49 protein-coding genes, 1 tRNA gene, 1 pseudogene and 1 riboswitch (1 of these 52 cut by a window edge) are annotated in these 57,671 nt (G+C 41.3%); of the genes and pseudogenes, 34 read left to right on the top strand and 17 right to left on the bottom strand.

Translation table 11 applies throughout. The features are described 5' to 3' along the window. The first annotated feature begins 532 nt into the window (after nucleotides 1–532). From N3A72_00455 to N3A72_00485, 7 genes are all read left to right on the top strand, one after another. A complete protein-coding gene (locus N3A72_00455) occupies nucleotides 533–850 on the top strand; it encodes a hypothetical protein (GenBank protein ID MCX7918082.1) in 318 nt (105 codons plus the stop codon). A gap of 66 nt (nucleotides 851–916) precedes the next feature. Next, the gene (locus tag N3A72_00460) at nucleotides 917–1,960 is read left to right on the top strand and encodes a rod shape-determining protein (protein ID MCX7918083.1); all 1,044 of its coding nucleotides are present in this window, start codon (nucleotides 917–919) and stop codon (nucleotides 1,958–1,960) included. A gap of 118 nt (nucleotides 1,961–2,078) precedes the next feature. Next, on the top strand, nucleotides 2,079–2,921 hold the full coding sequence (gene mreC / locus N3A72_00465; protein MCX7918084.1) for a rod shape-determining protein MreC: 843 nt from the start codon (nucleotides 2,079–2,081) through the stop codon (nucleotides 2,919–2,921). Nucleotides 2,922–2,985: 64 nt separating this feature from the next. After that, nucleotides 2,986–3,495: a rod shape-determining protein MreD gene (mreD, locus tag N3A72_00470; GenBank protein MCX7918085.1), complete on the top strand. Its 510-nt coding sequence runs from the start codon at nucleotides 2,986–2,988 to the stop codon at nucleotides 3,493–3,495. Nucleotides 3,496–3,518: 23 nt separating this feature from the next. After that, nucleotides 3,519–4,781: an OFA family MFS transporter gene (locus N3A72_00475; protein ID MCX7918086.1), complete on the top strand. Its 1,263-nt coding sequence runs from the start codon at nucleotides 3,519–3,521 to the stop codon at nucleotides 4,779–4,781. Between the two features lie 74 nt (nucleotides 4,782–4,855). Further along, on the top strand, nucleotides 4,856–6,424 hold the full coding sequence (gene purH, locus N3A72_00480) for a bifunctional phosphoribosylaminoimidazolecarboxamide formyltransferase/IMP cyclohydrolase (GenBank protein MCX7918087.1): 1,569 nt from the start codon (nucleotides 4,856–4,858) through the stop codon (nucleotides 6,422–6,424). A gap of 489 nt (nucleotides 6,425–6,913) precedes the next feature. After that, nucleotides 6,914–6,988, top strand: a tRNA-Gln gene (locus tag N3A72_00485). A gap of 143 nt (nucleotides 6,989–7,131) precedes the next feature. Here the strand turns inward: N3A72_00485 and N3A72_00490 are convergent. Next, on the bottom strand, nucleotides 7,132–7,605 hold the full coding sequence (locus N3A72_00490; GenBank protein ID MCX7918088.1) for a DUF2721 domain-containing protein: 474 nt from the start codon (nucleotides 7,603–7,605) through the stop codon (nucleotides 7,132–7,134). A 154-nt stretch (nucleotides 7,606–7,759) separates the two neighbouring features. Here N3A72_00490 and lpxK point away from each other — a divergent pair, with 154 nt between their 5' ends. The 8 genes from lpxK to N3A72_00530 all read left to right on the top strand — a co-directional run bounded on the left by lpxK (nucleotide 7,760) and on the right by N3A72_00530 (nucleotide 16,182). After that, nucleotides 7,760–8,872, top strand: coding sequence for a tetraacyldisaccharide 4'-kinase (gene lpxK / locus N3A72_00495; protein ID MCX7918089.1), 1,113 nt, complete (start codon nucleotides 7,760–7,762; stop codon nucleotides 8,870–8,872). A 44-nt stretch (nucleotides 8,873–8,916) separates the two neighbouring features. Further along, nucleotides 8,917–9,468 carry a chromate transporter gene (locus tag N3A72_00500; protein ID MCX7918090.1) on the top strand — a complete coding sequence of 184 codons (552 nt, stop codon included), beginning with the start codon at nucleotides 8,917–8,919 and terminating at the stop codon, nucleotides 9,466–9,468. A 4-nt stretch (nucleotides 9,469–9,472) separates the two neighbouring features. Then, on the top strand, nucleotides 9,473–10,006 hold the full coding sequence (locus N3A72_00505) for a chromate transporter (GenBank protein ID MCX7918091.1): 534 nt from the start codon (nucleotides 9,473–9,475) through the stop codon (nucleotides 10,004–10,006). Nucleotides 10,007–10,315: 309 nt separating this feature from the next. After that, nucleotides 10,316–11,521, top strand: coding sequence for a YgeY family selenium metabolism-linked hydrolase (locus N3A72_00510; protein MCX7918092.1), 1,206 nt, complete (start codon nucleotides 10,316–10,318; stop codon nucleotides 11,519–11,521). Nucleotides 11,522–11,653: 132 nt separating this feature from the next. Next, nucleotides 11,654–12,202 (top strand): arginine decarboxylase, pyruvoyl-dependent, encoded by a 549-nt coding sequence (locus tag N3A72_00515; protein MCX7918093.1) that lies wholly within the window; start codon nucleotides 11,654–11,656, stop codon nucleotides 12,200–12,202. A gap of 105 nt (nucleotides 12,203–12,307) precedes the next feature. Beyond that, nucleotides 12,308–12,727: a peptide chain release factor-like protein gene (locus N3A72_00520; GenBank protein MCX7918094.1), complete on the top strand. Its 420-nt coding sequence runs from the start codon at nucleotides 12,308–12,310 to the stop codon at nucleotides 12,725–12,727. 162 nt (nucleotides 12,728–12,889) lie between these two features. Further along, nucleotides 12,890–13,597: a GDSL-type esterase/lipase family protein gene (locus N3A72_00525; protein ID MCX7918095.1), complete on the top strand. Its 708-nt coding sequence runs from the start codon at nucleotides 12,890–12,892 to the stop codon at nucleotides 13,595–13,597. A gap of 314 nt (nucleotides 13,598–13,911) precedes the next feature. Then, entirely contained in the window at nucleotides 13,912–16,182 is a 2,271-nt protein-coding gene (locus tag N3A72_00530; GenBank protein ID MCX7918096.1) for a YfhO family protein, read from the top strand. 158 nt (nucleotides 16,183–16,340) lie between these two features. On the opposite strand, the gene N3A72_00535 is transcribed toward N3A72_00530, so the two are convergent. The 3 genes from N3A72_00535 to N3A72_00545 form a co-directional block, all read right to left on the bottom strand. Then, the gene (locus N3A72_00535; protein MCX7918097.1) at nucleotides 16,341–17,105 is read right to left on the bottom strand and encodes a nucleotidyltransferase family protein; all 765 of its coding nucleotides are present in this window, start codon (nucleotides 17,103–17,105) and stop codon (nucleotides 16,341–16,343) included. An 86-nt stretch (nucleotides 17,106–17,191) separates the two neighbouring features. Next, complete coding sequence (locus tag N3A72_00540) at nucleotides 17,192–21,448, bottom strand: acyl-CoA dehydratase activase (GenBank protein MCX7918098.1); 4,257 nt, start codon at nucleotides 21,446–21,448, stop codon at nucleotides 17,192–17,194. Nucleotides 21,449–21,515: 67 nt separating this feature from the next. Then, nucleotides 21,516–22,283, bottom strand: a complete 768-nt coding sequence (locus tag N3A72_00545) for a flavodoxin family protein (protein ID MCX7918099.1) — start codon at nucleotides 22,281–22,283, stop codon at nucleotides 21,516–21,518. A 333-nt stretch (nucleotides 22,284–22,616) separates the two neighbouring features. On the opposite strand from N3A72_00545, the gene N3A72_00550 reads away from it, so the two are divergent. Both N3A72_00550 and N3A72_00555 read left to right on the top strand, forming a co-directional pair. Then, nucleotides 22,617–23,615, top strand: a complete 999-nt coding sequence (locus N3A72_00550) for a hypothetical protein (protein MCX7918100.1) — start codon at nucleotides 22,617–22,619, stop codon at nucleotides 23,613–23,615. 205 nt (nucleotides 23,616–23,820) lie between these two features. Then, nucleotides 23,821–24,621, top strand: a complete 801-nt coding sequence (locus N3A72_00555; protein ID MCX7918101.1) for a deoxynucleoside kinase — start codon at nucleotides 23,821–23,823, stop codon at nucleotides 24,619–24,621. A gap of 297 nt (nucleotides 24,622–24,918) precedes the next feature. On the opposite strand, the gene N3A72_00560 is transcribed toward N3A72_00555, so the two are convergent. After that, nucleotides 24,919–26,886 carry an APC family permease gene (locus N3A72_00560; protein ID MCX7918102.1) on the bottom strand — a complete coding sequence of 656 codons (1,968 nt, stop codon included), beginning with the start codon at nucleotides 26,884–26,886 and terminating at the stop codon, nucleotides 24,919–24,921. A gap of 147 nt (nucleotides 26,887–27,033) precedes the next feature. Next, nucleotides 27,034–27,161, bottom strand: a riboswitch (cyclic di-AMP (ydaO/yuaA leader). 394 nt (nucleotides 27,162–27,555) lie between these two features. Here N3A72_00560 and dnaJ point away from each other — a divergent pair. The 7 genes and pseudogenes from dnaJ (at nucleotide 27,556) to N3A72_00595 (ending at nucleotide 36,052) form a co-directional block, all read left to right on the top strand. Next, a complete protein-coding gene (dnaJ, locus tag N3A72_00565; protein ID MCX7918103.1) occupies nucleotides 27,556–28,674 on the top strand; it encodes a molecular chaperone DnaJ in 1,119 nt (372 codons plus the stop codon). Between the two features lie 64 nt (nucleotides 28,675–28,738). Then, nucleotides 28,739–30,247, top strand: coding sequence for a Do family serine endopeptidase (locus tag N3A72_00570; GenBank protein MCX7918104.1), 1,509 nt, complete (start codon nucleotides 28,739–28,741; stop codon nucleotides 30,245–30,247). A gap of 114 nt (nucleotides 30,248–30,361) precedes the next feature. Continuing rightward, nucleotides 30,362–30,574: pseudogene (locus tag N3A72_00575) on the top strand (DnaJ domain-containing protein). A 475-nt stretch (nucleotides 30,575–31,049) separates the two neighbouring features. Beyond that, complete coding sequence (locus N3A72_00580; GenBank protein MCX7918105.1) at nucleotides 31,050–32,189, top strand: hypothetical protein; 1,140 nt, start codon at nucleotides 31,050–31,052, stop codon at nucleotides 32,187–32,189. 493 nt (nucleotides 32,190–32,682) lie between these two features. Further along, nucleotides 32,683–32,931 (top strand): BON domain-containing protein, encoded by a 249-nt coding sequence (locus N3A72_00585; GenBank protein MCX7918106.1) that lies wholly within the window; start codon nucleotides 32,683–32,685, stop codon nucleotides 32,929–32,931. Nucleotides 32,932–33,072: 141 nt separating this feature from the next. After that, complete coding sequence (locus N3A72_00590) at nucleotides 33,073–33,594, top strand: nitroreductase family protein (protein ID MCX7918107.1); 522 nt, start codon at nucleotides 33,073–33,075, stop codon at nucleotides 33,592–33,594. A 97-nt stretch (nucleotides 33,595–33,691) separates the two neighbouring features. After that, a complete protein-coding gene (locus N3A72_00595) occupies nucleotides 33,692–36,052 on the top strand; it encodes a hypothetical protein (GenBank protein ID MCX7918108.1) in 2,361 nt (786 codons plus the stop codon). Here N3A72_00595 and N3A72_00600 read toward each other — a convergent pair. Next, complete coding sequence (locus N3A72_00600) at nucleotides 36,038–37,372, bottom strand: radical SAM protein (protein ID MCX7918109.1); 1,335 nt, start codon at nucleotides 37,370–37,372, stop codon at nucleotides 36,038–36,040. The genes N3A72_00595 and N3A72_00600 overlap by 15 nt on opposite strands. Nucleotides 37,373–37,501: 129 nt before the next feature. Between N3A72_00600 and N3A72_00605 the strand changes: the two genes are divergently transcribed. Together N3A72_00605 and N3A72_00610 are read left to right on the top strand one after the other, a co-directional pair. Then, nucleotides 37,502–38,038 (top strand): hypothetical protein, encoded by a 537-nt coding sequence (locus N3A72_00605; protein MCX7918110.1) that lies wholly within the window; start codon nucleotides 37,502–37,504, stop codon nucleotides 38,036–38,038. Nucleotides 38,039–38,171: 133 nt separating this feature from the next. Beyond that, the gene (locus tag N3A72_00610; protein ID MCX7918111.1) at nucleotides 38,172–38,405 is read left to right on the top strand and encodes a hypothetical protein; all 234 of its coding nucleotides are present in this window, start codon (nucleotides 38,172–38,174) and stop codon (nucleotides 38,403–38,405) included. A gap of 126 nt (nucleotides 38,406–38,531) precedes the next feature. Here the strand turns inward: N3A72_00610 and N3A72_00615 are convergent, their stop codons facing one another. After that, a complete protein-coding gene (locus tag N3A72_00615) occupies nucleotides 38,532–38,816 on the bottom strand; it encodes a DUF6504 family protein (protein ID MCX7918112.1) in 285 nt (94 codons plus the stop codon). 133 nt (nucleotides 38,817–38,949) lie between these two features. Between N3A72_00615 and N3A72_00620 the strand changes: the two genes are divergently transcribed. The 6 genes from N3A72_00620 (at nucleotide 38,950) to N3A72_00645 (ending at nucleotide 45,526) form a co-directional block, all read left to right on the top strand. Continuing rightward, complete coding sequence (locus N3A72_00620) at nucleotides 38,950–39,834, top strand: sulfide/dihydroorotate dehydrogenase-like FAD/NAD-binding protein (protein MCX7918113.1); 885 nt, start codon at nucleotides 38,950–38,952, stop codon at nucleotides 39,832–39,834. 87 nt (nucleotides 39,835–39,921) lie between these two features. Further along, complete coding sequence (gene gltA, locus N3A72_00625) at nucleotides 39,922–41,316, top strand: NADPH-dependent glutamate synthase (GenBank protein ID MCX7918114.1); 1,395 nt, start codon at nucleotides 39,922–39,924, stop codon at nucleotides 41,314–41,316. Nucleotides 41,317–41,405: 89 nt separating this feature from the next. Then, a complete protein-coding gene (folD, locus tag N3A72_00630; protein MCX7918115.1) occupies nucleotides 41,406–42,248 on the top strand; it encodes a bifunctional methylenetetrahydrofolate dehydrogenase/methenyltetrahydrofolate cyclohydrolase FolD in 843 nt (280 codons plus the stop codon). A 596-nt stretch (nucleotides 42,249–42,844) separates the two neighbouring features. Beyond that, a complete protein-coding gene (locus N3A72_00635; protein MCX7918116.1) occupies nucleotides 42,845–43,738 on the top strand; it encodes a xanthine dehydrogenase family protein subunit M in 894 nt (297 codons plus the stop codon). A 77-nt stretch (nucleotides 43,739–43,815) separates the two neighbouring features. Next, the gene (locus N3A72_00640; protein ID MCX7918117.1) at nucleotides 43,816–44,406 is read left to right on the top strand and encodes a biotin transporter BioY; all 591 of its coding nucleotides are present in this window, start codon (nucleotides 43,816–43,818) and stop codon (nucleotides 44,404–44,406) included. A gap of 124 nt (nucleotides 44,407–44,530) precedes the next feature. Then, a complete protein-coding gene (locus N3A72_00645; protein ID MCX7918118.1) occupies nucleotides 44,531–45,526 on the top strand; it encodes an ornithine carbamoyltransferase in 996 nt (331 codons plus the stop codon). 277 nt (nucleotides 45,527–45,803) lie between these two features. Here N3A72_00645 and N3A72_00650 read toward each other — a convergent pair whose 3' ends face one another. The 7 genes from N3A72_00650 to N3A72_00680 form a co-directional block, all read right to left on the bottom strand. After that, nucleotides 45,804–46,541, bottom strand: a complete 738-nt coding sequence (locus tag N3A72_00650) for a hypothetical protein (protein ID MCX7918119.1) — start codon at nucleotides 46,539–46,541, stop codon at nucleotides 45,804–45,806. Then, complete coding sequence (locus N3A72_00655) at nucleotides 46,538–47,890, bottom strand: FAD-dependent oxidoreductase (protein ID MCX7918120.1); 1,353 nt, start codon at nucleotides 47,888–47,890, stop codon at nucleotides 46,538–46,540. Before N3A72_00655 ends, N3A72_00650 begins: the two co-directional genes overlap by 4 nt. After that, nucleotides 47,883–48,329, bottom strand: a complete 447-nt coding sequence (locus tag N3A72_00660; GenBank protein ID MCX7918121.1) for a 4Fe-4S dicluster domain-containing protein — start codon at nucleotides 48,327–48,329, stop codon at nucleotides 47,883–47,885. Before N3A72_00660 ends, N3A72_00655 begins: the two co-directional genes overlap by 8 nt. A 6-nt stretch (nucleotides 48,330–48,335) precedes the next feature. Then, nucleotides 48,336–49,886 carry a glutamate synthase-related protein gene (locus N3A72_00665; protein MCX7918122.1) on the bottom strand — a complete coding sequence of 517 codons (1,551 nt, stop codon included), beginning with the start codon at nucleotides 49,884–49,886 and terminating at the stop codon, nucleotides 48,336–48,338. A gap of 140 nt (nucleotides 49,887–50,026) precedes the next feature. Beyond that, a complete protein-coding gene (locus tag N3A72_00670; protein ID MCX7918123.1) occupies nucleotides 50,027–51,160 on the bottom strand; it encodes a glutamine amidotransferase family protein in 1,134 nt (377 codons plus the stop codon). An 86-nt stretch (nucleotides 51,161–51,246) separates the two neighbouring features. Then, nucleotides 51,247–52,584: a glutamine synthetase family protein gene (locus N3A72_00675; protein MCX7918124.1), complete on the bottom strand. Its 1,338-nt coding sequence runs from the start codon at nucleotides 52,582–52,584 to the stop codon at nucleotides 51,247–51,249. A gap of 130 nt (nucleotides 52,585–52,714) precedes the next feature. Then, nucleotides 52,715–53,230, bottom strand: coding sequence for a sigma-70 family RNA polymerase sigma factor (locus N3A72_00680; protein MCX7918125.1), 516 nt, complete (start codon nucleotides 53,228–53,230; stop codon nucleotides 52,715–52,717). 144 nt (nucleotides 53,231–53,374) lie between these two features. Between N3A72_00680 and mutM the strand changes: the two genes are divergently transcribed. Beyond that, a complete protein-coding gene (gene mutM, locus N3A72_00685) occupies nucleotides 53,375–54,238 on the top strand; it encodes a bifunctional DNA-formamidopyrimidine glycosylase/DNA-(apurinic or apyrimidinic site) lyase (protein MCX7918126.1) in 864 nt (287 codons plus the stop codon). 84 nt (nucleotides 54,239–54,322) lie between these two features. Here mutM and N3A72_00690 read toward each other — a convergent pair whose 3' ends face one another. Together N3A72_00690 and N3A72_00695 are read right to left on the bottom strand one after the other, a co-directional pair. Beyond that, the gene (locus N3A72_00690) at nucleotides 54,323–54,808 is read right to left on the bottom strand and encodes a metallophosphoesterase (GenBank protein ID MCX7918127.1); all 486 of its coding nucleotides are present in this window, start codon (nucleotides 54,806–54,808) and stop codon (nucleotides 54,323–54,325) included. Between the two features lie 277 nt (nucleotides 54,809–55,085). Next, nucleotides 55,086–55,979, bottom strand: a complete 894-nt coding sequence (locus N3A72_00695) for a homocysteine S-methyltransferase family protein (GenBank protein MCX7918128.1) — start codon at nucleotides 55,977–55,979, stop codon at nucleotides 55,086–55,088. 84 nt (nucleotides 55,980–56,063) lie between these two features. On the opposite strand from N3A72_00695, the gene N3A72_00700 reads away from it, so the two are divergent. Then, nucleotides 56,064–57,164 (top strand): hypothetical protein, encoded by a 1,101-nt coding sequence (locus tag N3A72_00700; protein MCX7918129.1) that lies wholly within the window; start codon nucleotides 56,064–56,066, stop codon nucleotides 57,162–57,164. A 104-nt stretch (nucleotides 57,165–57,268) separates the two neighbouring features. On the opposite strand, the gene N3A72_00705 is transcribed toward N3A72_00700, so the two are convergent. Continuing rightward, nucleotides 57,269–57,671: the 3' end of a DUF1598 domain-containing protein gene (locus N3A72_00705; GenBank protein ID MCX7918130.1), read on the bottom strand. The gene runs 995 nt beyond the window's last position; only the last 403 of its 1,398 coding nucleotides appear in the window; the start codon falls outside the window, past its right edge; its stop codon occupies nucleotides 57,269–57,271.

A 57,671-nucleotide genomic window follows, 5' to 3' on the forward strand; every position in this document is an offset into this window, starting at 1 on the left:
CAGTTCGCTCTAATTAAGTATAATGCGAATCCAGTCGAATTTCAAGTGGACGGAGATTTAAATCGAGGGAAAAGCTATCACCGAGTGTTTAGGCTATTGGGTACGAGCTGTTTTTATCTCAACCTACTTCCAAATCAGCGAATTCTGATGTATGGCGAAGAAAGACAATCAGGTGAATTGGAGATCGCGTTGTCTCTGTTCCCGGAATTAAAAAGAACAGCAGAAACTCTTTCATATTTCTAAATATATTTAGTGTTTATCCGTTCATTCATTTTATCAAAAATATAGGCGATTAAAATTATTAAAATTCATTTGCAAATCCACGCAAGGTTTGATAGGATAAAAGAGTAAAATGAAAATTAAATTTAGTCGGTTTTCATGCTAATAATTGAGTAAAATTTAGCGTTGTATATATCGAAAGCGAAATTATATACCCCAATCATTCTCAAGGGAGTTCTGTTTCTGTCTTTTCGTTTTTGGTACATAATTCCTAATTACTATTAAATTTAGAATTTGTTCTATACGCTATCGTATGGATACGGCTATACTTCAGGTAAGCTACTTATCTGTAGCCATTGTTGTTCTCTTAGGATTATTGTTCATTTTGATTTTATTTTGGTCAAAGGCGAAAAGGAGCGGATTCCAAAGCCGGCAATTAGATGAAACCAGTCGTCTGCTAACCTATGAACAGATGCTTCGTCAGGGAAAACTTACGAAAGAAGAATATGATAGAATCCACCAAACGTTATTGAAAAAACATGGGTTCTCACCAGGAACAACAAAAGACATAAATACGGAAGAACCAAAAACGACAAATTCGAATACCGGATTCCAAAATCCGAAACAATAACCACAAACACAAAGTAAGACTGTTTCGCATTTCGATATTTGAGATTCGGATTTGTTTTTTAGAATTATGTTAAATTTTATTTACGGGCTATTTTCAAATGATATTGGCATAGATTTAGGTACTGCGAATACGTTGGTTTATGTTCGTGGACAAGGGATTGTTTTAAGTGAACCATCGGTGGTAGCGATTCAGCGTGGAAATAATCTACCGCTTGCGGTCGGCGCAGAAGCGAAACGGATGCTTGGTCGAACCCCAGGTGATATTGTCGCAATACGTCCGTTAAAAGACGGGGTGATTGCTGATTTCGAGTTAACCAATGTAATGTTACGGCATTTCATTACCAAAGTGCATAATCGGAAAAAGTTCGTTCGACCACGGATTGTTATCGGTGTTCCTTCCGGAATAACGGAAGTAGAAAAACGGGCGGTTCGCGATTCAGCGATTCAAGCTGGTGCACGAGAAGTGTATCTGATTGAAGAACCGATGGCAGCAGCGATTGGCGCTGGCTTACCAGTTCAGGAGCCCGCCGGAAATATGATTATTGATATTGGCGGTGGAACAACCGAAGTTGCGGTCATCAGTCTGGGAGGGATTGTAGTCAGTCGGTCGGTTCGGGTTGCTGGGGATGAAATGGATGACGCGATTGTGCAGCATATTAAACGGAAATATAATCTGATGATTGGAGAACGAACCGCAGAATTGATTAAAATCAAAATTGGGTCTGCGGTTCCCCAAGAGGAAGAACATTCTATCCAAATCAAAGGCCGAGATTTGGTAACCGGATTGCCGAAAGTCGTTGATGTAACTTCACAGGAAGTTCGCGAAGCATTACTCGAACCAATAACTGCAATTGTTGAAGCGGTAAAAACTACGCTTGAACGAACGCCTCCGGAATTATCCGGCGATTTAATGGAACGGGGATTGGTTATGGCTGGTGGCGGGTCTCTTTTACGCGGGCTTGACCAATTATTAAGCAAAGAAACTGGTTTGCCGGTATCGTTAGCACCGGACCCGATGACCGCCGTTGCGATTGGAACTGGCAAGACACTTGAAGAACTAAAATATCTCCAGTATGTCCGTTATATGACGGATAAGAAACGACTACGATAGAGAACCGGTGAACCAATGAATCGCAAAACAGGAGACAAATCTCCGTTACCGATTCTCCCGTTTACCCATTGAGCATATTCGTCTGTTCATATTGACTGTTTCAATGTCTTAAACAATAATGCTTGTATTTCTACGTCGGCATCTATCTACGATTATTCTTCTACTGCTCATTCTCCTCATTCTCCTGATTATTTTCTGGCAACCGAAATGGAAACAGTTACCGTTTTTCGATCGCGCATATCGCACAGTTCAACCGATGTTGACGCCGATACATAAAGCTGTAAGTAAAACGTTGCAATATTTCCAACAAGAGTTGCGCTATCTAGCACGATTGAAACAACTTGACCGCGAGCTTAACTATATAAAAAAAGAGAACGCAATTTTACGTCAGCAGATTCGATGGTATATGAGCGAACGACAAGAGTTGAATCGACTTCGGAAATTATTAGCCTTGAAAGAAACTCTCCCTTATCAAACGGTAGCCGCAGAAGTTATCGCTACTTCACCAAGCAATTACTATTTCACGATTACCATTGATAAAGGTAGCCAACATGGATTGAAACGGAATATGGTAGTACTCGCCGCAGACGGTGTTCTCGGTCGGATATTACAAGTTGCTTCTAATGCAAGTAAAGTTCTGCTCATTTCCGACCAGCGGTCAGCGGTAGGGGCAATGATAGAACGAACTCGAGCGCGTGGGATCATTGACGGGATTGGTAAAGGACAGTGTAAACTGACGTTAGAACAGACCGATATTGATGTTAAACTCGGGGATACCGTCGTTACTTCCGGATTAGGTGGCGTTTTCCCGAAAGATTTAGTGTTAGGAACGATAACGCAAATTGACCGACATCCACGCTCGGGCTGGATAACCGCTATTTTCGTTACACCAACAGCGAATGTCTTTCGAACTGAAGAAGTATTGGTTATCGTGTATCCGACATTTGGAGAACTGGAATAATCCCGAGACGGAAGATGACCGTTGGCAAAAGTCAGAAAAATCTTTTTATTATTTTTTAAAATTAATGTTTTATCTATATCTAATAGGTATCATATTAATAAGTTTCGTTATTCAGAGTTCGTCAGGGTTAGAGTCGCTGCGGATTATTGGATTAAAACCGAACTGGTTACTCCCGACTCTGATTTTTACCGGATACCGGCTCGGGAAAATGCGAGGTTTGTTCTTCGGATTAATTCTCGGAGCGGCAATTGAAATCTCGTGTAGTGACCATCTTGGAATCATTACCCTAACCTATGGCATTCTGGGATGGCTCGCAGGGTTTGCGTCGAAACATGTTCAATCTGAATCTTGGATAAGTTTGCTTATCGGAACATTGATCGCATCCCTTATCGAAGGTGTTCTGCTTAATTTTGCAAATCAGCATCGTTCGTTTTGGTTAAACTTTTGGTTAATTACATTGCCCGGAAGTTGCTATAATCTCGTTCCTGCAAGTATCTTATATTTATTATTTCGGAAATTGCCAGAGTCTGCGGTTCAATTGAAGTTTGAAAAATATCAACCTATTGAAGAATAATCTATTTGAAAGGATATATACCTATGCCCCAGTATAATCAACCATTAGAATTATCAACCCGACAAACCCGGTGGATTTTCGTTGGTCTCGGGCTAGTGTTCAACCTTTGTTTAGGCAGTATTTATTCCTGGAGTGTTTTCCGTATCCCGTTAGAAAAATTATTTCAAATCGGCGCAACCCAAACTGGTATCCCATTCACTGTTGTTCTGGTATTTTTCGCTGGATTAATGCCGATTGCGGGTGGTCTGATTGAAAAATACGGACCGCGGAATCTAGCGATTATCGGTGGAACCCTTGTAGGATTAGGTTGGTTTCTCGCTGGATTCGCTAACAATATTTTATTGGTAAGCATCTGTTTTGGAATTATCGCTGGCTCTGGAGTAGGCATTGCGTATGGGGTTCCGATATCCGTGGTTACCAAATGGTTTCCGGATAAAAAAGGGCTGGCGGTTGGTATAACCCTAATCGGGTTTGGGCTATCCCCCCTATTCACCGCACCAATTGCACGGTGGTTAATTCATCAGTATGGTCCGCTGCAAACATTCAGTATTCTCGGTATCACTTTTTTTATTATTTTAATTTTGTTATCACTTGCGTTTCGGTTTCCGCCAGCACAATGGCAACAGCAGAGTAAGCTGGTAAACCAATCCCGGCTCGTAAATACTCAAGCAGATATTTCGGTTGCGAACATGGTAACTTCGTCGCGCTTTTATGGATTATGGTTCTGTTATATTATCGGCACATTTAGCGGCTTGATGGCAATCGGGATTTCTAGTCCGGTCGGACAAGAGATTATTCAATTATCCCCGGATACCGCTGCGTTTTTCATTTCAATCTTTGCAATTTTTAATGGTATCGGGCGCCCGTTATTCGGCTGGTTGACTGATAAAATTACCCCGAGACTAACTGCAATCATTTCTTTCATAATCATCTTATGTTCCTCGTTAGGTATGCTAATAACCGCTACTGCACCGAGTGCAATAGTATATCTTTTTTGTTTTAGCGGATTCTGGTTAACCCTTGGCGGATGGCTCGCTACTGCACCAGCCGCAACCGCTATATTTTTCGGTACTTTCGACTATGCAAAAAAATATGGAATTGTATATACCGCATACGGTATCGGAGCGATTTTCGGCAATCTTTTATCCGGCAGATTACGCGATATTTTCGGCAGTTATCTCTACGTTTTTTATCCGACGGCATTTCTCGCTATAATAGGAATATTCATCGCTTATTGTTTACTTAAACCACCGAAATATTTACCGGTAAAAGATACAAACGGTTGATTTCGAGTTCAACGAGTTTTGCAGTGTCTGAGTTTGAATCCGGAATAATCCGTTTGAATTATTATTGAAAATATATGGAACGAAAAATAGAACGTGCGATAGTTAGTGTTTCAGATAAAACTGGTTTAATTCCGTTTATTACGGAATTAACCAAATTAGGAGTAGAAATTATTTCGACTGGAGGAACGGCAAAAGAACTGATGAACGCAGGGATTCCGGTTAAACAGATTAGCGAATTTACCGGGTTCCCAGAAATGTTGGATGGCCGAGTTAAAACGTTACATCCGAAAGTTCATGGCGGGATTCTAGCGTTGCGGGATAATCCGGAACATCAGAAACAGGTTGCTCAACAGAACATCCAATATATCGATATGGTTGTCGTGAATTTATATCCATTTGAAAAAACCATTGTAAATCCGGCGGTTACTCTCGAACAGGCGATAGAACAGATTGATATCGGCGGACCGGCAATGTTACGCAGTGCCGCTAAGAATTTCCGGAATGTAGCAGCGCTATGCAATCCCGCTCGATATCAAGAAATCCTTGCAGAACTCCATACTCGTCAGGGTACCTTATCTATAGAAACGAAATTAGCATTGGCGAAAGAAGTGTTTGCGCATACCAGCAGATACGATGCGGTTATTGCAGAGTATTTATCCAGACATACGCTAGTATCAGAATCTGATTTTCCGGAATTACTCGAATTAACATTTACGAAAAAACAATCGCTCCGTTACGGCGAAAACCCGCATCAATCCGCGGCGTTCTACCAATCCTTAACCCCAATTTCGCCAAGTTTAGCTACCGCAACCCAACTTCAGGGGAAAGAATTATCGTTCAATAACATTTCCGATTTAGATGCGGCGTTACAATGCGTGCTCGAATTTGATACTCCAGCGTGTGTAATTGTCAAACATGCCAATCCTTGCGGTGTAGCGCTTGGGAACGATGCGGCTGAAGCTTATCAGCGAGCTGAATCCGCTGATCCGGTTTCTGCGTTCGGTGGTGTCGTTGCATTCAACTGTGCTATTAACGAAACCTGCGCACAGAAAATGCATAAAAAATTTTTAGAAGCAATTATTGCTCCTGAACTTACACCCGCCGCAAAACACATTTTATCTACGAAACCCGATGTACGGATTTTAACCACGGATTTCACAGGTTCCAATAGTAACGTTCACCATACGAATCTGGTTTTTCGTCACGTCCGTGGTGGAATATTAGTTCAAACAGCAGATGAGTTACTGCTTGATGAACGGAAACTAACGGTGGTAACTAAAACGCAACCGACTTCGGAAATGTTCAATGACATGAAGTTCGCTTGGAAAGTGGTTAAACATCTCAAATCGAATGCGATTGCGATTGCGAAAGATAATGTTACGCTCGGACTCGGTATGGGACAAACTAACCGAGTTGATGCGGTTCGGCATGCAATCGCGCGTGCTGGTGATAAAGTTAAAGGAGCGGTTCTCGCGAGTGATGCATTTTTCCCGTTTAATGATAGCGTTCTAGAAGCGGCAAAAGCAGGCATTGTCGCAATCATTCAGCCTGGCGGTTCAAAACGCGACCAGGATTCGATTGATGCTTGTAACGAAGCAGGGATCGCGATGGTTTTCACCGGGATTCGCCATTTTCGGCATTAGTCGTTAACCTAAACTTTATAATGGGAGAGACTCGTTTCTTATATCAAGTCTTGCGGAATTAGGAAATTTGGGATTAAAACCATAGGATGGTATATCCACCATTGTCTTCACCATCGGCTAGAATTTCAATAAGAATAAACTGGGGAATCTGTTTGATTGAGATTGGTACATTTATTTGAAATCTTCGGCTCAGTTTTAACCGAGAGTTGTTTTAAGGTCTAACCTGAAAACCGCATCGTAACAATAATACTCGCTTGCGCAAGTTTATTTAAACATGGTAAAATTTATTTATTCTAGGCTAAGTTCGGCGTTTAGCTATTGAGAAAAGTAAGTCCTGAAAGGAATGTAATAGTTCAGGCGGAATGAGACTCCGTAATCCCTAGAGAATACCTGCCCGGTTAGGAACCATTCCGAGTTTATGCGCTTAATTTTTTTAATAACAGCGTCGGAAATAGCAAAGCAAAATGTAATCGTGGATAGCATTAGGATTGCCCCGTAGTGTAACTGGTAGCACAGCAGCCTTTGGAGCTGCGCGACTAGGTTCGAATCCTAGCGGGGCAGCCAGTTTGAACATCTTGCGATTTTTTGACTAAAATCATCTACTTCCGTAGAACTACTTAATCTCGAATTCTCTCATTAAACTGTAATATAGGTTACCGGTTCAGTCCAAGCTCAGACCGTATTTTTTGCCCCTTTTTGACAAAAGATTAATTCTCTTTTGGAATATTTAATTCCGAAACTTCGATAAGAATAATATCATACGCCTGTCGGATTTCAAGGTACGCATTGACCACCGCAACGAAAACAAACCCGAGTCCAATCATAAATAGACCGGAAGTTAATAATTCTAAATTGATGAACTCGCTAAACAGAATATCAATTCCGATAAATACCGAAGTTAATACGAAGAATAATACTCCGATATACATAAACAGAATCGAGTTACGACCCAATCGTGCCCGATTGAGCAATCGTGGGATTTGCAGTTCGATATTTGCCATCCGTTTCTCTTTAGTTTCATCTAATTGCTGACCGCGAAGTTTCCGCCGTTCTTCGTTTAACGAGCGAATCCGGTCGATAATATTTGAATATTTATTTTGTAGGCCTAACAGTAACAATCCACATGCGGATATCATTATTGTTGGCGCTAACACTTGCCCGATTATCTGGGATACTTCCATATTCTTTCATCTCCTTCTTCTCAATCGTTATCGTGGTGTTTACCGATTTCTGTGGTTCTGTTCTTTCCTTCTAGAGCCGTTTTTATTATTTTTATTTTGTCATTTTGATTTATCTTATTGTATCCTATATTGCTAATTTGATAAAGAGTTATCTATGCAATCAATCAACTGGTATCTCAATCTCATTCATAACGAACGACCGACCTTCATACAACGAATACTCCGTCTGGTACTCTATTTCTTATCGCTCGGGTATACAGCGGTGATAACCCTTCGAGTTTGGTTGTATCGCAAGAATATTCTGAAAAGAAAACAATTCCCGATTCCAGTTATCTCGGTAGGGAATATCACTGTTGGCGGAACCGGGAAAACGCCGGTGGTTCGAATGTTAGCGGAATATTTCAACCAGCGGGATATAAAAGTCGCTATATTAAGTCGTGGGTATAAAAAACAAAACCTCGCTAAAGTAACGGTTGTTTCCGATTATACGCAACTACGCTGTGATTGGAAAACCGCAGGTGATGAACCGTATCTATTAGCAAAATCGTTACCGGGCGTTCCTATCATCGTCGGGAGAAAAAGAAAGCTGACTGGCGAATTTGCACTTAAAACGCTACAACCTCAACTGTTTATTCTCGACGATGGATTTAGTCATTTATCGGTTCACCGAACACTAGATATTGTTCTAATAGACGCTACGAATCCATTCGATAATAGCTATTGTCTGCCCCGTGGGTTATTAAGAGAATCAATCACGCAGTTATCGCGTGCGGATGCGATTATCGTAACGAAAACGAACCTGCATAAAGAATATACGTCTTTGCTTAATCAGCTCCATACGGTTGCACCGGATGTTCCGATTTTTCTAGCAAAAACGGTTCCGGTATATCTGAGTAATCTTCGCACGCAAGAACAAATCAATATCTCGCAATGTGCTGGACAACCGGTTATCGCATTTGCTGGGATCGCTCAGCCGCAATCGTTTTTAGCAACAGTACGAGAATGTAACCTGGAAGTTAAACGGTATATTCCTTATCCAGACCATTATGTTTATCGCGAACGTGATATCGCAACCCTAATTGATTTAGCGAAACAACAGCAATGCACTATGCTGATTACCACGCTGAAAGATGCGGTTAAACTCTGTCAATTACTCACAAAATCAGATAACGATGCTGCGATTTTTTTCGCTTTAGAAATCAGAATCGCTATTCAGAACGAATCAGCTTTCTATTCATTTATTACTGAGAAAATTGCGTTGGAGTAAAAAAGCAGGAATACCGGTTTTCATTCTATATTTTAACTATAATAATGAATTCGAAAATTCCAACGTTACGTCAATTATTTATCGTCTTCCTGAAAATCGGGATTCTTTCTGTTGGTGGTGGATATGCGATGCTTGCGGTTATGGAACGCGAATTGGTTACCCGCAAACAATGGATTACCCACGACGAATTCCTTGACGCCTGCACGGTCGGACAAAGTTCACCCGGAGTAATGATAACTAATATCGGTGCATTTATTGCATATCGTTTGCATGGAATCCCAGGGTTATTGACAGCAATCGCCGGACTAGTCACCCCAGCGTTTCTCATCGTTTTGCTGTTAGCTTCAGTGTATTATCATACTGCAAATCTCGAGAATATTCGCGCAATGTTAACCGGGGTCGCTCCAGCTGTAGTTGGAATGTTTTTAGGGATGACCTTCCGACTAGCGAGAACCTGTATTAAAAAAATAGAACAGGGTATAATCTGCGGAATAGTGTTTATTGCGGTAGCGGTTTTTCATCTACATCCTATTTTAGTTCTTATCGTTGTCGGAGTATATGCCTTATTCCGAACGTATGCGGTAAGAAGCAAGTAAATTTATGAATACTGATTTCGGAATGCTATTATATATTTGTTTTCAGTTTATGAAAATTGGGTTGTTTACCTTCGGCGGTGGGTATGGTATGATACCGATAATGCATCATGAGTTTGTTACCAAGTTAAAATGGTTAACCCCATCTCAGTTTCTTGACGCTGCTGCTATTGGACAAGTCACCCCGGGGCCGGTAGCAATCATGGCGACTTTTATCGGATTTAAATTTGCTGGAGTCCCTGGAGCGGTTTCGGCAACCATCGGGATTTTTCTCCCATCAGTAGTAGTAGTTTATCTTGCCGGTAGGTTCTATGCACGGTATCGCAGGTCGCATCTTATGGAACATATTCTACCGACGATAAATGCTGCTGTAGTCGGACTACTTGCAGCCGCTGCGGTTATGTTATCAAAACCAGCAATAATAAATATTGCTACCGTTGGAATCGGTTTGCTAACATTTCTCGTTGTGATTAGGACAAAAATATCGCCAACCTGGTTAATTCTTGGCAGTGGATTGATTGGCTGGATATTTTTCCGATAAAATCCTATAGAGAACATATCACTCTTCTCCGCCGCACATTACACTGACCGCTCCTGCAACCGAACGATAGCGCTCGGGGCTATCAGTATCCGGCAGACCACTACTATTGCGTGAATATCCCTGATAAATTGGGATATACCCTCAACTAAAACCGAGTAGAAAAATTGAGGAGGTAGCGCGAAAAGTGTACCCCTTATTTTATCAGTTTTTTACCATCATATTTTTAATTGGACGAGAGTAATATAGGATATAATAATTTAAGAATAATTTTGGTTACTATAATATGATGAGGAAAGGAACATTGATACCATGCAAGCATTAGTGAAAAAACTATCGGAACAGGCAGAACATGAAAAACCACGATTGGTTCGTTTCCTGCGCGAATTAATTGCTATACCGAGTTTAAGTGGAAATGAGAAAAAGGTGGTAGATCGAATTAAAAAAGAAATGAACCACGTCGGATTTGATACCGTATGGTCAGATAAATTCGGGAATATCATCGGTCAGATTGGTATCGGAAAAACAAAGATTCTCTACGATGCGCATATTGATACTGTCGGGATCGGCAACCGAGCCGCATGGCAGTTCGACCCATTTAAAGGGAAAGTTGAAGATGGGAATGTTTACGGACTCGGTGCTTCAGATAATAAAGGGGCGATTGCTAGCATGGTATATGCTGGGAAATTGATTAAACAATTCGGGTTAGACCAGAAGTTTACCCTTTATGTAGTTGGGAGCGTTCAGGAAGAAGATTGTGATGGGTTATGCTATCAATACATTTTCGGGCAATCGGGATTGAAACCAGATTACGTTGTTCTCGGTGAAGCGACGAATCTGGATATCTATCGCGGGCACCGTGGCCGGATGGAAATTCAGGTTACGACTTCCGGTGTTTCCTGTCATGCGAGTGCGCCGGAACGTGGCGTAAACGCTATCTATCAAATGACCCCGATTATTCAAGGAATAGAGAAACTGAATCGACGATTGAAATCCGATAAATTTTTAGGTAAAGGGACGGTGGTCGTAACCAAAATTGAATGTCAGACTGCATCAATCAATGCGGTACCTAACCAGTGCACGATATATCTCGACCGCCGCTTGACGATTGGAGAAACTAAACAAAGCGCAGTCGCTGAAATTAAATCATTATTGAAAAATACCGAGGCTAAAGTAAGTGTTCTCCAATATCTAAAGCCCAGTTATACCGGCTATTTATTGCCGACAGAAAAATATTTTCCAACTTGGGTGCTGGAAGAAAATCATCCGCTGGTACAAATCGGAGTTGAAACCGCTACGCTAATCCGCAGGACACGCCCGAAACTTAGCAAATGGATTTTTAGTACTAACGGTGTTACCACCATGGGCAGGTTTAAAATTCCGACGATCGGCTTTGGTCCAGGAAATGAAATTCATGCGCATACGTCGAATGACCATATTCCTATCGACCATCTGGTTAAAGCTGTACAATTCTATGCGTTATTCCCAACAATGGTAACCACGAAATTACTGAAATAAATAAATTTAAAAATTTTACTTTACATCCATAGAAATTTTGTGTATAGTGTATTTACCGATACACAATAATCGTTGCATTTGGTGGAATAAATCACCGTAATCTTTTTATAGAAAGGAGAATAATACCCTAGAATGGATGTTGTACCTACTCGAGTTTTTCTGACTAAAGGAGTTGGGATACATCGTGAGAAACTGCAGTCGTTCGAGTTAGCGTTACGGGATGCGAAAATTGAGAAATGCAATCTCGTTCGGGTGTCGAGTATTTTTCCGCCGGGATGTAAAATCATCTCACGGAACCAGGGGATAAAATTATTACAACCAGGACAGATAACCTTCTGTGTATTAAGCGAGAATGCGACGAATGAACCGAATCGGTTAATTGCTGCCTCGGTTGGATTAGCGATACCAGCGGATGTGACTCAGCATGGATATTTGAGTGAACATCATGCATTCGGGCAGACAGGTGAAGATGCTGGGGATTATGCGGAAGACCTTGCCGCCTGTATGTTAGCGACGACGTTAGGAATTGAATACGATACGGAAGTACATTGGGATGCACGGAAAGAAGTCTGGAAAATGAGTCGGAAAATTGTTCGCACAACCAATGTTACCCAATCCGCTGAAGGGCATAAAGATGGACTCTGGACAACCGTAGTTGCTGCAGCGATATTCTTATTCTAACCAAAAGCGATTCGAGCCAATTCATACGGATGCAAACCGTTACCCTAGGTATCTGTTTGTATCCGTTATCAATGGTTTGCATTGTCTTTTTTTTTGTTTTTGTTTATGGGACGCTTTCCGGTTTCTCCAGCGAAAGAAAAAGAATTATATGACCGGATGAATCAACTGGGAGTTAAAGAAGAGGAACTGACTGAAACTTTCGTTCGCTCTTCCGGAAAAGGTGGTCAGCGTCTAAACAAAGCGTCAACTTGCGTTATTCTAGTTCATCAGCCGAGCGGGTTATCGGTTAGGTGTCAACAGGAACGCTCGCAAGCGTTGAATCGCTATCTTGCACGGAGAATTTTATTAGATAAAATTGAAGCGCGACAGTTAGGTGAACAAAGCGCTCGGGAACGGGAACGGGAACGAATCCGGCGGCAGAAACGGAAACGGTCGAAACGCGCTAAAGAAAAAATCCTCGCGAATAAACGGCATCAAGCGGAAAAGAAATTGTTACGTGCTCCAGTAAGAATCATAGATGAATAGTCCCGAGGTTTAACTCGAGTCAAAATAGTGAGAAGTCTAACGGGATTTAACCTGAATATTTCATTGAGTTAGTTTCAGGATTAAATCTGCTATGTTGAATTTACTATGTCCATAACGCAAAGGAAGATAATTTCTCTCCATATAATATTTTGTATAATTCTTATGTCATGTTCAACGATGAATGCAACGAAACGAGGAGCTATTCCCTCGCCGCCAGCCGGGTTTACTCCGATGGAAACAAATGCTCCAGGAAAAGAGAAAATCTCTGATTTCGCCAAACAGCGAATACTAGAGTTTGCTCACGAAGATATGAGCAAGCTACAAGGCGGAATCGTTTTTGTTGGAGATTCACTAACCCACCGATTTCCAGTAGAACAATATTTCCCGAATCTTAAAGTTATCAATCGCGGTATCGGCGGAGATACCATGGGATGTATTCGGCATTATGGAGTCTATAACCGTTTGGAATCGACGATATATAACCTGCATCCGAAAATGATTATTATGATGATTGGCATCAACGACTTGCTGTTTAGTGCAGGAACGCCGTTCGAGGTTAAACTGCAACAGTATGAATATCTGGTTTGGAAAATCCGAAAAGATTTACCGGAAACCGAACTCTGGTGTATTTCAGTTCTCCCAGTGCGATTAAAATTTGCACCGAAAAATCCGGATATAATCAAATTCAATATCCATGGGAAAAAGGTAGCGAAACGATACGGCGCGAAGTGGCTGGATGTATATTCGAAATTCTTAGATGAAAAAGGGGAACTAAAAGAAGAACTCGCTATTGATAGCGTTCATCTTAGCCCTGCTGGATACGAGTTACTTGCTTCGCTTTATAAAAAAACCATCTTCGCAAAAAAATAGGTTCGACCCTAATAATAGATCGTTCTCCATAAAATTTATAGCACGTTCTTTTAGACGGATTCTTATATAAGATTAACATTAACCATCAAACTCCAGCGTCTGGAGTTTGGTTTCATAAAGATTTTATTGAAGTCTAGCATCCTGCCATTACGGTAGTTGCTTATCGGCTATCCCCCTTTCTATAGCAACTAAAGAAAGCTGTACCTTCGAAGCAAGGATGAACGAGCTCGAGCTCGTTCATCCTTGCTCGAGATAAAATCGGATTAAATCATCTAGACAAAACATCGCCTGATACCGTATGCTTTTATAAGCATATGAACAAAGGTCTATATCCGGTATTGGTATTTTTATTCCTACCGTTGCTTTTTTTCGGCTACCCGCTGATTACTGGTAAAATCTATTTCGGAGAAGATTATCTCTGGCAATTCTTACCGTTCCACCAGCTTGGTGTCGAACTGATTACATCCGGTCAACTGCCGTTATGGAATTCGTATATCTATTCGGGGATGCCGCTGTTTGCCAACGGTTCATTTGCCTGGTTTTATCCGACTATACTATTTCTTATCTTCTGCTCGCAGGAACTTGCAATTAATCTGATTTATTATCTCCATATTTTTATCGCAGGATATTTCACCTACCGAGTCTGCCGAACGTTGCGATTATCCCGACCTGCAGGAGTCATCGCCGGTATAACGTTTATGTTTTCCGGTAACTTGATTACGTTAATCTATCCCGGACATACCATGAAACTGGTTGCCGCATCGCTGATTCCGGTTATTTTCTATTTTTTCGCTGAAGCATTACATCGGAAGAAACTAGCTTGGTTCATCTATACAGCGATAGCGGTCAGTATCCAAATTTTTTCTACCCATTGGCAGGTCTGCTATTATACCTGGATAGGCATCTTTTTCTATCTCATATTCTACTTCATTCGATTCAAAATCCTGTATGCTCCGGTTCGAAACCAGGTATTCCAATATCTAATGATCCTGGCATTATTAGCTATCGGATTAACTGCGGTTCAATGGCTACCATTTGCCGAATATTCCCAATGGTCAACCCGAGCGAAAGGTTTATCTTATCAGGAAGCGACGGAAGCATCGTTCCCACCGGAAGAATGGTTAAGTATGATTCTGGTCAGTCCGTTTGGTGACCAAGTCCGACTCGGTTCCGGAAGTTCTTATCTCAATCTCGGACGGTTCTTTTCACCAGCAGGGGTGATACCGTATATCGGTCGGTTCAATGCGCCGAGAACGTTAAGTGAATATCTCGGGGTTCTACCGTTTTTATTAGCGGGTATCGGATTGATTTATTCGCGTAGAAAATATGTTTGGTTTTTTCTCGGGCTGATGCTTTTTTCTCTCTTCTTATCGTTAGGCAAATTTAATCCGGTTTATCCGCTGGTATATCAATTCATTCCCGGATTGAAATGGCTACGGGTACCTGCAGAGATTTTATTGCTCTTTTCATTTTCGTTAGCTATACTCGCCGGAACGGGCGTGGAATATATTATGTACCAAGTTTACTCCGAAAGTTCAATGGGGGAACCAAGGATAAAGGACAAAAAAAAGAAGATTTGCTTTATTCTATTGACCGGATTAAGTTTGATTTTGTTTCTTATCTTTGTGTTTCTCGTATTACCAAATTCAAAACCGCACTTTAATCATTTCAAACTGGTTATCACCCGGTTTCTGTTTTTTACCACAATCATTGGTCTGCAGTTTAATCTAATGTTATTCTACTTGGTTCCAGACGAGGGGAACAGAAATTCAAATCTTACGGATAATAGCCAGCAACCAAAATTGGGTCGAAAATATCGATTGTTAACCGCAGCCTATCTTTCCCTTATCCTAATCTTTCTTTTCGATGTAGGAACTGCACATGCACCCTATCTGCAGACAATGCGACTTGCGGATTTCAAACGGTTCGTTTATAACGACCCGATTGTAGAAAAATTGAAAGAAGATAAAACCCCATATCGGATTCTACCGTTAGGGAACGAAATGATTAGCAATAAATGGATTCTGCCGCATATCCAAAGCGTTTATGGATATCAATCGTTCCCGTTGAATCATTATGAACAGTTCTGGAAAGCATCCGGATTCGATAACGAAACCTTATGGCAACTGCTGAATGTGAAATATATCATTTCACCGTTCCCGATTGACAATGAACGTTTATCATTGGTCTATGATGCAGGTTATAAAGTACTATATCAGTTCAATCGAGCATATCCCCGTGCGTGGGTTGTATCCGGACAAACCGATGCGCGGGATTCAACTGCAACCGTTAAGGTGGTTCACCATAGCGCAAATCGTATCATTCTGCAGGTGATTTCATCAGCTCCGGGTTCGGTAATTCTTAGTGAAATATACTATCCCGGTTGGAAAGCGAAATTAGATGGACAACCGGTGCAAATCGGCGTGTATAAATCCTTGCTTCGTTCACTGCCGATTCCTGAAGGTGAACATCAAATCGAGTTTGTTTTTTCACCGTTTACTTTCTGGTTAGGAGCGATTGTCTCTGGGATAAGTATATTTGGATTGGGATTGCTGCTCGGATATGCAAGAAAGAAAAAGATATAATACATTATGTTGTTCGACCCGAATTCAGTCGAAAGTCTGACTTCGCTGAAGCTTCGTCAGATAAATTATCCCTAATTTATCAGGAATTATTGCAGGGAGATAGTGATGCGATCAATAGCAAAAACCCTAAGCTGAAACTTGGTAGAAATTTTTCTCATTTATCTTTTCTGTTCGCTTATTTCTCGGGCGGTATAATATTCATGCAGTAAATCTATATCCATACCCAGATTCGGTGAAGCGTTTAGGATTGCTTTCACTCTCCCGCCAAGAATATCGCTAACCTTATTCTCAATATCCGTAACCGTTAATTGCCGAAAGAGAAACCGAACTATAAACGTAATACCGAGTAGTCGGCACATTCGGAACTGGCTTTTTCGCGCCCGGAATACTGCCGTGATAAGTTCTTGATACTGCGTGAACAAATCCGTATGTACCAGAAACAAATTCCCACCGGTATATGCACCATCTTTCAAATACACATATTCCCGTCTAACATCAGGATACGTTCGTTCTATCATTTCTTTAAGAAAAATCGGATAATTGGCGATAGTATCTTCTGGGCAGAGCTCGATAAATTCATCTACATCTCGGCTCTGAATAAACGGCATATCCGAACAGCAGATGATAAACCTGCCGGAATAAGAGATTGCTGACGCACCACGAAAAATATTCTCTTCGCCAGATTCCCCTTCAGGAATAAACTGGTAGGAACGACCAACAGATTCCTCAAATTTAATTTCAGGCGGGCCGACAACATAAATTTGATTAATATATTTACTACCCAGCAATGCGTTCAATGCTATAGATAAACAGGTCTTACCATTGAACGGAATCAATGCTTTAATCGTCTGTCCGGTAACCCGTGCGTATTCGCCGGTGATTCGGCCTCCAGCAAGAACAACCGCCGCATAGCATTTGTTCATAAATTCAAAATCCAACACCAAAAACCTAAATTAAATATAATTATAATGGTAAATGATTAAATGATGTATTTGAAATTGGGTTTTTGTTATTTGGATTTAGCGATGTTCGCTTTCGCTTGGAACATAAATGCTTCTATTTGGGTCTGGACTGCGGCAATTTCGGTACCGTCATACGCAATGGTAAGTAGCGGGATTTCTGGGTATTTCTGTTTCAATCGTTTCTGGATAGCTTGTACTATCGTTCCTGGCATGCAGGTGAACGGAATGGTATTAACGATTCCCGCTATTCCGGATTGCATATAATCTAGCGATTTCCCAATACTTAGAATCGCTTCCCCTTCAAAATCCGGAACTAGATATGACGAAGCGTAATCGATAATCGTCTCTGTATCCGGTTCGATAGCATTTGCTAAATCTACCGCCAGAATATTGGCTATCCGATGTTCATCTTTTTTCTGTACCCAATCTTGAAGTAGCGCAGTAATATACTTCCCGTATCGTTTTTCAATCCACTGGTTCCTTTTATGGATGAAATTAGTATAGAATATCCATTCTACCATTGGGGCAATGGTAACTTCTGCGCCGAGCGATTCGAGTTTACGGACTAAATCCTGATTGCTATACCGATTCCATCGGATAAAAATTTCGCCTATAACCCCAATCAATGGTTTCTTGATATCACGATTGACTGGTATCTGGCGGAACGCATCACGAGCAGCGATTAATACTGGTTCTAGTGGTTGTTTCGACTCGATTGCTTGACTAATTTGCGTTAAGTAATAGCGATATACCCGCTCCGTTTCGCCAGGATTTTTCTCATATGGGCGAGTATGCAAGCACAGTTTAATCAAGAGATCTATAGCAACCATTCCTTGCCAGGCGCGACGCCGAAACGTTTGACTAAGTCCATTATATGAATTTCGGCTAGTAGGCGTAATAAACGGGATATCTGCTAGTTCTAATTCCGCTAATATTTTTTTCTGGAGGACATAATATTGTCCGAACCGACAGGGACCTTCAGCGGTTGGCATAAAAATAGCTGATTTCTCCGGATTGAATCCAGGTGTTTTTACCAGCTTGACGATATCTCCCGTTGTTACGATACAGGGGAAACATTCGCGCCCGCTGGTATATTTTCGGCCATACTCCAGCGTTGTATCATCCGATTCTGGCATAACTTCTGCCGGAATCCCTTCTGCGCGAAACGCTCCACACACCGCAAATGCATGGTCGCACATATACGGCAGATAAATTGTTCGCCCACCGTTTACTTGTACGTTTACTTGTAAAATAGTCACACCTCTATCTCCGATTGCGGAACGCGATTGATTTTGACCACTAACTTCTAGCCGATCCATTCTAGCTTCATAATTCCGTAAGCTGTCCAAAAACGCTTCACAGCGGGTGATAATTCCAGCGTCAGCGCTATGTTCATCAACTTCAATTTGCAGATATGGTTTTCCGCACATTTTCTGTTTGAAGAAATGGGTAATAAACGAATCCGGACCACAGGAAAAATTGGTTAAATACAGCGCATAGAGATTCGGGTGATTCCGGATATATTCCGCTGCGGCAAGAATCCGTTGTCCCGACCGCCAATACATTTCCGGATATTCCGTAGATATATCCGTTTGCTCAAGCGGTAAATAATCAATCGGGATAGACTTCACACCAAGTTGTGCGAGTTTCCGTGGTATATCGAGGTTTAATCCCGGATCACAGCCGTTATACGGCCGACTAACCAGAACAAGCATTTTTTCGGATGGTGTAAGTGATTGCAGTGCACGCGTTCCTGCAGCACGAATTGATTGGTAGAACTTTTGTTGCGCAGCAATCGCTGCTGATAGAGCTTCATCAACCTCGGTTATGCTTTTACCGAGCGCTTTCCCGACCCCTGCCAATGCTTTCAGGAGTTGTTTTTTATCCCGTTGAAAATGAACTACCGGCTGCAATACTTTCACCGGATACTTTTCCAAATCTATGCCGGAATATACCAGATGCGGAAATGATTGGACATACGGACAGTAATGGTTCAGTTCAAATTTTTGGTCTGGTTCTCGCCAAAGATTGATTATGTTCGGTAAAAATAGGTAAGCAACTTGTTTCTCTAATAGATTTAAAATATGCCCATGCGCAAGTTTTACTGGAAAACAGGTTTCTGCGGGTACCGTTTCAATTCCTTCATGAATAATCTGCGTATTACTTTTATCTGATACCACCACGTCGCACCCAAGCTGCGTAAAGAATTCTCGCCAGAACGGGAAGTATTCATAAAAATGAAGCACACGAGGTATACCGACAGTTAAATCTTTTCTACCTGCTGACTTCGACGTTTTAACCTCAGATTTCTGCCCGTTACCTCCTAGTAAGATTTTATCACGTTCTGCAAAATAGTCCGGCAGTTTAACAACCGCTTTTTTTCGGCCAACCTCATATTTTTCGCACCGTGAACCATAGAATAACGGCGGTTCTCCTTCAATACTCACCTTATTTATTTCGCAAAGGTTTGCACAACCGTTGCAGGTAAATGATGAAAGTTCATACTTCCGTTTCGCTAAATCGAACCCTTTAAAATTGCTTTTTTCCAATTGTAATTCCATCGCTAATATAGCGACGCCAATTGCTCCGGTTACATCATGGTGTGGTGGAACAGTTATCTTTTTGCCGGTAACCTGTTCAAATGCGGCAACCACGCCTTGATTCGCTGCGACACCACCTTGGAAAAAAATATTATTTCCGACCCGTTTATCGCCGACAACTTTATTCAAATAGTTATATACAATCGCATAACTTAACCCGGCAACTAAGTCCGGTTTACTTGCACCTTCCTGCTGATGGTAAATCAAATCGGATTCGATAAACACGGTACATCGTTCACCTAACTTCGCTGGTTGTTCTGCAGATAACGCTAATTTCCCGAATTCGTTCTCGATTTTAATCCCTAATTTTTCCGCCTGTTCTTCTAGAAACGAACCGGTGCCTGCAGCGCAAACTTTATTCATCTCGAAATCTACTACGACACCATCATCTAGACTAATATATTTCGAATCCTGCCCACCGATTTCGAAAATGGTATCTACTGTTCGGTCAAAATGAATTGCCGCCGTCGCTTGAGCAGTAATTTCGTTCCGAACAATATCCGCTCCGATAAAATCCGCGATGAGATACCGACCAGAACCGGTCGTCCCTGCACCGCAAACCCGAACTCGACTACCAACTTCTTCTCCAATTTCTTCGAGACCGCGACGGACGGCATCTATCGGTCGTCCAGCAGTCATTAGATATCGGCGGGCAACGACATTTTTATCTCTATCAATTAAAACAACATTCGTGCTGATTGAACCGACATCAACGCCGAGAAATACATCTATAATCGGGTCGACCGCTGCACTCAGATGTAATCTTGCTAGTTCATCTTTTTCTGCTTTCGTCCTGTCATCCTTTAGTTGGTGCAGTTTATTCCAACTAGTTCTCGGTCGTTTCGGCTGCGCGAGATATTTTTCAAGAGTATTGAGTATCGTTCCTACATCATGTGATGGTGCTTGGTATTTGCTACATGTCACCTGGGTAACCGCAGCGCCAATTGCTCCCATATTTGCATGATATTCTGGGATAAACAATTCTCCGGGGTTCAGCTCGAGAACTGATTCGAATGCTCTAACCATTCCAACGTTCGCCGCAACTCCACCATAAAATGCTATCGGTTTTTGAAACGATTTTCCGCGACCGATGATACTTTTAAAACTCCGCGCAACCGCATAACAAAGTCCGGCAACAATATCATAGTCCGGAGTTCCGATTTGCTGCAGATGGATCATATCAGTTTTTGCAAAGACACTACAACGTCCAGCAATTCGCGGTGGATTTTTTGATTTCAATGCGAGTTCTCCGAACTCTTTTTCTATGGAAATCCCAAGGCGATGCGCTTGTTGGTCGAGAAACGATCCGGTTCCCGCAGCACAAATGGTATTCGTTGCGAAATCAACCAACCGGACTTTTTCATCATTATTTTCCGGTTCAAGTAAGATTAATTTAGAATCTTCTCCGCCGAGTTCGATAATTGTTCGCAGATGTGGATAGAGTAAGCCTGTTGCTTTAGTTACTGCAATAATTTCGTTCAGATACAAGCATCCGAGAATTTCAGCAAGTAATTTTCCGCCTGACCCAGTGCACGCTAGAAAAAGTTTAGAGTTCGGAATCGGAAGATGGGAAAGACCCTGGATGACCGTTGGAATCGGTTGTCCGTGATGCCGAGTATATGAATGGAAGATAATCTGTTGCGCTGAATCGAGCGCTACCACCTTGACACTAACCGACCCAATATCAATACCTAAATAGACCATATATCCTTTTGAACTTAAAATCTCAACTGATACTTTATAGTTTACTTTATTTTTGTAGAATGCAAAATTATCGTTGGGTACGACTATCTTTCTCACGAACCGCTTGGAGAGATTTTACCATCGTTTTGATGCTACCTTTTAATCCGCCTTTAAACGCAGCGTTCGCTATATCCCGATATACCTGTCGGTCGATAATTTCAGACGCGATGTTATCCATTGTCTCCTGCGTAACCTTACCGAATTCAACCAGCTCTTTTCCGGCTTGCCGAATCAGCCTATATTTCTCGTCAAAGAAATGGGGAATATTCGCTGCACCAGAACCGGAAATCAAAATCATCCCAGCATCTTCTCCCCAATGGTTAACCACTGCTAAATAATGCTGCTTCAAAACCTCAAAATTCTCGATTTCAGGGAATCCGCAAGATGAAATGAGCACCATTTTCTGGGATTTCTGCAAACGTCGTTTATGGTAAGAGAATCCCTTTTCATTGGTAGTGATATAGCATTCAACACTTGGTATTAACCGGTCAAGTACCGTTTTCATCTGGGCAGTGAATCCGAATACATAGAGCGGACTTGCGAGAATAATTACATCTGCCGTGTTGAACCATTTCATAATTTCTGTCATATCATCCTGCTGGACACAAACGCCAGGGGTTTTCAGCCAGCAAGTGAAACAGCCGGTGCACGGATTAATTTTCATCCGATGCGGATAGAATTTATGGAGTTCAATATCTTCCCCCATCCCTTCCAGAAACAGCGAGAGTATTTTATCGGTAAACGATTTTGCTCTTGGTGACGCTGATACTGCTAAAACCGTTCGTTTCATAGCCATAATCCTATTAGACCCAAATTGTGTATGAGCCCCAATTCGTGAATAGTCTTGCGTTCAGCTCGGAGAGCCGGTACATACAAAATCCTGATGGGGTTAACCCTGCATCTCCTAATTTCGTGCAAAGCCGAACATAAAAACCGAAGAATCTGATAGTAGATTTTGATTGAATTATCCCAAAATGTTATATTGTATGGTAGTTTACTATAAAAATATGAATATTGTCTATCTATCTTCGATTTTTTATAATCTCTTATTGTTGTTGAAATAGAGAAAATAATGTTACAATCCTCGTTGGAATAATCAGTTAAAATTTAAAGAAAGAGGCGAGATTTTATGAGGGTATCCGTTATAGTAACAAGTATCATCTGGACGGTAGTTTTTTTGGTTGGAGCATATGCGCAGGAAAAAGCTGTGGTTTTAGAATATAACTATCAGGTAGGTGAAGTAATGAAATATCAGATGACCGGAAAAGGCAACGGAACCATGAACATAAGCGGGTTAGAGAACCAGCGTTTCGGAATGTTCACCGCCAGTTCTATGCCGATAACGCTCAATTTGCAAGGGTATATTATTATGAGCACGAAAAATGTTGATACTTCCGGCACTGCGGAATTAGAAATGATGTTTGATAAATTAATTGAGAATATGGAGTTTATGGGTCAGCGAATCGTAATAACAATCAACTCGGGAGAATTCGAGATGAGTGTAAACAATCAGCTGATGTTCTCCTCGAAATCCGCAACGAAACCGTTCCCATTTTTGGGGCAACCGATTTCGATGAAAGTTACTAAAACCGGACAAATGCTCGAATTCAGCGGGATGGAGCAGTTAAAAGAATTGATGCCGGGTCTAAGTCGTGGATTCGACTTCAATGATATGACCAAAAATATGCCGCCGGTTCTGCCTGAGCATCCGGTTAACGTTGGTGAAGTCTGGTCATCAACCACCCAGATTAAACTACCGTTTATGCAAGAAAAATCAGCGCAGGTGATGAAAGAATCAACGTTATTAAGTATCGAAACTGTTTCCGGAAAACGCTATGCAGTTATTACTTTGTTTGAGAAAATGCTCGTTAAAGATTGGAAGTTAGATAGGGTTAATTCAGAAAATAGTTACGACACAATGCCGGAAATGAAGTTTAACCGGATGGAGCAGATGGTTTTAGGAAAGGTCAAACATTCACTTGATGCCGGGCGGATGATCAAATCTGAATATACGCAGAATATGTTTATGGAAATGAATATGAACATGGCAATACCAACCCAAGTGAAACCAATGGATATGACCATGAAAATGAATATAGCGATGGATATGGTTATAGAATTGAAATAAAACAAGGTGGCATAGGTTATAAGCTTCCGTTTAGCGTTATTGTGGTTAGCTTTTTATTCGACCGACTTACATCGAGAGAGTTCTCATCGTTTAGCTATTATCTCTAATTGGCATATATCGTTGAGGTAAAAAAACTGTTTGACAAATTCATTTCTAACTTTATATAATGGTAATCATCGGAGAATAAATTTTCGAGGGATAGATTATGGCTCAAAATAATCTTCAAAATCATAAACTAAAGAAACAAGGGTTATTTATCACGGTAGATGCGAATATCGGTGCTGGGAAAACTAATGCTTGTCACGCGATAGCTTCAGCGGCAACCGCAAGTGGTTGGCCAGCTAAAGTTCTTGAAGAACCGACCCACCATCCGAAATTCACCCATTTCCTGAACCGATACTACGATGATTTGCGCACCGGCAAGAATACCGGTGGCGGGTTTGCGATGCAGATGTTTATGCTCACGCAGCGGTATGAACAGCATCGGTTAGCCGTCGAACTCGCCTGGGGTGAACAAGGAATCGTCGTGGTGCAAGACCGACCGATTTATGGCGATACAGTTTTCGCAACGACCGCAATGGAACGTGGGTTCATGACCCCAGAAGAATATGAGTTGTATGTGACTGTATTCCGGAATATGAGTCGTGATGTTATGCCACCGGATATTTTCGTTTTCCTTGAAGTTCCGCCGGAAGAATGCTATCGCCGGATGGAAGCGCGTGCTCGCGAGGAAGAAGTCGGGGTTCCGCTTGATTATCTCCAGCATTTAGATAAGAATTATAAACTGTTGATTCAAGAGATGCGGCGTCGTGGTGTTCGAGTTATGGTGGTTGATTGGCAGGAATTCGGTCCGCCGGTCGAACTCTGGAAACAAATCCTGCGGATGGTGATTTCGTCCGACTCATGGTATGAACAGTTAACCTTCTCGTTCACCAAACATGCACGAATGCCGCTGGTCTCCAAACCGGAAGAAAAAAACAGTTGTCAGCAAACTGACAACCAGTAAAACATAAAAACCTTTCCTTTTAACTACTGTTTACTTGCCGTAGAGTTTAAATACTCGGTATTCGGATTTGTATAGAGGAAGTGCTCCAGTTTTATCGTAGATTCTTGCTAAACAAGTTAACCCTATTGTGATACCGAAGGAGAACCAGTGTGGGTTAAAGGCACACTGGTTCAACTTCGTTTCATCGCTCTTTTCGGATAGTATCCAATCAATGTATAACTCGATATAAATCAATACGTTAAATAAATAAAACCCCTAGAAACTAGAACAATAGGGAATCGAGCGATTCGTTGGCGTTTATCCGATAGCGCGAATCGGGAGGATAACCATATTTATCCCGTGGAAAAGTAGTTGGCGTTGAATTGCGAACGCTGCTTGGTTATGGAGTTGGCGGGTAGCCCAGTTTTCTTTCGGGAAAATAAGCTGACCAGCGAAACAGACCGAATTCGGAAACTCTTTCGTCGCTTCACGGCAGAGGATTTCTAGTTCATCAATTGCATCGGTGCCGATTGAATAGCGGTATTCGGCATAGAATCCGAGTTTATTCGCTATTTCAACATATTTTTTAAGAGCAGATTCGGTAGCTTCCCGGAGTCGGTCGAGTTCTTCTACTCCTTTAAACTTGCTGGTATCAACTTCGCCAACGGAAACGAAAACGAATTGGGTAAACTGCTTTCGAAACGATTTGATTATCGCGAGCATAGAATGGATACCTAACCCGTTAAATTGGTTGACCATCAAGATTGCCGTCGGAGCTTTTGGATCCTTCGGCGGAAGTTTCGGCGGGTGTTCCGGTAGCGGAAGGTCGGTGAGAATCGCATCCAGCCGTTTGAATACCTTTCGAACCGCAGTATAATGCGATTTTATCCATAAACAGAAGAGAATGAATGAAACTGTGATAACCAACGTCACCCAACCGCCAACTTCAAATTTCAGGATAACCGTTGCGCAAAGAATCCCAGTCGTTATCACCAACCCGATGCCATTAATCAGCAGCCGTTTAATCCATTTCGATTCAGTCCGCCGTTTTTTCCACCAATGCACACACATCCCGAGTTGCGATAAGGTAAAGGTTAGAAAAACATTGATACTATATAATACTACGAGAACGCTGACATTCCCTTTGGTATACCAAACCGTCAATAATGCCGCTAACCCCATCAGGATGATTCCGTTCCGCGTAACCAATCGGTCACTTAAATGCGCGAATCGCCGTGGGATCCAGCCGTCCTGCGCCATATTCGCGAGCACTCGTGGTCCGGCTAAGAATCCGGTTTGCGCTGCAATAAATAGTAGTAAAGCTTCTGAGAGCAAGGTGAGAATAATAAATCCATATCCTATCGGAATCCCTTGAACAATCCATTGTCCAGCAACGGTTGAGATAAGCACCGCATTCATCGTTTTGCCCGGCTGCGGATGGATATTGTTCAATAAATAACAAACAATAATCCCACCAGCAGTAAACGCGAGTGAAACTGCCATATACAGCATGGTTCGTTTAGCTGTTTTAACTTTCGGCTCTCGCAATATCTGAAGTCCATTACTTACCGCTTCAATCCCGGTATACGTTCCGCCACCGAGACTATACGCCCGCATGAGGATAACTAGAACAGCGAAAAATCCGAGGTTCTGAATCCCATATTGCGTTTCGCGCACGGTTTCAGCAACCATCGCCGGTAATGCGCTCGTATGTCCGAAAATACCGACCAGAATGACTAACGTATGCGTGATAACGAAGGTTAGAAATACCGGCGCAAGAACTAATACTGATTCTTTAACCCCACGTAGATTAAGTATGGTTAGAAATCCGATTACCAGAAATGCCGTAACCAGTTTATGCTCTAAAAAGAACGGCGGCATAAAACTTAATACTGCATCCATACCGCTGGAAACAGAAATCGCAATCGTTAAAACATAATCTACGACAAGCGCACAGCCGGAAACGAGCCCGGCATATTGCCCGAGGAGTTTTGAAGCAACCAGATATCCGCCACCGCCAGTTGGAAATAGTTCGATTATCTGCGAATAACTAGCAGAAATTATAAACACGGTTGCTGCAGTCGCTAACGCTAGATATATCCCGAGATGACTATACATTCCGAGCGCACGATATGCTTCTTCCGGACCGTAGCAGGATGAGGATAACCCATCTACACCAAGTCCTATCCAGGCAAGAAATGCAATTAATGAAATTTGGTGGAATACATGCGGGTCTTCAAGGTTTTTCGCTCTGCCGATAATCAAATTTTTTATTTTTTTTAGCATACGCTATATAAATGAGATACACAAAATTAACACCGGTAACGTTTTATGCTCGCTCAATTCTGGTTATCTTTTATAAAATTCGGGAAGTGTATAAGCAGGTATGTAATGTATCATTGTAATTGTGCATTGGTTTCAGTTAAGGCAGGTTTACTCACCTTCCCACGCCTACGAGGTTAGCTGACGGGTTCGGGTCGAAAAGTAACCCTATGCTCAATGAGCAATTCACCCCTAAAACTTGGTTCCCCCGTCTCACATAAGTTCGGCGACTGTTATCGTGTAGGTTTGATTATATAGTATACCATAAATCTATATGTTTTATATATCATTACAGTCAAAACCGGAAATTCAAGACTCAGGGGAGAAATGTATGCATAATTGACATTTTGCCATTATAACAGTATAAACAGGCAAAAAAATATTCATTCATATATCTCATTATCACGATGGGTATTTTTAGTATAATTCATTGATATTATTATTGTTATTTTGACTTAAAACGGAGTCGGTTTCACCTCAGATTTCTAACAAAATAGCATAGATTTTTCAGGTATATTTTTTGCTTAAGATTATTTTGAGATTCTATGATTTTATTTCAATGAAATATATAGTTATATTGTTATATAATTGTTATATAATATTATATACTTGCTCTGATGTTTAAGGTGGTCAATGGCAGCGAAAGATTATTATGCGATATTAGGTGTAGATAAAAATGCTACAGAAGCGCAGATAAAATCTGCGTTCCGTAGACTAGCGAAAAAATACCATCCAGACGCCAATCCGAATAATAAATCCGCTGAAGAAAAGTTCAAAGAAATAAATGAAGCGTATGAAGTGTTAAGTGATAAACAGAAACGAGCGCAGTATGACCAGTTACGGGAAGCGCAATCGCGTGGATTTAGCGGATTCGGGTTTGGCTATGGGCCGGAATATGCTGGATATACTGCTGGCGCTGGTCAATCCGGAGCAAACTTCTCATTTTCATTCGATGATTTTGGCCGATTTGGTGGATTAGGTGATATATTCAGTCAGATTTTCGACCGTGGTGAGTTCTCTCGATATCAGCAGTATGCTCCGCAAAAAGGACAAGATATAGAAACTGAACTCGAAATTCCGTTTCTGCAAGCGATTTCCGGCGGTACCACAGTCATTCAAATTCCACGCTCTGATACTTGTTCTACCTGCAGCGGAACCGGATTGCAACCGAGTAGTAGAACTCAGAATTGCCCGCACTGTCATGGAAGAGGAACAGTTCAATTTGCGCACGGTGGTTTTGCGGTAAGCCGACCATGTCCTTACTGCAATGGACGAGGGAAAATCGGTGGGAATGTATGTTATGATTGTCAGGGACGTGGAGAATCTACCCGAACGCGAAAACTCCGCATTACCATTCCGCCTGGCGTGGATAATGGAACCCGAATTCGGATTCGCGGGGAAGGAGGACCAGGGATTAGCGGTGGTCCACGCGGTGATTTATATGTAACCTTTCGGGTGCAGGGACATGATACGTTCGAACGCAAAGGAAACGATATTTATACCACGGTCAAAATTAGTCTGGCACAAGCGCTACTCGGTGGCGAAATTGAAGTGCCAACCGTTGATGGCCGAGTCAAAATGAAAATCCCCGCAGGAACCCAGCCCGGAACATTAATGCGCTTGAAAGGAAAAGGTGTATCCGGCCTTAAGGGTTCCAAAAGGGGTGACCAATTTGTTAAAATAAATGTTGAAATACCTCGGCATCTAACTCCGAAACAACGGAAGTTGATTGAAGAGTTTAGTAAAGCGTAGCCATGATAAATTGAAATAAAATACTATAATCTAATCTACCATTATCTAACAAAGGAAAAACAATATGAATACTCTGTTGAATAAATTTGGAAAAGCACAAACGGTTTTATTGGTTATCATCTTGTTACTTATTGGCGGTTTGGCAGGTGGAGCGTTGGTATACATATCCGTGTTTAAAAATATTGGGAAAACCGCTGCGGTAATGCATCAGCCGACTCTGGTATTTCCGAGCGGTTCTTCAATGCAATCGTTTGCGCCGATTGTCGCTGCGGTTAAACCAGCGGTGGTTAATATTCATACTGAACAGATAATCAAATCGCCGTTCCGGGGAATACGAAACCCATTCGGTCGTGACCCGTTTTTTGAAGAATTTTTTGGTGAAGATTTTTTCCGTCGGTTTTTTGATGACCAATGGCGTGATTCGAAAGTCACCAACCTTGGTTCCGGTGTGATAATCGACCCTGCTGGGTATATTTTAACCAATAACCATGTAGTCGACCGAGCGGATAAGATTAGCGTCAAACTTGCTGACGGTACTCTGTATAAAGCTGAAATCGTTGGGAAAGACCCGAAAACAGACATTGCGGTACTCAAAATTACTCGCATTGGCGGCGGATTTCCGGTAGCAAAACTCGGTGACTCGGATACGATTAATGTCGGTGATTATGTGCTGGCTATCGGTATTCCTTTTGGATTATCGGAAACTGTGACCCACGGGATTATTAGCGCACTTGGTCGGCGCGGATTCGGCGTTGCGGATTATGAAGATTTTATCCAAACCGATGCGCCGATTAATCCAGGTAACAGCGGGGGACCGCTGGTAAATATGAAAGGGGAAGTGATTGGAATAAATACTTTTATTGTTACCCAAGGGGCGCCGCAGAGTGCTGGAGTTGGATTCGCTATTCCGTCAAATATTGCACGGAAGGTTTATATTGACCTGCGCGCTAAAGGAAAAGTTGTTCGTGGATATCTTGGCGTCGGATTACAAGATTTAACCCCGGAATTAGCGCAACATTTTGGTGTTAAACAGGGAGTATTGATAACGAATGTCTGGGAGAACAGTCCGGCAGCAAAAATTGGATTGAAACCTGATGATGTAATCATTCGGTTTGATGGAAAAGCAATTAAAAACGGGAGTGAACTTAGAAATCTAGTCGGCAATACGCCGGTCGGGAAAAAAGTTGAACTGGAAATATGGCGCGACCATAAAGCATATAAATTTCAAGTGACTATTGCGGAGATGCCAACTGAACTGTCTACGACCCAACCTGAAGCCAGTGAAACAGTTCCTGATAAATTAGGGCTAACTGTGAAAAACATTACGCCTGAGATAGCGCGTGAACTGAATTTACGTCGAACCAGTGGAGTTGTTATTATTGATATAGACTCTAGCAGTCCTGCTAGTGATATCTTGCAACCGGGTGATGTTCTCTTGAAAATTAATGATATTGAAATTAACACTATTGCGGATTACAACCGGGCGCTTGCCAAACTTAAAAAAGGTGATACGGTAATATTACGCATTTATCGCGATGGTGGTTATCTTTATGTAACTATCCAGTTGGAGTAATCTGCAAATAGTGCTAAGCTATATCCCAATACGTAAACGGATTTAAGCGGATCCAAACGGATAGAATATCTATCGGTATGAATCTGTAAAAATCCGGTTGAATCATGATAATCTATGCCTAAAAAGAAAGACTATTATCGGACGCTCGGGGTCAAACCGGATGCGGATTTAAAAACGATTAAATCCGCATACCGAAAATTAGCGAAAGAATATCATCCGGATCGGCATACTGGAAGTAAATCGAAAGCGTGGGAAGAAAAATTTAAAGAAGTCCAGGAAGCTTACGAAACGTTGAGTGATGCCCAGAAACGAAAGCAATATGATGAACAGCGGCTAGCCCAACATATTTCATCGTATCCGGTTGCAAGTTCGGTGGATGAAGTGTTTGATGTTTTCCCATTCGATGAATTTGATTTTGATTGGGATGACGAAATTATTGCTGAAAATTTCTCGTTTTCGCATTTCACGCATACGGAAGATTTAGAGATTATCCTAACTCCAGCTGAAGCGAGAACAGGGGGGGTTCTCCCAATAGATTTACCGGCATATTTCGGATTTGGATTTTGGAGTAGTCCATATTCGCGGCATCAGTTCATACTCAATATTCCTGCTGGCGTTGAAGATGGAACGAGACAAGACGTCTATCTTGCTGACTGTGACCTCTGGCTGCGGGTACGTTATCGCATAAAAAAATAACCGCCATAGTGGTAATCCGCAAAATCATAGTAAGTAATTGGAGTAGTCCTTTTGAATAATTAGACCGGTGGTCATTGATACTTCGACACATTCGGAGGTGTAGCTTATGCTCATTACTCGCCAGCACGTTCAGGAATTATCTTCATTCTCTGGAAATAAATTTCCGGTAACCTCGTGTTATCTCAATACTACACACAAACAAACTCCGCAAAAAACTTACATAACTACGGCAAAAGATTTAATCAAATCATCGTTAGCTACGCTCGATGAAAAAAATTTATCTGCTGAACAGCGAAAATCCGTTGAGTCTGACTGCAAACGAATCTCGCGATATATAACGTCGGAGTTTACTCCAAATAAAACGCGGGGAGTAGCACTATTTTCATCTAGCGGAAATAATTTTTGGCAGGTATTCCAACTTCCATGTCCGTTCCCCAATGAATTGGTTATTGATGCAAAACCATACATTCAACCGATGGTACGTATGCTCGATGAATATGAACGATACTGTGTCGTTTTGGTCAATAAAGAAAAAGCGCGGATCTTTATTGTTTATCTCGGGCAAATAGAAGAATATACCTCCCTGTTTGATGAAGTCCCCAAAAAGGTTCGACGCCCAGGTTGGGCTTCCGGTGCAGCGTCACATGTGGAACGGCATATCCAGTATCATGTTCATTTGCATCTGAAACACACCGCTGATGTTCTCTGGTCATATTATAAAAAGGAACCGTTCGACCGTCTCATTATCGGTGGAACGAAAGAAATTCTATCGGATTTCGAACGGGCGCTGCATAGTTATCTCCAACAACGGATTGCCGGAAGATTGAATTTAGAACTTACCGCATCGATTGAACAGGTACTCGAACAATCGCTAGCGGTGGAACAGAAAATTGAACGCGCTGCGGAAGCGAAACTAGTTGCTAAATTACTTGAAGGACAACAGACCAATCAGTTTACGGTTACCGGAATTTCGGATACGCTGTTAGCGTTACAGGAAGATAAAGTCCATACCTTAATTATCGCTGACGGATTCAAAAAATCGGGGTATAAATGTTTGCATTGCGGATATTTTAATATTGATAATGGAAATTGCCCGTTCTGTTCAGAAAAAATGCAACCGATTACGGATGTGGTCGAAGAAGCGGTTAAACTTGCAATAAAACAGAACTGCGAAATTGAATATGTTGTCGGGCATCCAATTATGCCAGAACTCGGAAACATCGGCGCTTTACTCCGATTTCAATGATCATAATCTTAGTTCAGGATACGACTATATGCGATAACTCAAGAAATTAGTCTTGGCTATTGCATGACGACAGATACAACATCAATGTAACAGTGGTTGTCGGTTCAATCTTTTTCTTCAAAAAACTTGTCAATTTATATTAAGTGCGCTATACTAAATGAAACGATTTAGGGATGTGAGGGGAGCATTGATAAGCAGACCTATATTAAAAATACGAAATCCTTGAGATTGGAACTCGAGGTGATGCAGAATCATGCCTCCCTAAACAAAGAAACAGGTTCATACAACCAATTCAACTAACCCGCTTTTTCTTCCGGTAGAAAATTTATGCTACCGAAAAAATGAAAAGGCGGGTTTTTGTTTTTTATGGTTTTGTAGGAGGTAAGGAGGTGTAACGGCAAGGACGAATTCCCCAATACTGAGTGCTGAGTTTTACCTAAAACCTTTAAATAGATTGAGCATGTAAAACTTAGGACTTCAGACAGCCGAAACTATGAACCCACGTGATATAAGCATTTTCCGTGATGTTGAACGTAAGCTGGATAAAGAAGGGGTGGATTTAGCACATATCGATGTTCTGGTACATCGCGGTGAAGTAACTTTAACTGGGCATTTCATGGACCGCATATCACATCGAGATTTAACGGATTTAGAAATTAACCGAATTAAACAAATTCTGTTGCATATCCCCGGCGTTTCAGAAGTAATCATCCATCAAGCGAAAGCCAGCGCGTTTGTCTAATCATCATTCTATATTTTATAATTATTATTGATATTATTAATTATGCAGCTGACTTGAATCCGAACTCTATCGGAATTCAGATAGTATCATCTATTGTTCGGTCATATTTAAGTCAGCTGATTATTTAACTGGAGGGTTTCAATGGATTTCTATGAAGCGCTAAAAGTTCGAAAAAGTGTCCGAAAATATTTAGATAAACCTGTTGAACCATCGAAACTTAACCGGATTCTTGAAGCAGCACGAATCGCACCGTCTGGATGCAATGCGCAACCCTGGAAATTTATTCTGGTGACCGACCCGGAATTGAAACAGAAATTAGTTGCCGCATGTCGAAATCAAAAGTTTATCGCTGAAGCGAATCTGGTTATTATCGCCTGCGGTAATCCTGAACTTGCCTATCCTCGGCAGGGCGGATATATGAACGCATTTCCGATAGATGTAGCGATTGCGGTCGAACATCTCTGTCTCGCTGCCGCTGTTGAAGGACTTGGCACCTGTTGGATTGGTGCATTTGATGAACAAGAAGTGAAAAAAATCTTGCGGATCCCCGACCCATGGCGAGTCGTAGCGTTAACTCCGCTCGGCTATCCTGCGGAAACACCGCCTGACCGGGGCAGAAAACCGCTGGGCGAAATAACATGTCAAAATAAATGGAAGGAGTAATTTTATTATGATTAGACTTCTTTTTCACAGGATTTACTTTATCTGGTTCTTCTTGTATTCATTGTTTATCTTTATAGGCTTTGGCTACGGATTCGATTTGAGTTCTCTTCTAATTACTTCTTGGAAACCATTGGCTACCCCGAATATTTATTCTGGTAGCACATCGGTTGGTTTCGGTGCGGGACAGCAGGAATACGCTTTTGCGGTTGACCGGAACGGTTATCCCCATATAGTTTATGCAGTCAGTGATTTTGGCAATTGGGAAATTTATTATGTTTACTGGAATGGATCGGTCTGGACGACACGTGGGACAGGTAAAATTAGCAATACTTTGGGAATTTCAAAATATCCGAGTATCACGCTAGATAAGAATGATTTCCCTTATATTGCTTGGACGGAGATTCCCGTAGGAACGACTGGACTCAATAGAAGATTTTGGTCATTTAATAAATGGATGGAATACACTGAATCAGGAAGCCAGATTTATTTAATCCGATGGGACGGCACGAATTGGGTTACGGTAGGCGAAGATAGTAACATTAGCAAAACTACTGCGCGTGCATCAGAACCTTATCTTACAATAAATTCGCAAGATAATCTATGTATAATTTGGAAAGAAGATTTCGGAGACTATACTGAGTTACAATATCGGGAATGGACAGGAACAATATGGACTACACAATTTCCTTTTTTATTTGAAAGTCGTTCACCTTATATTTTTAATCACCAAATACAGTTCGACTCGAACGATACTCCTCATCTCGTTTGGCATGGTGGAAACAAAATATTTTATGCATATTTGCAGAATACAGCATGGATTGTCGACAGTTCATTATGTAACGAATTTTTTTATTCAAACCAACCTTCGCTTGCCTTAACCAAATCTGGAAATCCTTGTATTGCTTGGGTAGTGAGTAGTAGTGCGTATCATGCTCAGATTGTTTATCGTGAATGGAATGGTTCAATATGGACTACGAAGGGAAATCTATTCTTAACCGATCCCGCTTGTTTTTCTGCATATCCGAGTCTGGCATTAGATACCGATGATCAACCGCATATTTCGTGGTGGCATAATTCAAATGGCGATGGTGAGGTTTATTATCAATATTGGAATGGTTCTATCTGGACGACGTTAGGAAAAATTAACATTAGTAATAATCCGACCTATTCCGAAAGCCCACGACTCGTTATAGATAAATTTAATCGGTCGCATATACTCTGGCAAAATGAAAATGCTGCAACTGAAATATTAGCATATAAATACTGGACTGGTTCACATTGGACGACACGTGGAGGATCATTATATATCACACCTGTACCAATTCGTGCAGGTCTCGGTATGCATGGGTTAGCAACTGACATACATGGTCATCCACATTTAGTCTGGTCTGATTATCTGAATGGGAATTTGGAAATTTGTTATCTCGAATGGAACGGTTCAATCTGGACAACGAAGGGAACTTCGATTAATATCAGTCAAACTCCGGCTGATTCTAGAAATCCGTGTTTAGTTTTAGATAATTTTGATAATCCCCATATTGCCTGGCAAGAAGGGAATATTGATTCCGAACAAATCTATTATGTAAAATGGAACGGATCGGTCTGGACCACGTTAGGAACTTCTCGCAATATCAGTCAAAGTACGGGAATAGCTTTAAGTCCTTCACTTGCATTAGATAAGCTCGGGTATCCGCATATCGCTTGGATGGATAGTGCTTCCGGAAATTTCGATATCTATTATCGGAAATGGACTGGAACCGATTGGTCAAACAGCGAAAATATAACAAGGAGTTCTGCACCATCATATCAACCTTCGTTAGCAGTAGATACAAATAGCTACCCCCATCTCGCTTGGTTAGAACATCTACCTGGAACTATTCCCGGGGGAAGCGGAGAAATCTATTATCAATTTTGGAATGGTTCAGTTTGGACTACCTTAGCTAATTTAAATATTAGTCAAACACACGATTCCTGGTCGTATTCCCAATTACCTTCACTTTGCTTAGATTCAAGGGGATATCCCCATGTAGTTTGGAGTGAAGTAACCTTCCTTGGAACAGAACAAGTATATTACCGAGAATGGAATGGAACCCATTGGGTAACACGCGGTTCATTGAATATCAGTAGTACTGTGGGTAATGCACGTTCACCATGTTTGGCGCTCGATACGATTGGTTATCCACATATTGCTTGGTACGATACATCTTCAGGAAACAAAGAGATATATTACAAATACTGGAACGGCAATTCATGGACGAGTCTTAATGACCTAAATATCAGCCATACCTCTGGGGGTTCAGAATGGCCAGCACTTTCACTCGACCAGAATGGGCTACCACATATCGCTTGGAATGATTGGACTCCCGGTGTATTCAGCATATACTATTTGGAATGGCATCCTACTCGGATAGAAACTACATTCTGGGAATCACTTCATGAAAGTTTACTGCTTAAGTAACAGTTTCAATCGCTGGAGTTGTTCCCACGTAAATCCTTTCCATTGGCAAGGAAAAATCGAATTGTTATGATATAACGGGTCAGAAGCGATATCGAACCGAGATACAGTTATCGCTTGTTCCCATAACTTCGTTCCAGGAATTGGCGAATATTCGCTTAAATACGGGCGCGCTCCGCAGGATTTAACGTATCGAATACTTCGTTCAACTTCTTCTGCACGTTGATTTGGTAATCCGGTTAAAAGATATACTCCGATCTGGTTTGGGGAATATCCCGCAGCATGCAGATGCTTGATTGCGGATTCGAATTCCGGATTCGATATCTTCCCACCGGATTGAATCTGAAACTCAGGGTCGCTACTCTCTAATCCTAACCGCAAAGTTTTAAATCCGGCGTGATACATCATTCGGGCAACAGATTCAGTTATCCCACGAGTATGCAAACCATTTGGAGTATGAAAATATATCGGCAGATTTTTTGCAATAATAAGTTTTAGTAAGGGAATAAAATGTGACTCTGGTTCAAAAGTCAATGCATCGTCGTAAAATACAAAATTTTTAACTCCATATTCCCGATACCAGAACTCGATTTCTTGCATGATTTTTTCCGGGTGCCGCCGCTGAAACCCCGGATTAAGGAAATGCGATGCGCAATAGGTACACCGATAGGGACATCCACGAGTGGTTAACAGACAAACATAATCCAGCGGATTGATTAAATCAAACGCTGGATATGGATATGAATCGAAATTCGCTATGTCGGGAATAAACCTTGATTGATTTCCGGTAAGCTGGTCAACCAGTCGGAGTAATTCTCCTTCACCTACCCCGGCGATCACATAATCCGCTCCGGATAACTCTACCGCATGCTGATAACATATCGTTACATAAATCCCACCCAAAATAACCGGAATATCCGGATATATTTCTTTAACCAGTTCGATGGTTCGGAATACGCCAAGATACCAATAAGTCATTATCGAAGTTATGAGAATGATATCTGGTTTCGGCAGCTGATTGAGTTGTGAGCGAACCTGCGCTTCTGATATCCCGTACCGACCGTACCGGCGGGGGATATGCTGATATACCGCAGGTTTAGTGATAACCTCTTTCCGGAACTTCTTCTGCCCGAATTCTTGCAGATGAAGTTTGGCTGTCGATACTTCGGCTCGGTCGTCAAGTAAATCTAGATAATAGATGGGGTAACCATTTTCACGAAGGATACTTGCGAGGTAAAGTAATCCAAGCGGTTTAACCCATAAATCATACGCCGCAAAATCATATATCCATGGATTGATTAATAGAATTCGATTATTTTTCATCGGAATTAATTTAAATGATGTGCTAGTACCATATTAGATATTTTTATTAAATTATTGAACCTACTTGCAAAATCGGTGTTATCAGGGTAAACTATTTTAGCTTAAAATGTTCAACGAAATAGGATATTTATGCCGAATTTCCGACAAATTCCGATTGTTATCCAACTCCGTGAATTGGTCGCAGATATTTTCGGAACCATCTTACTAGCGCTTCGTCAGCGTCGGCCTACCGTCCAACACTGTCCGATTTTTATAGTTAAAATACTAAGTTTTATTCCCGGGGTCGGTCATATGTTTACCGGATATTATATTCGGGGAATTTTTTGGTTTATCATCGCTTTGCCGATAATCGTCGCGTTTAGTTATGTTATAGTCACCGAAAAGTTTACGAGTCAATATACCTGGCATACTCTCGAAGCTATTGGGGCAATGTATTTAGTTCTCGTTTATTTTTGTAGTCGCGATATCGGGAATATTGTTAATGCCAAATGTGGTACTGAACGATTTATCGAATATTTCGAACGGGAAAAAGCTGTAGCCCGAAAATATAAAGAGTTTCTCGAGCGGCAGTATAATCAAAAACCTGATGACGAAATTCCAGAAGATATTGTTACCAACAAAGACCATGAACAAAATAAGTCTTCTCAGAACAATAAACTTTTTTAACAAAAAAATGCATTTTTTTATTGACCAATTTGACAAATTCAGGTATATTATGAAATAGTAATTAAATAATTCAATCAGGTATTTTTCGGCAATTGCGTGGAAATTTTCGCCAAGAGAGGGGGGAAATTATTACATGGACGCGAAAAAAATCATCTGGACAATTGTATTAATCGTGATAATTATCGTAGCTGGGTATTTCTTCTGGAAACAGATGCAACCGTATTTAAGTCGAGGTGGGACCCCAGCCGCTGGTCCAGAAATCCCGCCGGGCGCGCCGCCGGAAGGTGCACAACCGCCAGCACCACCAGCTGAAGGTGCACCAGCACCAGCACCAGCACCGGCACCGGCTCCTGAAGCTGGTAAATAGTGTCGGTTAGAGTTTAACACAAATTTAGAATTACATATTTAACTAAAGAAGCTAACCTTGATGCATTCAACCGTTGCGGAGTTCAGAGAACAACCTGGACTCCGCAATGGAATATATACTTTGTTTCTAAATTTCACGGAATAGTATCCACGTTTTCTTCTTTGCGGTGCGGTCGCAATATATTTCAAATACCTTTCCGTCATCAGTTTCGACCTGAAAATAATTCCGATGATGCCGTAGCCGCCATGCTACCCGTTTCGGTATTATTCGATGACCGAATCCGACATCCTGCCAAGACGAACGAATGGTTCTAATTAGATATTTTTTCTTCCGCCAACAGAACATTATCGGCTGACGAGAAGCAGCGTCTAGCTCTACTTCAATTGGTTCGCCATAGAATTTCGTTGGCATAATTCTTATATTTTCATGCTAAAAAAATCGAGATATGCTAAAATAGTATTATCAATAATAGCGTAAAAAACCGACACCACGAAAGGAAAACGAACAAAATTAACTTTCGTGGTGCTTATTATTTATATCCGATATGCATACCATTATTCGTAAAGAAAATTTAGCTCCGAAAATCGTTCTATTTGAAGTTTCCGCACCGTTAGTTGCAGCAAAAGCGAAACCTGGTCATTTTGTTATTGTTCGTGCCTATGAATGGAGTGAACGGATTCCGTTAACTATTGCTGACCATAATGCTGAGACCGGAACCATTACACTCATTATCCAAGAAATTGGACAGGGAACCAGAGAAATCTGCGCGATGGAGGTCGGGAGTGCGTTTCTTGATATAGTCGGTCCGCTAGGCAATCCGGCGGAAATTAAACGTGTCGGGACGATGGTTTTTATTGGTGGCGGAGTGGGGGTTCCTGCAATATATCCAGAAGTAAAAGAAGCAAAACGGCTCGGAAATAAAGTTATCACTATCCTTGGCGCGCAGACTAAAGAATTGTTGATTTTAGCAAAAGAACTTGAAGCGGTCAGCGACCAGGTATTATATAGCACCAATGACGGTTCGTTTGGGATACACGGGTTCGTAACAGATGTATTGAAGCAATTGCTTGATACTAAAATCGCAATCAACGAAATTATTGCTATCGGACCACTGCCGATGATGAAAGCGGTTAGTGAACTGACAAAACCCTATGGGATTAAGACTATCGTTAGTTTGAACGCGATTATGGTAGATGGAACCGGGATGTGTGGCGGATGTCGTGTAACGGTTGGCGGAAAAAATAAATTTTCCTGTGTTGACGGACCGGAATTTGATGGGCATCAGGTAGATTTTGATGAGTTACTTCGTCGAACGAAACAATATTTGCATTACGAAAAAATTGCTGTTGAACATGCGCAAAAAATCGGTCAGGGAAATTGCAGACTTGCTCCGCTTCTCCAATCCGTTCAAAAAGAATCATCATCGTAACCTAATCGAGCTCGATAAAAGCTGTATCAAAAACCTCGACGAGCTCAAGCTCGTCGAGGTTAACTCCAGATAAAAGATAGAATAACTATGCCTGCAATACAACCGAAAAAAACACCTATTGCTGAACAGCCAGCTGAACAGCGGCGTACGAATTTTAATGAAGTTTGCCTCGGTTATACCGAAGAAGAGGCGGTAGCAGAAGCGAAACGATGTTTATTCTGCAAACGTCCGCCGTGTGTTCCTGGTTGCCCGGTAGAAATTGATATACCCGGATTTATCAAATGTATCGCCGAACGAGATTTCCTCGGTGCAATTAAGAAATTAAAAGAGAAAAATAATTTGCCCGGCATCTGTGGCAGGGTTTGTCCGCAGGAAACCCAATGCGAAGGCCCGTGTACGTTAGGGAAAAAATATGAGCCGGTTAACATCGGCAAACTCGAACGGTTCGCAGCAGACTGGGAAATGCAGAATTTCCCGCAAGTACAGGTTGACTCGGTTTCCAACAATGGAAAAGGTAAAAAAATTGCGGTGGTTGGTTCCGGACCAGCCGGATTAACCGCAGCAGCGGATTTAGCTCGAATGGGATATAATGTTTCCCTGTTTGAAGCGTTACATGAACCCGGTGGCGTATTAATTTATGGAATACCGGAATTTCGGTTACCGAAAGCAATTCTGCGCCGTGAAGTTGAATATGTTCAGCAACTCGGTGTAGAAATTCATACGAGCAATATTATCGGGGTTACTCTCACTATAGATGACTTAGCTAGGCAAGGGTTCAAAGCATTCTTTATTGGGACAGGCGCCGGACTGCCGTATTTTTTAAATATTCCTGGAGAAAATCTTAACGGAGTATATTCGGCAAACGAATTTTTAACTCGGGTTAATCTCATGCGGGCTTATCAGTTTCCGAAATATGGTACTCCGATTCGACGTGGAAAAAAAGTTGCGGTAATCGGTGCTGGAAATACGGCAATGGACGCTGCTCGGATTGCGTTACGACTTGGTGCAGAAGAAGTAACTATTGTTTACCGACGGTCGTTTGCTGAAATGCCAGCGCGTATCGAAGAAATTCATCACGCTGAAGAAGAAGGGGTTAAATTCAAACTATTAACCGCACCGGTAGCCATTTTAGGAGATGCGGATGGTTGGGTGGTTGGAATGCGCTGTCAACAGATGGCACTCGGCGAACCTGATGCGAGTGGACGGCGTAGACCCGTTCCAATCGAAGGGTCAGAATTTGAAATGGAAATTGACACGCTTATCAATGCGATAGGACAAGGACCGAATCCATTACTGCCGCGATTTACGCCTGGATTGAAAACGGATAAATATGGGCATATCATTGTTGACCCGAAAACATTCCAGACGTCCATTCCTAATATTTTCGCTGGGGGAGATATTGCTACCGGAGAAGGAACGGTTATTGCAGCAATGGGAAACGCGAAAATTGCAGCCCGGTCAATTGATGCATATTTAAAATAGGGATTACACAGATTGCTAAAGACGATTACATTGAGTCATGCATTTGAATCAATGTAATCTGAATTAATAATCTGTGCTATCTACTTTTTATGTCAGCGCAAATTATTGATGGAAAAGCAATTGCAAAAGAGATTCGGCAGCAGATTAAAGAAGAAATCGCGCAACTCGTTGCTACTGGAAAAACCCAGCCGGGATTAGCCGTAGTGATTGTTGGAAATAATCCTGCATCGCGTGTGTATGTTAATGCGAAAAAGAAAGCGTGTGCTGAGGTTGGGATTTATTCTGAAGAATATGCGTTACCAGAAACGATTACAGAATCGGAATTGATATCCCTAATTCAGAAATTAAATCATGACCGGAAAATTCATGGGATTCTAGTCCAGCTACCATTACCGGACCACATTGATGAACAAAAGGTTATCGAAAGTATCAATCCGCAAAAAGATGTTGACGGATTTCATCCGATGAATATTGGTAATTTATTGATTGGTACTCCGACCTTTATCCCTTGCACTCCTGCTGGGATAATGGTTCTGCTCCAAAAAACCGGAATTGAATTGAAAGGGAAACACGCGGTGGTTATTGGTAGAAGTAATATTGTTGGCAAACCGGTTTCGATTTTACTGCTTGCACAGCATGCGACGGTAACCATTTGCCATTCGCGAACGATAGACTTACCGGCAGTCGCTCGGGAAGCAGATGTTCTCGTGGTCGCGATTGGAAAACCGAATTTTATTACTGGCGCTGCGATTAAACCCGGAGCGGTGGTTATCGACGTCGGAGTAAATCGGGTAGATGATAAACTAGTCGGCGATGTCGAATTCGAATCGGTTTCGCAAGTTGCAGGATATATTACGCCGGTTCCCGGCGGAGTCGGTCCGATGACTATCGCTATGCTCCTTCAGAACACTCTCCAAGCTGCAAAACAATAATCTACATTATAGAAATCCTGGATATCTAAGGGAGCGAAGCGATGAAGAAAAAGGTTAGAGGGTAGAAAACAAAAGCTAAAAAACAGTTTCTAGCTTAAATTTTGCAATAGAAACTATTCGTTTCTTATGTCTAGCATAGCGCGGAATCAGGAAATGCGGAGTTAAAAATCAAAGATTGTGTATGCACCAGTTCTTCCTGAACTTAAGCTAAGGGCGATTCACTCTCCTCAACTAACTCATTAACCTCTATCTCTCAAAATATAAATAAGCTTCTTCACTAGAATCGGACTTTAGTCCTCCATATCTTGGTTCTAATACAAAATTTGAGCTTAATAGGCAAATGTTGATTCAAAACTAATGTGTAGAAAGCAAACTCCGGAACCTGGAATTTGCTTTTTTTTAATCAAGTTCCTCATAGATAGTTTGATTATGGCTAAAAAACCATGAATTTGTAGGAAATTTTATTCAAAATATATATGAAAGAAAATAAACTTCACAAAAACAATGACTGAAAGTGTAATAACATACATGCTCCGTGGAAACCCAAGTAAAGATTTACTTACCTAAAGTTCTTACGCTAGAATATATTACAAAATATGAATCAGCTAATTTATTTAATTCCAAGAACATTAGAAGAAACGTTAAAATATTTAGGAGAATATCGGACCGAAGCGACTATCTTAGCTGGTGGAACAGATATAGCTATTGAATTGCGCGAATCAAAATTAGCTGCCGGTAGAGTGAGGATTTTTTATCCTAAGAAGATAATTGATATATCCCAGATTCAAGAATTAAAAGGAATAATTGAGACTGGCGAGTATATTCAACTCGGTGCATTAGTCACTCAGCGGGAAATTGCAGAATCGGATTTAATCAATAAATATGGGAATATTTTAGCAGAAGCGGCGAGACGAATGGGATCGCCACAGGTTCGTAATCGCGGAACACTTGGTGGCAACCTCGGAACCGCATCTCCGGCTGCGGATACCGCGCCGCCGCTTATCGCGCTTGAAGCAACGGTTATTTTAAAAAGTTTAACGGGACACCGTGAGGTTCCAATCGAAGATTTCTTTTTCGCTCCTGGGAAAACTATTTTGCAACCGGACGAACTGATTCTCGGGGTTCGATTCCCAAAAATGAAAAAAAATGAATCTGGCCGATATTATAAAATTGGCCAGCGAAATGCGGTCTCGATATCAATTGTAGCTATTGCAATTAAAGCAGAATTAGATAAGAATCGGTTTGGCAAAGTTCGGATTGGGTTAGGAAGTGTTGCGCCAAAACCGATTCGGGCAATCGAAGCAGAACGTATCTTGTTCAATCAGCCGTTCAATGCTACAATTATTAATCAATCAGCTGAAGCCGCACTGAGTCGATGTTCGACGATAACCGATATCCGCGCTAGCGGTGAATACCGCTGTCGGATGGTAAAGGAATTGACCCGGACGTTGTTAATAGACATAGCAAACAATTTTAATAGTCGAGGTTGAATAAGAGAAAACTATCAATCTAGTTTTTCTTAATTTAACTCATTTACCCTATAACATTTCAAATTAATGGAGTTACTATGAACTATTCTAAACCATGGGATATTCTTTCAAAAAAAGAAATATTAGCTAATAAAACCGCAATTATCTTCTTCGGAATCATCACTGGAATTGTCGTAACCGCATTGGGCGCATTCGTTCGTATACCGCTACCATTTACCCCGGTCCCGTTAACCTTACAGACATTCTTCGTTATATTTCTCGGTGCTGCGTTAGGGAGAAAATATGCAGCGGTAACGCAATTCGGGTATGTTCTGCTTGGCGCTAGCGGATTGCCGATATTCGCCGGTGCATCATTTGGACTCATGCATTTATCCGGACCGACCGGCGGCTATTTAATCGGATTCATTGCTGCTGCGTATCTGGTCGGAAAACTGATTCCGAACACCAAACCAGCATCGTATTTTCAGATATTGCGTGCAATGATTCTCGGGTCGTTGCTTATCCTACTTTTTGGAACATTCCAATTAGCATTCATTATGCACCTAGACTGGAAACATGCGGTTGTTGCAGGGTTCCTTCCATTTATCCCTGGAGATATGCTTAAATCTATCCTTGCTGCAGGACTCTATCATAGTATACAAAATAGATGCCGAGTGTTTGCGCGGTAGTTATTAGAATAAAATCAACGGTTAACGCACGGTAAAGTGCGTAGTTAAAATAACATTCCAGAGTAATCAGTTAAAATTTGCCATTTAGCTTTTAATATTTGCACTTTTTATTTAGGGAGAAATTATGGCACTTAACCTCACTGGCCGTCATTACATCAGCGATATGGATTGGTCTGACGAAGAAATGGCGTTATTATTTCAGACCGCTGCGGAGTTGAAGGAGAAATTTAAACGGGGTATTCCGCATCCGATTCTTCGAGATAAGACGCTCTTTATGATTTTTTTCGAGCAATCTACCCGAACCCGGAACTCGTTTGAAGCGGGAATGACCCAACTCGGTGGACATGCGCATGATTTAACCCCGGATAAAATGCAGATTTCGCATGGGGAATCACCAAAAGATACGGCGATCGTTCTATCTCGGTATGGGCATGGGATAGCGATTCGGAACTGTTTCTGGGGTATCGGGAATAAATATATTAATGAAGTTGCAAAATGGTCAGAAGTACCGGTGTTTAATATGCAATGTGATATTTACCATCCCTGCCAGGCATTAGCCGATTTAATGACGATTAAAGAGAAGTTTCATAACGAACTGCGCGGTCGGAAATTTGTTATCTCCTGGGCATATGCACCGAGTTATACCAAACCGCTATCCGTTCCGCAGTCGTTAATCTTGCTAATGACGCGGTTCGGATTAGATGTTACGTTAGCGCATCCGCCGGAATTTAACCTGATGCCGGAAATTATCAACCAAGCGCAACAGAACGCGATAAAAAACAACTGTAAATTTGAAATTGTCCACGATATGGACTTCGCATTTGAAGGCGCACATGTTCTCTACCCCAAAAGCTGGGGATGCTACCTTACAACCGAGAATAAAGAAGAGTCAATGCAAATTTCGAAAAAATATACCAGCTGGATTTGCGACCAACGGAGAATGAACCTCACCGCAAAAGATTCGTTGTATATGCATTGTCTTCCCGCTGACCGAGGATATGAAGTTACCGATGAAGTGATTGACGGCCCGCATTCCGTTATCTACGATGAAGCGGAAAACCGGCTTCATACACAAAAAGCTTTAATGGCATTAACGATGGCTGGTTTAAAAAGACGATAGGCAGTATACATGAGTCGGATAAAAAAGAGAAGATGAATGTTCGGATAACCACTATTATCCAATGAACAAAACTTCGCAGTTCTTTTACTGAACAGCCATATCAACAACGACCACAAGGACTTTGCTGAAGAAAAATTTCCTGCTCCAGTTACTTGCCTTAGTCCTAACCGATTATTTCAGACATAAGATTGAATTGGACTTACTCCCTGTACATGGCGAATCTGAGCTTATTGATGCTGCTCGATAAACCGGAAAAATTAACCTCAACTAAGTTTCGTTAGTAAGCGTAGAGGTTTCCATAAGGACGATGAGAGTAAGGAATTAGCTTAACAAAATCATTTTTTCGAAATAGTTTTTTATTTACTGAAAAATACGTACAAAACTGATTGAGGTATTCGTTTAGGATATGAAAGTCTTCTTGAGTTACTCTGGTTTTTTTAACCTCTTTTCCTAATTGATGTTCTGCAACATTACCGTGAATATATATTGTTCCCCCGTGCATTCCTGTCCCGCAATAATTTCCGACAATAGTTTCATCCGGTTGCTTATCCATGCCAAGCACAATAATTCTTCCTCCAGCCATATATTCTCCTAAAAAATCTCCGGCAGTGCCACCGATAATAATAGCGGGATGTGAATTATAATATGATTTCATATGAATCCCTACCCGATACCCAGCGTTTCCTTTTATATAAATCTCGCCACCCCGCATTGAATACCCGACAATATCTCCGGCATTGCCATATACAATAATTTTCCCTTGATTCATTGTATTGCCGATACCATCCTGTGCATTTGAATTAACGATAAGCGTAGGGCTGTTCATAAACACCGCTAAATCATTCCCAGGCGTGCCATTAATAACCATTTCTATTTCCGGGTCGGTCAATCCGGCGCCGATATACCGCTGGCCGTTAACATTATCAAGGGTAATTTTTTTTACACCACGTGCAATAGCAGAATGAATTAACGCATTGAGCTCTCGATAATGGAGCCCTTGGGCATCTATTCTCATACTTCTAATCCTTCCCCGGTGACTAAATGTTTGCGATATTCTTTCGGTAGAGAAACTAAGCCGAAATCTTCTCTTCCTAAATATTCCCGAAACTCAGTTACGTCAGCTCTATCCTTGATAAGACCAGTATATATTCCCGCACGTTCGATTTCACCTAAAAAAATTATGCCAACTATTCTATTATCTTTCAAAACGACTTTTTTATATATTCCTCTTTCAGGAAACTCGTATTCTTTCACCTGATAAGTTTTATCTTTCGGCATAGTTATCCCAACCGATATGCTCGGAATCCCGCATAACTCAACGGAATTCATTGGGATACTTCCCGGATATTCCTTAACTATCCCAGCCATATTAGCTCCAGCAACCCGTCCCTGTCTGGCAGCATTAAACCAAATTGCTATTGGATGATACACATGGTTCAGTAAATCTATCGACTCGCAGCAATCACCCGCAGCATAAACATTTTCTACCGAGGTTCGCATAAACGTATCAACTATTATCCCGCGATTAAGTTTAATCGGTGTTCTACGAACTAATTCGATATTCGGACTTACCCCAATCGCTAAAATTACCAAGCCCGTTTGAATGGTTCTACCGTTATTTAACACGACAGATTTGACTCGGGTATGCTCGCCTTTTATTTCCCTAACTGAATTTTTCGTGATTACAGCACAACCTTTGTTTTCTAAAGCGCGTTTGATTATCTGGGATGCTTTTTTATCAAACGTCGTCGATAGTATTCTATCCGCAAGTTCAATAATCGTTACCTTTATCGCACGTCCCATTAGCCCTTCGGTCGCTTTCAATCCAATCAGACCACCGCCAACCACCACGGCTTCTGTAATCTGATAGGTATCAATATATCTTGTCATTTGTTCAACATCTTGTAACTTGGTGAAGGGAAATACTCCTTGTAATTTGGTTCCTTCAATTTTCGGGATTACAGGTTTTGCTCCGGTAGCAATTAATAATTTATCATAGTTAATTTTCGTCTTATCAGATAAGATAACCTGAGAATTTTTACTATCCACTTGGACAACAGAACTATTGAGTATAAGTTTAACCTGATGAGATTTATAGAAAGTTTCTGGTAGGTAGGGTAATTGGTCAAATGTTATTTTTTTAGCTAATACATAAGATAACAGCGGACGTGAGTAATTCTGGTATGGTTCATCAGAAATAAGGGTAATTGGGTTATCCCTATCCGTTTCTCGAATTGCGGCAATAGCGCTTGTTGCCGCTGGACCATTTCCAATAATAACGTAGTGCGTTCTTCCGTGAGCAATACGACGAGCTGAAAAAAAGGATTTAGAATTATTGTGTATCCGAGTTTTACGCTTATTCATTTTTTTCCTCAAACACCAATGCCTGATTCGGACATTTCATCACACATATCGGTATTTTTTCGCCTTGGCATAAATCACATTTCGAGCCGACTTTATTTACCGTTTGATTTCTCAAAATAACACCAAACGGACAAACCATAATACACATCCAACATCCAACACATTTATCTTCGTTACATAACACCGCTCCAGTTTGTTTTTCACGATACATCGCTCCGGTTATACATGCATCTATACACGGTGCATCTTCGCAATGGCGACATTGTAACGCAAAGGAAAGATATCCTTTTTCCTCAATGATAATTCGCGATATCGGTTTCGGTTCTTCCCCTCTATAGATTTTAAAAATATTTTTTGATTTTGAGTGCTGAACGAGACAATGTATTTCACAGAGACGACAGCCCATACAATACTCTTCGTGAATATATATCTTTTTCATAATAACTTACCAAGCTTCCCCAGCAGATTTTATTCCGAGCAATTTTAATTCCGTTTCAGAAAGACCGACTCCGCGGAGTTGTTCGCGATTTCCGCGTAAACTTTCGATAGCATTGATTCCCATGCCACCGAGCATTTCTTTAATTTCCAAACTCCATGCTCGCAATAGATTGGTTAACCGCCGAGCGCCAAGTTCAGGATTCAACCGTTTCGTTAAATAGGGATCTTGCGTGGCAATACCCCAATTACATTTACCCGTATAACATTTCTGACATACATGGCATCCTAAAGCAATCAACGCCGCAGTACCGATATAAACTGCATCGGCACCTAACGCTATCGCTTTAATTACATCGGCGCTATTTCTAAATCCACCAGCGGCAATAAGTGACGCTTGGTCTCTAATCCCCTCCTGACGTAATCGTTCATCGACAACCGCTATTGCTAATTCTATAGGAATTCCAACATTGTCTCGAATCACGGTCGGCGCAGCTCCAGTTCCACCACGCAGTCCGTCAATCGAAACAAAATCTGCACCGGCACGGACGATCCCGGAAGCTATCGGCGCAACATTATGTACCGCAGCGATTTTTACCCCTACCGGTTTGCGATACCTGGTTGCTTCTTTCAGCGCAAAAATCAGTTGTTTTAAATCTTCAATTGAGTAAATATCATGATGTGGTGCCGGAGACAATGCATCGGTTCCTAGCGGAATCATTCGGGTCGCTGATATTTCTTCAGTAACCTTTTCCCAAGGTAAATGCCCACCGATTCCAGGTTTAGCTCCTTGTCCAACCTTAATTTCTATTGCCGCCCCGATTTCTAAATATTCTTTATGTACCCCAAACCGTCCTGAAGCAACCTGAACAATGGTATGGTGTCCAAATTGGTATAAATCTTTATGTAAACCACCTTCCCCGGTATTATAATATGTTCCTGCTTCTTGCGCCGCACGAGCTAACGCTTTACAGGCATTTAAACTGATTGAACCATACGACATTGCGGTGAATAGAATCGGGGTTTCAAGTTTTAATTGCGGGGCAGACCACCTCTTCCCGGCAGTACCGATATCTGGTTTTATAGAATTCCGTAACAGCATGGCATTGTTTTCTACAAATCGCGAAATATCTTTGTTGCCAATATAGGTTCGAAGTTCCATTGGTTCTCGAAGCGGGTCAATAGAAGGATTGGTAACCTGCGATGCATTGAGTACAATATGGTCGAAATATATGGGGTATGATTTATCGCAGCCCATTCCTGTTAGTAACGCGCCGCCAGTTTCTGCCTGTTTGGTTATATTATTGACTATTTGTAATGACCAGTTTGCGTTTGGTTTTAATTCCGAGGGATTGCGTTTAACCGTTATCGTTGCTGTCGGACATAATGTTTCACAAAAATGACATCCGACGCATTTCGTTGAATCAGTGATAACTCTATCCAGTTCCGCATCGTACGTATGCACATCGTTTGCACAAGTCCGACAACAAACTTGACAGGTTATACAGTTTTCTTCATTACGTTCGGTTATGAATTCGTGAACGAAAATTGATTTAGCCATTTTATACTCTTGTTATCCACCCGGTTTCAGCTGTGGTGCTTATGGTTTAACCCTAAAGCAATACTGACCCTGACCCAGCCTTTCCAGGGTTCATGGTAATCTTGTAAAAACGAAAATAACGTTGGGTAGAACCTTAAACCTTATCCATGTGCGCCTTTTAACCTGCCGATCACCGGTTGTCCGGCTTTCGGTGACCAAATTTTATCCGGTGAATGACAAACCGATTTAATCGCTGCTTCTTCAGAAGATATATAAATAAAATCACCTTTATTCGCGGCAACGAGCGGTCTTAATTTAATTCGGTCATTTAATCCGACCATTGCCGTATTATTTGCCACGATTACCGAAAAAGGACCGTTAACTAAAGCGCTACTATAGAAAATACGTAAATCTTGATAAAATTCTTTTTTTCTTTCCGGCATTCGCTCAATCTCATCCCATAGTGGAGCGGCAAGAATTGATGCTATCTGCTCGAACTCGAAATGATGTTTCCGATATAATAAATCAAATAAATATGCAATCACTTCTGTATCGGTAGCTAAGGTACAGTGGTAACCGAAATTATACAGAAATCGTTTATTGATTCCATACGACGATATTTCACCGTTGTGGACGACTGACCAATCAAGGATACCAAACGGATGCGCGCCACCCCACCAGCCAGCAGTATTTGTTGGGAATCGGCCGTGCGCAGTCCAAGTATATCCAGCGTATTCTTCTAACCGATAAAACCGTCCGATATCTTCCGGATATCCTACGCCTTTAAAAATTCCCATATTTTTTCCACAGGATACGACAAACGCACCATCGATATGCCGGTTGATATGCATCATTGTTTCAACAACATAATCTTGCTCTTCAGCTGTAGCATCGGTATATTCATTGGGCGACGATTTCCCGGATTGTCTCTTATTTTCACTCTCGGTAAACCGGGGTTTTAGAAAGTAACGCCAGAGGATATGGACGGGCTTTATTTCTTTAATATTTCGGGTTGGGATTGGTTCATCCTTTTTAATAACATACTTCGCTTTAATATACTGTTCTGTTTCCTGCTTTGCCCTATCAGTATCATAAAGAAGATGAAAACAATAGTATTCCGCTAATTCCGGATAAATCCCATATCCAGCAAATCCGCCTCCAAGTCCATTCGACCGTTCATGTAAGGTTGCAATTGCGGAAATAATGGTTTCACCAGAAAATCGTTTTCCCGTTTGATTCATTATTCCCACTACACCGCAACCACTAATATCTTTTTCGATAAATCTATCGTTCATTATGTTTTATAGAACAAATAGTTTCTTGAGTTTCGGGATATTACCGAATTTTACTTGACTATGGAGAACCTATCACCTAACGATAGTTAGAGAATAGGTAGATATTTTTCAAGTTCATATTCAGTAATTTGGATGCGATATTCTTCCCATTCTTTCTTTTTCAGTTCAATCAGCCGGTTGAATACATGGGTGCCCAGCGCCCGCTGAACCAGCTCACTGTTTTCCGCTAACGCAATCGCTTCTCCGAGACTGCTCGGTAACGATTCTATCCCCGCTTGTTTCCGCTCATCTTCATTTAGATGATAAAGGTTTTCTTCCATAGCTTCCGGAAGTTTATATCCTTTTTCAATTCCATCAAGTCCGGCATGTAACATTACCGCAAACGTTAAATACGGATTACACGCCGGGTCTGGCGGACGGAATTCAATTCGGGTAGATATTGCTTTTTTCGTATGATATTCCGGAACTCGAATTATCGCCGAACGATTCTTTTGCGACCAAGCGATATAAACTGGCGCTTCATATCCTGGCAGCAATCGTTTATATGAATTTATCCATTGGGCAAATACCAGACACATCTCTTTCGCATGTTTGAGCTGACCAGCGATAAATCTTTTCGCAGTCTCACTTAAATAATATTTGTCTCTGTTATCATAAAAGATATTCTTATTCCCTTTAAAGAGGGATTGATGCGTATGCATACCGGAACCATTCCGATTAAACAAGGGTTTGGGCATAAAGGTTGCATACACGCCAAACCGTTGTGCTATTTCTTTAACCACTATTCGGTAGGTAATCACATTATCCGCCATTGGTAATGCATCTGCATAATGGATGTCAATCTCATGTTGGCTAGGACCAACTTCGTGGTGGCTATATTTAACTGGGATACCCATTGCTTCAAGTGCAAAAATCGTTTCACGGCGAAGGTCGCTCGCTGCATCGAGCGTGGTTAAATCGAAATAACTTCCTTTATCCAGAACTTCAGTTGCATCGGCGGAATTGAAATAGAAATATTCGAGTTCTGGACCGAGATAATAATGGTCAATCCCCATCTTTTTCGCTCGTTCCAGCGCGCGTTTTAAAACATAGCGCGGGTCGCCGGTATATGGTTTACCACTTGGTTCCAAAATATCGCAAATCATTCGAGCGACAGCATTCTCTCGCGGTCGCCATGGTAGCACCCGGAATGTAGTCGGGTCAGGCTTAGCAATCATATCACTCTGTTCTATTTCCTGGTATCCGGTAATCGATGAACCGTCAAACCCAATACCGTGATTTAACGCTTCTTCAAGTTCGGCGTTAGTAATCGAAAAACTTTTCAATTGACCTAAAATATCCGTGAACCATAGACGGATAAACTTAACTCCTTTATCCTTAACAGTCTTTAAAACCATTTCATTACTAAAATTTGGTCTTGCCATAGGGTATTATCTCCTCATTGATCCATTATTCTATAGAATCATAGAACTTTTAAACTACAATGCAAACTCTAAAATAAAATGGAAAGAGGAGGCTATGGATACTTATTGTAAATATATAAGTAAAAAAACATCACTTTTGGTAACCCCCTTTCTTAAATTTTTTACTAATATTTTTTTTAATTTTTAATACCCGAACATGGGAAATAGCTAATTTCTGGCTGATTTCTCGCAAAGTATATCCTTCAGCAAGGAGTTCAACAACTTCTTTTTCTCTTCTCGTAAATTCTTTTTCTTTCAATTTACGGATGAACAGTACATCATCGACTCGTTGTTCAACCAGCGCTTTCCGGTCAGGAATCAGCTCTTCAAGCAGCATCTCTTCTTCTCCGATTGGATCGTGGAGGCTAGCGATAGTTGCGGTAGGTTTAAACCGACGAAGATAATTCTTGAGATGAAAATAGCAACTACCGATAATATATGCATCGGTTTTATCTTCTAATTCGCCTTTTCTCCATCGTTCCCAGAGATGATAGACCATTTCCTGATAGAGGTCTTCTTTATCAATCGCTGAAGATGGAACAGCTGATTTTATAGCTAAATGTTTGATGCGGCGAGAATATTTTTTTAGTAGAGATTCAAATTCCATTATTTTATTATTGCATACACATATCTGATACGAAAAGAATGGTTCCAAAATTGGTTTGAAATATGCTAATATTGTTTTCAAACTATCACCGAAATAACTATAAATTGCTCAATAAGGAACATTTCTTTATTTTAATTTTTCTCTATGCCGGAACTCCCTGAAGTTGAAACCGTCCGCCGTTATCTTCTACCAGAAGTTAAGGGGAGAAAGATAACCGCAGTGAAATTAACCCTACCTAAACAGTTGGTTACTCCGAAACCCGTTAAATTTATCAAGCTCCTAACCGGCACGAAAATCAACGATATTCATCGTCGGGGAAAATATCTCTTATTCCATCTGGATAATGAATATGATTTAATGTTTCATCTCGGGATGAGTGGTAGGATCGCGATGGTCAAACCCAACGCGCCAACTGAGAAACATACACATTTAAGACTCAAGTTGCTTGAAGTTAGCGGTCAGAAGGTAGAAAAAGAATTGCGGTTTATTGACCCGCGACAATTCGGGAAAATCGCTCTCATACCGCATGGAGATTATTCTGCGGTTCCTGGATTAGCAAATCTTGGCATCGAACCTTTCGCTCGGAAATTCACGCTAGCGAAATTACGAGCATTATTATCTGGTAGAAGAAAAATGAAACCGTTACTTCTCGACCAGACCAAAATTGCTGGAATAGGCAATATTTATGCGGATGAATCGCTATTTGCGGCGCGTATTCATCCGGAAGAATTGAGCTGTAATCTCACCGAACTTCAACTCCGGAAACTTCATCAAGCCATTCCGACAATTCTGAAAAAATCTATTCGTTTCCAAGGGACAACTCTGTTCGATGAAGGATATACCAACCCCCGAGGCGAATCTGGTCGATTTATCCGGTTTCTAAAAGTTTATGGTCATGAGAACGACCCTTGTCCAAGATGTGGTATTCCGATTAAACGGATAGTTATTTCTGGTCGAAGTTCGTTTTTCTGCCCTTATTGCCAACCGAAAAATCATGCCAAACAATAAAGAATAATTTCAATGTAACTTCAGTGAATTCAGCCGCCTGCGCTCCAAAGCTTCAGCGTCGGTGCGTGGTTTCAGTGGTAAAAATTATGTAAGTTCAATAATTTTAATGGCTAGAGTATCGGTATCAAGGAGCACCGCAGTTTTACGGCGGGTTAGCCAACCGCAGAGTTCTCCGGGATTGATAATCAGACAAGGTTGAGTGCGGATATCAAGTTTATGAGTATGACCAAAGATAACGACCTCGAATTGGTTTGATGTAGCGAGTGAGTTAACATTATCCTGATAATGCTCCATTGCAAATTTTCGAGTGCCTAACTCGAATATAAATGGTGCCTCTTTAATTTCAGCGAATCCTTCCGCAGATTGAGTTAGCATAATTTTATCGCCATCGTTATTCCCGAAAACCGCTTTCATCGGGATCCCAAACTGTTTTATCGCTCGGACTGCAAACGGTGCGCAGAAATCGCCAGCGTGTAATAAAAAATCTGGTTTGATTTCTTTCAGCTTTTCGCCAAACGCAGTGATTGCGTTCAGATTATCGTGGGTATCGGAGATAATGACTATCTTCATACAATCAATTAACCACAGATTAACACAGATTAATACGGTTGTTAATTCACCGAAATCACTTGTTTTGGATATAATGTAACATAATCCACACATCGGGCATATTGGCAAGAAAAAATCGGGGGAAACTTTCAATCACCGGAACGGTTGCCAAATGCTCATTTTTTATAAGACAATACCACAAACACTTTTGCCCCAACCTCGTTTTTGAAAACTAACCATAGTGAACGCAGAAAAGAGTTATGTAGATTTCAACTGTTTCGTTCATATCCACAGTGGTTTATTTCTTAATCGCTTTAGCAATAGCTTTCAGATGTGTAGGAGTAGTTCCACAACAGCCGCCAATAATATTCGCTCCGGCGTTAACCAATTTCGGCGCTAACGATGCCATATATTCTGGCGATTCATCATAAACCGTTTTTCCATCAATCAGTTTCGGGAGCCCGGCGTTCGGTTCAGCAATCAGCGGTTTTGCGGTATATTTCCGCATTTCACAGATGATATCTGCCATCTGTTCGACTCTAACTCCGCCGCAGTTTGTCCCGATAATATCCGCGCCGGCAGCGGCAAGTTGTTCCGCCGCTTGTTGCGGAGATACCCCGAACATCGTTCTAAACCCTTGCGCGCCCGCAGGATTAAACGTCATCGTTGCAATCACCGGCATTTTCGTATTCTCTTTTACGGCTCGAACTGCGCAAACCGCTTCTTCAATTGCGCTCATCGTTTCGATAATAATCGCATCTACCCCGCCGGCAACTAATGCGACTGCTTGTTCTTTAAACGCTGTATATAGTTCTTCATAAGTCAGTTCACCTAACGGCTGAAGAAATTCGCCGGTCGGACCGATATCTCCAAGCACATACCGATGCGGATATGTATCTGCAACCGCGCGGGCGATTTGCGCACCTGCCTGATTAAGTTTCATCACCAGATTTTCTTGATTAAATTTCTTTAGTTTAAACCGGGTTCCGCCGAAGGTATTGGTTATTACCATATCACAACCAACTTCAAAATATTCTTTATGAATTTCAGCGACATCTTCCGGTCGGTCAATATTCCATAATTCCGCACAATGACCTGGTTGTAGTCCTGCCTGAAGTAGCATAGTTCCCATTGCGCCATCACAAATCAGGATTTCACCTTGTTGAATTCGGGTTAACATATCCGTTGGCATATAAAAACATTACCTTTTTTACGATAGATTTGGATAAATATTATTTATTACAATATATCATAGGTTATAATAGAAATACAAATTATGAATATATCGGGTAAAAAAATATTATTTTTGTTTCCATTGATTCTTAGTATAGTTTTTAACGCCTCGTTATCGAGCGCAAAGTTTCTGTGGAGTAAACCTGAAATTGTTGACTATGTCGGGTCGGTTGGTAGTTTCACGTCACTTGCACTCGATACATTCGATATTCCGCACATCAGCTACTATGATGCTAGTCATAGTGATTTAAAGTATGCAACGAAAACTGATAGCCATTGGAAAACATATACTATTGATTCACTTGGGTATATCGGAAACTACACCTCTTTAGCAATAGCACCGAACGGTACTCTCTGGGTCGCATATCAAGATATAGCGCATCGGTCACTACGAATAGCGCATAAAGAACCCCATAGTTCAATCTGGATTCTTGATACCGTTGACCGATATAATCAAGCTGGGTTTCTCGGGATTTCTTTAGGAATAGGGAATTCGGTTAACGCTAATCTCCCGCAAATCGGATACTACGCGAAACAAGCAGGAATGTTACGCTATGCCAGTTTCGTGAATGGGAAATGGAAAGTAGACATTGTTGACCAGAACGCTGATGTCGGGATGACACCGTCTTTAGCGATAAATAAATCCGGTAATCCCTACATTGCGTATTTCGATGTTAGCAATTCCTGTTTGAAATATGCATTCTGGAACGGAATAAAATGGATAACGCAAGTGGTAGATTGGAATCGGTCTGCTGGATTATATCCATCAATGGCTATAGATAAACAGGGGTATCCGCATATTGCTTATGAAGATAACTATCACTACGATTTGAAATATGCACATTGGAATGGCAGAAAATGGATTATCGAAACTGTAGATTGGCTCGGGGTGGTTGGGAAATTCGCATCGTTATCACTTGATTCTTCGGATAACCCGCGAATAGCATATTTTGATTATCACAACGGGCACTTAAAGTTTGCTTATCGGAATGGTAAAGAGAAATGGATTATTCAAACTATTGATTCGCGTCTTGGCGTAGGCGGGTATAGTTCATTAGCGTTAGATAGCCACGGAAATCCGCATATCAGTTACTATGACTATATCAACAGGGATTTAAGATATATACAAGGCACTATAAGGTAAATCTAAATGGCAACACCCAAATGTCAAATTAAATCTGATACTTTTCAAATCATAAAATATTAATCGGTTAAAGATTACATATTTTATTGAGATTTTGGATTATGCTATAAAGCGACAGTCCATTTCAACTCGTCTAATGCTGGGCGGGATTTCAGAATTGTTTCTTTCATTTTATTTAAATCCGCAGCCGCTTTTTTCCTAGCGGTAGTATCGCTGGTAACCGTCGCTTTCGGGTAAGTAATCTTCTGTTTAGATGAAGGCGGTTTCTGCGGTAGCAGTTTTGGGTTCGGCCAAGTGGTATCATCAATTTGTATATCTATTTCAACTCCGCCATACGATACAAGCCAGACGAATACTTGCTCATTGCTATTCGAGATAACAATTTTCTTAATTTCGGTTATTCCTGGTAACGTCTCCGGGACACGAGCTGGTCGGACGGTATATTTATCGAACAGAAAACCTTGATTTAATCCTGCAGTAGCAAATGCGTCAATATGTTTCATTCCT

This window comes from bacterium (assembly GCA_026416715.1).
Classification (GTDB): domain Bacteria; phylum UBP4; class UBA4092; order JAOAEQ01; family JAOAEQ01; genus JAOAEQ01.

Bases quoted from the DNA above. Each gene is read 5' to 3' on its own strand.
- N3A72_00455 (MCX7918082.1), top strand. From the start codon at position 533: ATGGATACGGCTATACTTCAGGTAAGCTACTTATCTGTAGCCATTGTT.
- N3A72_00460 (MCX7918083.1), top strand. From the start codon at position 917: ATGTTAAATTTTATTTACGGGCTATTTTCAAATGATATTGGCATAGAT.
- mreC (MCX7918084.1), top strand. From the start codon at position 2,079: ATGCTTGTATTTCTACGTCGGCATCTATCTACGATTATTCTTCTACTG.
- mreD (MCX7918085.1), top strand. From the start codon at position 2,986: ATGTTTTATCTATATCTAATAGGTATCATATTAATAAGTTTCGTTATT.
- N3A72_00475 (MCX7918086.1), top strand. From the start codon at position 3,519: ATGCCCCAGTATAATCAACCATTAGAATTATCAACCCGACAAACCCGG.
- purH (MCX7918087.1), top strand. From the start codon at position 4,856: ATGGAACGAAAAATAGAACGTGCGATAGTTAGTGTTTCAGATAAAACT.
- N3A72_00490 (MCX7918088.1), bottom strand. From the start codon at position 7,605: ATGGAAGTATCCCAGATAATCGGGCAAGTGTTAGCGCCAACAATAATG.
- lpxK (MCX7918089.1), top strand. From the start codon at position 7,760: ATGCAATCAATCAACTGGTATCTCAATCTCATTCATAACGAACGACCG.
- N3A72_00500 (MCX7918090.1), top strand. From the start codon at position 8,917: ATGAATTCGAAAATTCCAACGTTACGTCAATTATTTATCGTCTTCCTG.
- N3A72_00505 (MCX7918091.1), top strand. From the start codon at position 9,473: ATGAATACTGATTTCGGAATGCTATTATATATTTGTTTTCAGTTTATG.
- N3A72_00510 (MCX7918092.1), top strand. From the start codon at position 10,316: ATGCAAGCATTAGTGAAAAAACTATCGGAACAGGCAGAACATGAAAAA.
- N3A72_00515 (MCX7918093.1), top strand. From the start codon at position 11,654: ATGGATGTTGTACCTACTCGAGTTTTTCTGACTAAAGGAGTTGGGATA.
- N3A72_00520 (MCX7918094.1), top strand. From the start codon at position 12,308: ATGGGACGCTTTCCGGTTTCTCCAGCGAAAGAAAAAGAATTATATGAC.
- N3A72_00525 (MCX7918095.1), top strand. From the start codon at position 12,890: ATGTCATGTTCAACGATGAATGCAACGAAACGAGGAGCTATTCCCTCG.
- N3A72_00530 (MCX7918096.1), top strand. From the start codon at position 13,912: ATGAACAAAGGTCTATATCCGGTATTGGTATTTTTATTCCTACCGTTG.
- N3A72_00535 (MCX7918097.1), bottom strand. From the start codon at position 17,105: ATGAACAAATGCTATGCGGCGGTTGTTCTTGCTGGAGGCCGAATCACC.
- N3A72_00540 (MCX7918098.1), bottom strand. From the start codon at position 21,448: ATGGTCTATTTAGGTATTGATATTGGGTCGGTTAGTGTCAAGGTGGTA.
- N3A72_00545 (MCX7918099.1), bottom strand. From the start codon at position 22,283: ATGGCTATGAAACGAACGGTTTTAGCAGTATCAGCGTCACCAAGAGCA.
- N3A72_00550 (MCX7918100.1), top strand. From the start codon at position 22,617: ATGAGGGTATCCGTTATAGTAACAAGTATCATCTGGACGGTAGTTTTT.
- N3A72_00555 (MCX7918101.1), top strand. From the start codon at position 23,821: ATGGCTCAAAATAATCTTCAAAATCATAAACTAAAGAAACAAGGGTTA.
- N3A72_00560 (MCX7918102.1), bottom strand. From the start codon at position 26,886: ATGCTAAAAAAAATAAAAAATTTGATTATCGGCAGAGCGAAAAACCTT.
- dnaJ (MCX7918103.1), top strand. From the start codon at position 27,556: ATGGCAGCGAAAGATTATTATGCGATATTAGGTGTAGATAAAAATGCT.
- N3A72_00570 (MCX7918104.1), top strand. From the start codon at position 28,739: ATGAATACTCTGTTGAATAAATTTGGAAAAGCACAAACGGTTTTATTG.
- N3A72_00580 (MCX7918105.1), top strand. From the start codon at position 31,050: ATGCTCATTACTCGCCAGCACGTTCAGGAATTATCTTCATTCTCTGGA.
- N3A72_00585 (MCX7918106.1), top strand. From the start codon at position 32,683: ATGAACCCACGTGATATAAGCATTTTCCGTGATGTTGAACGTAAGCTG.
- N3A72_00590 (MCX7918107.1), top strand. From the start codon at position 33,073: ATGGATTTCTATGAAGCGCTAAAAGTTCGAAAAAGTGTCCGAAAATAT.
- N3A72_00600 (MCX7918109.1), bottom strand. From the start codon at position 37,372: ATGAAAAATAATCGAATTCTATTAATCAATCCATGGATATATGATTTT.
- N3A72_00605 (MCX7918110.1), top strand. From the start codon at position 37,502: ATGCCGAATTTCCGACAAATTCCGATTGTTATCCAACTCCGTGAATTG.
- N3A72_00610 (MCX7918111.1), top strand. From the start codon at position 38,172: ATGGACGCGAAAAAAATCATCTGGACAATTGTATTAATCGTGATAATT.
- N3A72_00615 (MCX7918112.1), bottom strand. From the start codon at position 38,816: ATGCCAACGAAATTCTATGGCGAACCAATTGAAGTAGAGCTAGACGCT.
- N3A72_00620 (MCX7918113.1), top strand. From the start codon at position 38,950: ATGCATACCATTATTCGTAAAGAAAATTTAGCTCCGAAAATCGTTCTA.
- gltA (MCX7918114.1), top strand. From the start codon at position 39,922: ATGCCTGCAATACAACCGAAAAAAACACCTATTGCTGAACAGCCAGCT.
- folD (MCX7918115.1), top strand. From the start codon at position 41,406: ATGTCAGCGCAAATTATTGATGGAAAAGCAATTGCAAAAGAGATTCGG.
- N3A72_00635 (MCX7918116.1), top strand. From the start codon at position 42,845: ATGAATCAGCTAATTTATTTAATTCCAAGAACATTAGAAGAAACGTTA.
- N3A72_00640 (MCX7918117.1), top strand. From the start codon at position 43,816: ATGAACTATTCTAAACCATGGGATATTCTTTCAAAAAAAGAAATATTA.
- N3A72_00645 (MCX7918118.1), top strand. From the start codon at position 44,531: ATGGCACTTAACCTCACTGGCCGTCATTACATCAGCGATATGGATTGG.
- N3A72_00650 (MCX7918119.1), bottom strand. From the start codon at position 46,541: ATGAGAATAGATGCCCAAGGGCTCCATTATCGAGAGCTCAATGCGTTA.
- N3A72_00655 (MCX7918120.1), bottom strand. From the start codon at position 47,890: ATGAATAAGCGTAAAACTCGGATACACAATAATTCTAAATCCTTTTTT.
- N3A72_00660 (MCX7918121.1), bottom strand. From the start codon at position 48,329: ATGAAAAAGATATATATTCACGAAGAGTATTGTATGGGCTGTCGTCTC.
- N3A72_00665 (MCX7918122.1), bottom strand. From the start codon at position 49,886: ATGGCTAAATCAATTTTCGTTCACGAATTCATAACCGAACGTAATGAA.
- N3A72_00670 (MCX7918123.1), bottom strand. From the start codon at position 51,160: ATGAACGATAGATTTATCGAAAAAGATATTAGTGGTTGCGGTGTAGTG.
- N3A72_00675 (MCX7918124.1), bottom strand. From the start codon at position 52,584: ATGGCAAGACCAAATTTTAGTAATGAAATGGTTTTAAAGACTGTTAAG.
- N3A72_00680 (MCX7918125.1), bottom strand. From the start codon at position 53,230: ATGGAATTTGAATCTCTACTAAAAAAATATTCTCGCCGCATCAAACAT.
- mutM (MCX7918126.1), top strand. From the start codon at position 53,375: ATGCCGGAACTCCCTGAAGTTGAAACCGTCCGCCGTTATCTTCTACCA.
- N3A72_00690 (MCX7918127.1), bottom strand. From the start codon at position 54,808: ATGAAGATAGTCATTATCTCCGATACCCACGATAATCTGAACGCAATC.
- N3A72_00695 (MCX7918128.1), bottom strand. From the start codon at position 55,979: ATGCCAACGGATATGTTAACCCGAATTCAACAAGGTGAAATCCTGATT.
- N3A72_00700 (MCX7918129.1), top strand. From the start codon at position 56,064: ATGAATATATCGGGTAAAAAAATATTATTTTTGTTTCCATTGATTCTT.